General features: G+C 60.8%; 54 protein-coding genes, 2 tRNA genes, 3 pseudogenes and 2 riboswitches (1 of these 61 running past the window's edge). Of the genes and pseudogenes, 34 read left to right on the top strand and 25 right to left on the bottom strand.

The features are described from left to right. On the top strand, positions 1-838 hold the 3' portion of the coding sequence (gene cobD, locus DT23_RS05750) for a threonine-phosphate decarboxylase CobD (RefSeq protein WP_038129264.1). Its footprint begins 131 nt before the window's first position; the window shows 838 of its 969 coding nt (coding positions 132-969); its start codon lies off the left edge, out of view; the stop codon is at positions 836-838. Here the strand turns inward: cobD and DT23_RS05745 are convergent, their stop codons facing one another. Together DT23_RS05745 and cobO are read right to left on the bottom strand one after the other, a co-directional pair. Next, positions 839-2284, bottom strand: coding sequence for a cobyric acid synthase (locus DT23_RS05745; RefSeq protein ID WP_038129261.1), 1446 nt, complete (start codon positions 2282-2284; stop codon positions 839-841). It abuts the gene before it with no gap. 270 nt (positions 2285-2554) lie between these two features. Then, positions 2555-3181, bottom strand: a complete 627-nt coding sequence (gene cobO / locus DT23_RS05740) for a cob(I)yrinic acid a,c-diamide adenosyltransferase (protein WP_038129260.1) — start codon at positions 3179-3181, stop codon at positions 2555-2557. A 39-nt stretch (positions 3182-3220) separates the two neighbouring features. Continuing rightward, positions 3221-3443: riboswitch (cobalamin riboswitch) on the top strand. 102 nt (positions 3444-3545) lie between these two features. Here cobO and DT23_RS05735 point away from each other — a divergent pair. The 7 genes from DT23_RS05735 to cobJ are packed head-to-tail and all read left to right on the top strand — an operon-like array spanning position 3546 to position 11475. Beyond that, positions 3546-3920 carry a DUF1636 family protein gene (locus tag DT23_RS05735; protein WP_038129257.1) on the top strand — a complete coding sequence of 125 codons (375 nt, stop codon included), beginning with the start codon at positions 3546-3548 and terminating at the stop codon, positions 3918-3920. Positions 3921-3923: 3 nt separating this feature from the next. Further along, positions 3924-4970, top strand: a complete 1047-nt coding sequence (gene cobW / locus DT23_RS05730; protein ID WP_038129253.1) for a cobalamin biosynthesis protein CobW — start codon at positions 3924-3926, stop codon at positions 4968-4970. Next, on the top strand, positions 4970-8221 hold the full coding sequence (gene cobN / locus DT23_RS05725; protein ID WP_038129251.1) for a cobaltochelatase subunit CobN: 3252 nt from the start codon (positions 4970-4972) through the stop codon (positions 8219-8221). Before cobW ends, cobN begins: the two co-directional genes overlap by 1 nt. Then, a complete protein-coding gene (gene cobG, locus DT23_RS05720; protein ID WP_038129248.1) occupies positions 8218-9351 on the top strand; it encodes a precorrin-3B synthase in 1134 nt (377 codons plus the stop codon). Before cobN ends, cobG begins: the two co-directional genes overlap by 4 nt. After that, positions 9351-9980 carry a precorrin-8X methylmutase gene (locus DT23_RS05715; protein WP_038129245.1) on the top strand — a complete coding sequence of 210 codons (630 nt, stop codon included), beginning with the start codon at positions 9351-9353 and terminating at the stop codon, positions 9978-9980. Before cobG ends, DT23_RS05715 begins: the two co-directional genes overlap by 1 nt. A 5-nt stretch (positions 9981-9985) precedes the next feature. Continuing rightward, positions 9986-10726, top strand: a complete 741-nt coding sequence (locus DT23_RS05710; protein WP_038129243.1) for a precorrin-2 C(20)-methyltransferase — start codon at positions 9986-9988, stop codon at positions 10724-10726. Next, positions 10723-11475 carry a precorrin-3B C(17)-methyltransferase gene (gene cobJ, locus DT23_RS05705; protein WP_038129240.1) on the top strand — a complete coding sequence of 251 codons (753 nt, stop codon included), beginning with the start codon at positions 10723-10725 and terminating at the stop codon, positions 11473-11475. Before DT23_RS05710 ends, cobJ begins: the two co-directional genes overlap by 4 nt. Here the strand turns inward: cobJ and DT23_RS05700 are convergent. Continuing rightward, positions 11433-12203, bottom strand: coding sequence for a cobalt-precorrin-6A reductase (locus tag DT23_RS05700; protein ID WP_038129236.1), 771 nt, complete (start codon positions 12201-12203; stop codon positions 11433-11435). The genes cobJ and DT23_RS05700 overlap by 43 nt on opposite strands. Here DT23_RS05700 and DT23_RS05695 point away from each other — a divergent pair. The 7 genes from DT23_RS05695 to cobF all read left to right on the top strand — a co-directional run bounded on the left by DT23_RS05695 (position 12202) and on the right by cobF (position 18338). Beyond that, positions 12202-13395: a bifunctional cobalt-precorrin-7 (C(5))-methyltransferase/cobalt-precorrin-6B (C(15))-methyltransferase gene (locus tag DT23_RS05695; protein ID WP_038129233.1), complete on the top strand. Its 1194-nt coding sequence runs from the start codon at positions 12202-12204 to the stop codon at positions 13393-13395. The two genes, DT23_RS05700 and DT23_RS05695, sit on opposite strands and share 2 nt — an antisense overlap. Further along, a complete protein-coding gene (locus tag DT23_RS05690) occupies positions 13392-13736 on the top strand; it encodes a cobalamin biosynthesis protein (RefSeq protein ID WP_240473555.1) in 345 nt (114 codons plus the stop codon). Before DT23_RS05695 ends, DT23_RS05690 begins: the two co-directional genes overlap by 4 nt. Next, positions 13733-14518: a precorrin-4 C(11)-methyltransferase gene (gene cobM, locus DT23_RS05685; RefSeq protein WP_038129228.1), complete on the top strand. Its 786-nt coding sequence runs from the start codon at positions 13733-13735 to the stop codon at positions 14516-14518. The genes DT23_RS05690 and cobM overlap by 4 nt, the downstream gene beginning before the upstream one ends. Further along, a complete protein-coding gene (locus tag DT23_RS05680) occupies positions 14515-15834 on the top strand; it encodes a cobyrinic acid a,c-diamide synthase CobB (RefSeq protein ID WP_038129227.1) in 1320 nt (439 codons plus the stop codon). The genes cobM and DT23_RS05680 overlap by 4 nt, the downstream gene beginning before the upstream one ends. Continuing rightward, positions 15831-16604, top strand: coding sequence for a uroporphyrinogen-III C-methyltransferase (gene cobA, locus DT23_RS05675; protein WP_051697071.1), 774 nt, complete (start codon positions 15831-15833; stop codon positions 16602-16604). The genes DT23_RS05680 and cobA overlap by 4 nt, the downstream gene beginning before the upstream one ends. After that, positions 16597-16815: riboswitch (cobalamin riboswitch) on the top strand. (Overlaps the previous gene by 8 nt.) 34 nt (positions 16816-16849) lie before the next feature. Then, the gene (locus DT23_RS05670) at positions 16850-17515 is read left to right on the top strand and encodes an energy-coupling factor ABC transporter permease (RefSeq protein WP_038129223.1); all 666 of its coding nucleotides are present in this window, start codon (positions 16850-16852) and stop codon (positions 17513-17515) included. Positions 17516-17576: 61 nt separating this feature from the next. Further along, positions 17577-18338: a precorrin-6A synthase (deacetylating) gene (gene cobF / locus DT23_RS05665; protein WP_038129222.1), complete on the top strand. Its 762-nt coding sequence runs from the start codon at positions 17577-17579 to the stop codon at positions 18336-18338. Between the two features lie 89 nt (positions 18339-18427). Here cobF and DT23_RS05660 read toward each other — a convergent pair whose 3' ends face one another. Further along, complete coding sequence (locus tag DT23_RS05660) at positions 18428-19333, bottom strand: AEC family transporter (protein WP_038129219.1); 906 nt, start codon at positions 19331-19333, stop codon at positions 18428-18430. A 756-nt stretch (positions 19334-20089) separates the two neighbouring features. Here DT23_RS05660 and DT23_RS19955 point away from each other — a divergent pair. The 5 genes from DT23_RS19955 to arcC all read left to right on the top strand — a co-directional run bounded on the left by DT23_RS19955 (position 20090) and on the right by arcC (position 25326). Then, positions 20090-20530 (top strand): hypothetical protein, encoded by a 441-nt coding sequence (locus DT23_RS19955; protein WP_240473554.1) that lies wholly within the window; start codon positions 20090-20092, stop codon positions 20528-20530. 135 nt (positions 20531-20665) lie between these two features. Then, the gene (gene arcD, locus DT23_RS05650; protein ID WP_051697070.1) at positions 20666-22135 is read left to right on the top strand and encodes an arginine-ornithine antiporter; all 1470 of its coding nucleotides are present in this window, start codon (positions 20666-20668) and stop codon (positions 22133-22135) included. A gap of 25 nt (positions 22136-22160) precedes the next feature. Next, the gene (locus DT23_RS05645) at positions 22161-23393 is read left to right on the top strand and encodes an arginine deiminase (RefSeq protein WP_038129214.1); all 1233 of its coding nucleotides are present in this window, start codon (positions 22161-22163) and stop codon (positions 23391-23393) included. Between the two features lie 18 nt (positions 23394-23411). Then, positions 23412-24413 (top strand): ornithine carbamoyltransferase, encoded by a 1002-nt coding sequence (locus tag DT23_RS05640; protein WP_038129213.1) that lies wholly within the window; start codon positions 23412-23414, stop codon positions 24411-24413. A gap of 1 nt (position 24414) precedes the next feature. Continuing rightward, positions 24415-25326 (top strand): carbamate kinase, encoded by a 912-nt coding sequence (gene arcC, locus DT23_RS05635; protein WP_038129210.1) that lies wholly within the window; start codon positions 24415-24417, stop codon positions 25324-25326. On the opposite strand, the gene DT23_RS19690 is transcribed toward arcC, so the two are convergent. Further along, the gene (locus DT23_RS19690) at positions 25323-25610 is read right to left on the bottom strand and encodes a hypothetical protein (protein ID WP_162177182.1); all 288 of its coding nucleotides are present in this window, start codon (positions 25608-25610) and stop codon (positions 25323-25325) included. The genes arcC and DT23_RS19690 overlap by 4 nt on opposite strands. A gap of 253 nt (positions 25611-25863) precedes the next feature. Here DT23_RS19690 and DT23_RS05630 point away from each other — a divergent pair, with 253 nt between their 5' ends. Together DT23_RS05630 and DT23_RS18925 are read left to right on the top strand one after the other, a co-directional pair. Beyond that, positions 25864-26343 carry a hypothetical protein gene (locus tag DT23_RS05630; RefSeq protein ID WP_038129207.1) on the top strand — a complete coding sequence of 160 codons (480 nt, stop codon included), beginning with the start codon at positions 25864-25866 and terminating at the stop codon, positions 26341-26343. Positions 26344-26457: 114 nt separating this feature from the next. Beyond that, positions 26458-26652 (top strand): annotated as a pseudogene (locus DT23_RS18925) (integrase core domain-containing protein); the annotation flags it as partial. On the opposite strand, the gene DT23_RS05625 reads toward DT23_RS18925, so the two are convergent. The 3 genes from DT23_RS05625 to DT23_RS05615 form a co-directional block, all read right to left on the bottom strand. After that, positions 26580-26753 (bottom strand): hypothetical protein, encoded by a 174-nt coding sequence (locus DT23_RS05625; RefSeq protein ID WP_156023868.1) that lies wholly within the window; start codon positions 26751-26753, stop codon positions 26580-26582. The pseudogene DT23_RS18925 and the gene DT23_RS05625 sit on opposite strands and share 73 nt — an antisense overlap. A gap of 123 nt (positions 26754-26876) precedes the next feature. Next, positions 26877-27458 (bottom strand): hypothetical protein, encoded by a 582-nt coding sequence (locus tag DT23_RS05620; RefSeq protein WP_038129202.1) that lies wholly within the window; start codon positions 27456-27458, stop codon positions 26877-26879. A gap of 66 nt (positions 27459-27524) precedes the next feature. Next, complete coding sequence (locus tag DT23_RS05615) at positions 27525-28061, bottom strand: hypothetical protein (RefSeq protein ID WP_038129200.1); 537 nt, start codon at positions 28059-28061, stop codon at positions 27525-27527. Positions 28062-28416: 355 nt separating this feature from the next. On the opposite strand from DT23_RS05615, the pseudogene DT23_RS05605 reads away from it, so the two are divergent. Next, positions 28417-29613 (top strand): annotated as a pseudogene (locus DT23_RS05605) (IS3 family transposase). Between the two features lie 40 nt (positions 29614-29653). Here the strand turns inward: DT23_RS05605 and DT23_RS20295 are convergent. After that, positions 29654-29725: pseudogene (locus DT23_RS20295) on the bottom strand (DUF6538 domain-containing protein); the annotation flags it as partial. A gap of 120 nt (positions 29726-29845) precedes the next feature. Next, positions 29846-29935 (bottom strand) — tRNA-Ser (locus DT23_RS05600). Between the two features lie 202 nt (positions 29936-30137). On the opposite strand from DT23_RS05600, the gene DT23_RS05595 reads away from it, so the two are divergent. After that, a complete protein-coding gene (locus tag DT23_RS05595) occupies positions 30138-31238 on the top strand; it encodes an AI-2E family transporter (RefSeq protein ID WP_081846943.1) in 1101 nt (366 codons plus the stop codon). A gap of 3 nt (positions 31239-31241) precedes the next feature. Here DT23_RS05595 and DT23_RS05590 read toward each other — a convergent pair whose 3' ends face one another. The 6 genes from DT23_RS05590 to DT23_RS05570 form a co-directional block, all read right to left on the bottom strand. Next, on the bottom strand, positions 31242-32693 hold the full coding sequence (locus tag DT23_RS05590; protein WP_156023867.1) for an MFS transporter: 1452 nt from the start codon (positions 32691-32693) through the stop codon (positions 31242-31244). A 61-nt stretch (positions 32694-32754) separates the two neighbouring features. Further along, positions 32755-32925, bottom strand: a complete 171-nt coding sequence (locus DT23_RS18920; protein ID WP_081846941.1) for a DUF3096 domain-containing protein — start codon at positions 32923-32925, stop codon at positions 32755-32757. Positions 32926-32960: 35 nt separating this feature from the next. After that, positions 32961-33749, bottom strand: a complete 789-nt coding sequence (locus DT23_RS05585; protein WP_038129194.1) for a 3-hydroxybutyrate dehydrogenase — start codon at positions 33747-33749, stop codon at positions 32961-32963. A 34-nt stretch (positions 33750-33783) separates the two neighbouring features. Beyond that, positions 33784-34524, bottom strand: a complete 741-nt coding sequence (locus DT23_RS05580; RefSeq protein ID WP_038129192.1) for an acetoacetate decarboxylase — start codon at positions 34522-34524, stop codon at positions 33784-33786. A gap of 20 nt (positions 34525-34544) precedes the next feature. Continuing rightward, positions 34545-35774: a patatin-like phospholipase family protein gene (locus tag DT23_RS05575; RefSeq protein ID WP_081846939.1), complete on the bottom strand. Its 1230-nt coding sequence runs from the start codon at positions 35772-35774 to the stop codon at positions 34545-34547. A gap of 311 nt (positions 35775-36085) precedes the next feature. Then, positions 36086-37375, bottom strand: coding sequence for an NAD(P)/FAD-dependent oxidoreductase (locus DT23_RS05570; protein WP_038129190.1), 1290 nt, complete (start codon positions 37373-37375; stop codon positions 36086-36088). Between the two features lie 228 nt (positions 37376-37603). On the opposite strand from DT23_RS05570, the gene DT23_RS05565 reads away from it, so the two are divergent. After that, the gene (locus DT23_RS05565; protein WP_162177179.1) at positions 37604-38026 is read left to right on the top strand and encodes a phasin family protein; all 423 of its coding nucleotides are present in this window, start codon (positions 37604-37606) and stop codon (positions 38024-38026) included. A gap of 54 nt (positions 38027-38080) precedes the next feature. Here the strand turns inward: DT23_RS05565 and DT23_RS05560 are convergent, their stop codons facing one another. Together DT23_RS05560 and mnmA are read right to left on the bottom strand one after the other, a co-directional pair. After that, a complete protein-coding gene (locus DT23_RS05560) occupies positions 38081-38629 on the bottom strand; it encodes a DUF2059 domain-containing protein (protein ID WP_081846935.1) in 549 nt (182 codons plus the stop codon). 113 nt (positions 38630-38742) lie between these two features. Further along, the gene (mnmA, locus tag DT23_RS05555; RefSeq protein WP_038129183.1) at positions 38743-39879 is read right to left on the bottom strand and encodes a tRNA 2-thiouridine(34) synthase MnmA; all 1137 of its coding nucleotides are present in this window, start codon (positions 39877-39879) and stop codon (positions 38743-38745) included. A gap of 128 nt (positions 39880-40007) precedes the next feature. Here mnmA and sciP point away from each other — a divergent pair, with 128 nt between their 5' ends. The 5 genes from sciP to DT23_RS20145 all read left to right on the top strand — a co-directional run bounded on the left by sciP (position 40008) and on the right by DT23_RS20145 (position 45618). After that, complete coding sequence (sciP, locus tag DT23_RS05550; RefSeq protein WP_038129180.1) at positions 40008-40286, top strand: CtrA inhibitor SciP; 279 nt, start codon at positions 40008-40010, stop codon at positions 40284-40286. Positions 40287-40381: 95 nt separating this feature from the next. Beyond that, on the top strand, positions 40382-41095 hold the full coding sequence (gene ctrA, locus DT23_RS05545; protein WP_038129178.1) for a response regulator transcription factor CtrA: 714 nt from the start codon (positions 40382-40384) through the stop codon (positions 41093-41095). Between the two features lie 83 nt (positions 41096-41178). Next, a complete protein-coding gene (ligA, locus tag DT23_RS05540) occupies positions 41179-43302 on the top strand; it encodes an NAD-dependent DNA ligase LigA (protein WP_038129177.1) in 2124 nt (707 codons plus the stop codon). Beyond that, complete coding sequence (recG, locus tag DT23_RS05535; RefSeq protein WP_038129176.1) at positions 43299-45389, top strand: ATP-dependent DNA helicase RecG; 2091 nt, start codon at positions 43299-43301, stop codon at positions 45387-45389. Before ligA ends, recG begins: the two co-directional genes overlap by 4 nt. Positions 45390-45495: 106 nt before the next feature. Further along, the gene (locus tag DT23_RS20145; RefSeq protein WP_276202211.1) at positions 45496-45618 is read left to right on the top strand and encodes a hypothetical protein; all 123 of its coding nucleotides are present in this window, start codon (positions 45496-45498) and stop codon (positions 45616-45618) included. Positions 45619-45788: 170 nt separating this feature from the next. On the opposite strand, the gene DT23_RS05530 is transcribed toward DT23_RS20145, so the two are convergent. Continuing rightward, complete coding sequence (locus DT23_RS05530; protein WP_038129174.1) at positions 45789-46226, bottom strand: iron-sulfur cluster assembly scaffold protein; 438 nt, start codon at positions 46224-46226, stop codon at positions 45789-45791. A 61-nt stretch (positions 46227-46287) separates the two neighbouring features. Here DT23_RS05530 and hisI point away from each other — a divergent pair, with 61 nt between their 5' ends. Continuing rightward, positions 46288-46650 (top strand): phosphoribosyl-AMP cyclohydrolase, encoded by a 363-nt coding sequence (hisI, locus tag DT23_RS05525; protein ID WP_038129173.1) that lies wholly within the window; start codon positions 46288-46290, stop codon positions 46648-46650. Between the two features lie 3 nt (positions 46651-46653). Here the strand turns inward: hisI and gluQRS are convergent, their stop codons facing one another. The 6 genes from gluQRS to DT23_RS05495 form a co-directional block, all read right to left on the bottom strand. Next, positions 46654-47490, bottom strand: coding sequence for a tRNA glutamyl-Q(34) synthetase GluQRS (gene gluQRS / locus DT23_RS05520; protein ID WP_038129171.1), 837 nt, complete (start codon positions 47488-47490; stop codon positions 46654-46656). Position 47491: 1 nt separating this feature from the next. Next, positions 47492-48832: a methylenetetrahydrofolate--tRNA-(uracil(54)-C(5))-methyltransferase (FADH(2)-oxidizing) TrmFO gene (gene trmFO / locus DT23_RS05515; RefSeq protein ID WP_038129279.1), complete on the bottom strand. Its 1341-nt coding sequence runs from the start codon at positions 48830-48832 to the stop codon at positions 47492-47494. Positions 48833-48911: 79 nt separating this feature from the next. Then, positions 48912-49613 (bottom strand): porin, encoded by a 702-nt coding sequence (locus DT23_RS05510; RefSeq protein ID WP_038129170.1) that lies wholly within the window; start codon positions 49611-49613, stop codon positions 48912-48914. 49 nt (positions 49614-49662) lie between these two features. Continuing rightward, positions 49663-52434, bottom strand: coding sequence for a DNA gyrase subunit A (gene gyrA, locus DT23_RS05505; RefSeq protein ID WP_038129169.1), 2772 nt, complete (start codon positions 52432-52434; stop codon positions 49663-49665). 197 nt (positions 52435-52631) lie between these two features. Continuing rightward, positions 52632-53117: a disulfide bond formation protein B gene (locus DT23_RS05500; RefSeq protein WP_051697068.1), complete on the bottom strand. Its 486-nt coding sequence runs from the start codon at positions 53115-53117 to the stop codon at positions 52632-52634. Then, positions 53117-53695, bottom strand: a complete 579-nt coding sequence (locus DT23_RS05495; protein ID WP_038129167.1) for a YqaA family protein — start codon at positions 53693-53695, stop codon at positions 53117-53119. The genes DT23_RS05500 and DT23_RS05495 overlap by 1 nt, the downstream gene beginning before the upstream one ends. Positions 53696-53828: 133 nt before the next feature. Between DT23_RS05495 and ypfJ the strand changes: the two genes are divergently transcribed. The 3 genes from ypfJ to DT23_RS05480 form a co-directional block, all read left to right on the top strand. After that, positions 53829-54692: a KPN_02809 family neutral zinc metallopeptidase gene (gene ypfJ / locus DT23_RS05490; RefSeq protein ID WP_038129164.1), complete on the top strand. Its 864-nt coding sequence runs from the start codon at positions 53829-53831 to the stop codon at positions 54690-54692. A 49-nt stretch (positions 54693-54741) separates the two neighbouring features. Then, positions 54742-54825 (top strand) — tRNA-Leu (locus DT23_RS05485). An 814-nt stretch (positions 54826-55639) separates the two neighbouring features. After that, on the top strand, positions 55640-56189 hold a 550-nt coding region (locus DT23_RS05480), incomplete at its 3' end, for a cadherin-like domain-containing protein (RefSeq protein WP_164492071.1).

Genomic DNA, 56189 nt, shown 5'->3' with positions numbered 1-56189 from the left:
TCTGCCGACGCAGGCCGCCAAAACCGCGCTGCTGACGCAGGCGGCATGCGCGTTTTCCAGCGATGCCCCAAGCGTTGCCTTGGCCGGGGCGCAACAGGCGATCCAGCTGATCCCGCAGCTTGATGCGCCGGGGCGCGCGCGGATTCTTGGCCCGACTTATAACGAACATGGCGCGGCGCTGCGCGCGCAGGGGTGGCAAGTCCAAGAGGTCGCGACGCTGGCTGATCTGATCGGGGCCGATCTGGCCGTGGTCGTCAATCCCAACAATCCCGACGGGCGCCACCATTCCCGCCAAAGCCTGTGTGATCTGGCCGCTCATGTCGGACGGCTTGTGGTTGATGAAAGCTTTGCCGACCCGGTGCCCGAGCTGTCCCTCGCCGCCCAAGCAGGGCACCTTGCGAGTGGGGGAAATTTGCTTGTGCTGCGGTCGTTTGGCAAGTTCTGGGGGCTTGCGGGGGTGCGGCTCGGCTTTGCGTTCGGCGATACTGAAAGCGTGGCGCGGCTGGCTGATCTGGCTGGTCCGTGGCCGGTTTCGGGGGCGGCGTTGGAGATAGGGCACGCCGCCTTGAGCGATCGCGACTGGCATCGTGCCACGGTGGCGCGACTGGCCCAAGAGACCGCGCAGATCGATGCGATGGCGGCGCGCGCGGGTTGGTCCTTGCTGGGCGGGACGCATCTGTTTCGCAGCTACGTTACGCCGGATGCCGAGGCCGCGCGCGACCGTCTCGCCCGCGCCCAGATCTGGAGCCGGATTTTCCCCTATTCGCCCCAGTGGATCCGGCTTGGACTGCCCGGCACGGCTGCGGAATGGGCGCGCCTTGCGCGCGCCTTGTCCTGATTAGCGCGCCAGACCCAGCAGCGCCTCGACATCCAGATGCGTCTCCAGATGATCGGCCAGCGCGTCTAGCACCGCCTCGACCCGCCCCTGATGGCTCTCGCCCGAAACGGTAATCCCGATTGCGCCAAGGTAGGCTGCGCGAAACGCATCCGCGACGAATAGCCCGTGCAGATAGGTGCCGCTCACCCGCCCACAGGGCGAGATCGCACCCTCGGCGGCTCCGTTCACATGGGCGAAGGGGCGCGCGCGATCAGGGCCATCAGAGCGCCCGATATGGATCTCGTAACCCTCGACCGACAACCCCGAGGCCGCATGGCGTGCAACGACCTGCGAAAGTTGCTTGTCGGGATGCATCTCGGTCTCGATATCAAGCAGGCCCAACCCCTCGGTTATGCCGGGCGGCCCCTCGATGCCGTCGGGGTCGCAAATCGTGCGGCCCAGCATCTGATAGCCGCCACAGATTCCCAACACATGCCCGCCGCGCCGATGATGCGCTGCAAGATCGATATCCCAGCCCTGCGCGCGCAAAAAAGCAAGATCCGCACGTGTTGATTTTGTGCCCGGCACGATCACCAAATGCGCATCGCCCGGAATCGGGCTGCCCGGAGGGATCATGACAAGATCAACCCCCGGCTCGCCCGCAAGCGGGTCGAGATCGTCGAAATTGGCGATCCGCGACAGCATCAGGCAGGCGATCTTTACCCCGGTCTGACGTGGCGCGCGCGAAAGATCCAGCGCATCCTCGGCGGGCAATAGATGGGCCTGCGCGAACCACGGAATGACCCCGAAACCACGCCATCCCGTGCGGGCCTCTATCAGGCGGTAGCCATCCTCGAACAGGCTGGGGTCGCCGCGGAACTTGTTGATCACAAAGCCTTCGATCATCGCCGCATCGCCGCTCTCAAGCACGGCTTGCGTGCCTACAAGCTGCGCGATCACCCCCCCGCGATCGATATCACCCGCAAGGATCACAGGCACCTGCGCAGCGCGTGCGAAGCCCATATTGGCAATGTCATTGGCGCGTAGATTGACTTCGGCCGGAGACCCCGCGCCTTCGACGATTACCAGATCATGACGCGACTTCAGCCGCGCAAAACTCTCCAGAACCGCCCCCATCAGCTGCGGTTTCAACGCGCTGTAATCACGCGCGCGCGCCGTTGTCAGGCGGTGTCCCTGAACCACAACTTGTGCGCCCAGATCACTTTCAGGTTTGAGCAGCACCGGGTTCATATCCGTTAGCGGCGCAATCGCACACGCAAGCGCCTGCAACGCCTGCGCGCGGCCTATTTCGCCGCCATCTGCGGTCACGGCGGCGTTGTTGGACATGTTTTGCGGCTTGAATGGGGCGACAGAGATCCCGCGACGCCGCGCTGCGCGACACAGCCCCGCGACCAGCATGGACTTGCCAACATTCGATCCCGCGCCCTGCATCATCAGCGCCCCCATCAGAACCGTCCGCCGCACTTTGTGGTTTGGGTCGGGTTGCCTCCGGCGGGGATATTTTGCGCCAAGAAGAAAGAGCGGGCGGGGCGCCGCGCCTCGGGCCGGAACACCGGGGGAGACGCGGCGCTTTCTCCTTGGACGGTCATCAGGATCCCTCCCTGTTCCGCCGGGACAGTCAAGCATCTCATTCTTAAAAATCCCCTAATTTCTTCTTGGTAAAACTATCCCGGGGGAGGCGCATTGCGCCGGGGGCAGCGCCCCTCTTGCCAGTTTTCAGAACTCAACCCCGGCCTGGGCCTTGATGCCGGATCGGAACGGATGCTTGACGAGGGTCATTTCGGTTACGAGGTCGGCGGCTTCGATCAGGGGCTCTGCGGCGTTGCGCCCGGTCAGCACGACATGGGTCATCTCGGGTTTTTCCGTGCGCAGGAATGTCAGGACCTCGTCGAGCGACAGATAATCGTAGCGCAAGGCGATATTGATTTCATCCAGTAGCACCATGCGGATTTCGGGGTCGCGGATCAGCTCCTTGGCTTTTTCCCAGCCCGCTTGCGCGGCGGCAATATCGCGTTCGCGGTCTTGCGTTTCCCAGGTGAATCCTTCGCCCATCGCGTAAAACTGGCAAAGATCGCCGAAATGCTCGGTGATCAGGGTTCGTTCACCGGTTTCCCACGCGCCTTTAATGAACTGCACAACCGCGCAAGGCATTTCATGCGCGATGCAGCGCAGAATCATCCCGAAACCCGATGACGACTTCCCTTTACCCGATCCCGTATGGACGATGATCAGGCCTTTTTCGCCTTCTTTCTTCGCCATGATCTTATCGCGTGCGGCCTTTTTTTTCGCCATTTTGGCGCTGTGGCGGGCAAGGGATTCGGGACTGTCGGTCTGGGTGGGCATGGCGTCTGTCCTTGTGCTTGACAAAACTGTTGTGCTCGCGCACTCAGAGGATGCGCTGGTTCCTGTCTTTAAGGCAGGCGAAGAGGGAATGCGACAGGGTTTGCGATCTTCAAGATTGCACAGTCCAAGCGCAGCCGCCCCCGCGACCGTGACCGGAGAGGTCATCCAAGCCACTGGCCCGAACGGGTCGGGAAGGTGGATGACCGTGGGGTTTTTCCCCAGATCCGCAAGCCGGGAGACCTGCCAGCGCTGATGATTACGGGCAGACGGGGTGTCTCTGCGACCGGATGGGTGACTCCGGTTGTTCGTGATCCGGAATTCCCTCTGGCCTTTCCCCTGATGCACTACAGGAGGAAAAGATGCGATGACGGCCATTCTGAGTGTCTGCGTAACCTGCCGACGGACAGACTCCGACCCCGAGGACGAGACTCGTCCGGGCGCGCATCTGCGTCACGCGCTTGATGCGCTCGACTGCCCCGAAGGTGTTGAGATCCGGTCTGTGGAATGTCTCTCGGCTTGCAATAACGGCTGTGCGGTCGCGCTCTCGGCGCCGGGCAAGTGGAGCTATGTTTACGGCCGCATGAGCCCCGAAAACGCCTCTGACATTCTGGAGGGGTCCGCTGCCTACGCGGCCACCGCTGACGGGCTGGTGCCTTGGCGCGCGCGCCCCGTGATTTTTCGCAAGCAAAGCCTTGCGCGCATTCCGCCGCTTTCTGCAAACCCCGATCCCGAGGAGTAAGTTATGCCCGATCTGAGCAAGGTTCCCGTCACTGTCATCACTGGTTTTCTGGGGGCAGGGAAGACGACGTTGATCCGCCACCTGATGGCCCACGCGGGCAATCGCAAGCTGGCCGTTCTCGTTAACGAGTTCGGCAGGGTCGGTGTCGATGGCGATATTCTGCGCCAATGCGCTGATGAAAACTGCCCCGACGAGAATATCGTCGAACTGGCCAACGGCTGCATTTGCTGCACCGTAGCCGATGAATTCATCCCGACGATTGAGGCGCTCATGGCGCGCCCGCAAAAGCCCGACCATATCCTCATCGAGACGTCTGGGCTGGCACTGCCCAAGCCGTTGCTCAAGGCATTCGATTGGCCTGTGATCCGCTCGCAGATCACCGTGGACGGGGTGATTGCTTTGGCGGATGCAGAGGCGGTGGCGGCAGGGCGTTTCGCGCCGAATGTGGCTGCGGTGGATGCGCAGCGTCTGGCGGATGACAGCTTGGATCACGAGACGCCTTTGTCTGAGGTGTTTGAAGATCAGATTGCTTGCGCTGATCTCGTGCTGCTGTCCAAGGCTGATCTGGCGGGAGAGGCGGGGCTTGCCGCCGCGCGTGCCGTGATCGAGGCCGAAGCGCCGCGCAAGCTGCCGATTTTGCCGCTGACCGAAGGGGTGATTGACCCCAATGTCGTGCTGGGTCTGGGCGCGGCAGCCGAAGACGATCTGGCCGCGCGTCCCAGCCATCACGACGGGGCGGATGATCACGAACATGATGATTTCGACACGGTGGTGATTGACCTTCCCGAAATCACCGATCCCGATCAATTTGTCGCGGCTGTAGAGCGTCTGGCGCGCGATCAGAATATCTTGCGCGTAAAGGGGCATGTCGCAGTTCAGGGCAAACCGATGCGTCTGTTGGTGCAGGGGGTTGGCGCGCGGGTGCGACACCAGTTTGATCGCCCTTGGGGCAGCGAGCCGCGCCGCTCGGCGCTGGTCGTGATCGCCGAACATGACGATGTCGATCCCGAGGCAATCCGCGCCGCGTTAATTGCAGCCGTGCCTGCCTGATGCATATCGTCTTTCGCGAAAGCCACGGTCTTGAAGAAACCGATGTGCCGACCGATCTGGGGCAATCGCCCGCAGATCTGGTCGTGCTGTCGTTTTCCGATAGTGATCTCGGGGCTTTCGCGGCGGGCTGGCATCGGGCCAAGGGCGGTTTGCCCTCGTTGCGGCTGGCCAATCTGGTCGCGCTGCGCCACCCGGTTTCGGTGGATACCTACGTTGAGAATACGCTAGCGGGGGCGAAGGGTATTCTTGTGCGGCTGATCGGCGGCGAGGGATACTGGCCTTATGGCTTGGCCTCGCTGCAGGATCTGGCGCGGCGCAAGGGCATTGCGCTGGCCGTTCTGCCTGCTGACGGGCGTGAGGATACGCGTCTCGATGCGCTGTCAACGCTGCCGGTCTCGACCCTGCGCCGTCTTATGACGCTGTGTGATGCGGGCGGCGCGGTGGCAGCGCAGGCGGCGCTGGCGCAGATGGCGCTGGCCTCGGGGTTTTATGCCGGTCCGGTTTCGGGGGATAAACGCCTGCCCGCGCAGGGGTTTTACGATCCCGATTTCGGGCCGCTCGAAACGATTGAGGCAGAGGGAGCCTGCGAGGGCGCTCTGGCACTTGTCAGTTTCTACCGCTCCTATCTGAGTGCTGCGGATATGGCGCCGGTTGATGCCTTGATCCAAGGTTTGCGCGCGCGCGGGTTTCTGGCCTACGGGCTGTATGCGACATCGTTGAAATCCGAGGGGATGGGGGATTGGCTGCACAGCGCGCTTGGCGCACGCCGCCCCGATCTGGTGGTGAATGCGACCGCATTTTCGATGCAGGGCACCGATGGCACCACGCCCTTTGATGGCTACGACTGTCCGGTGTTTCAGGTCGCGCTATCAACGGCGCGACGCAAGGATTGGGCGCAATCCGAGCGGGGGCTGTCACCCGCCGATCTGGCGATGCATGTCGTGTTGCCCGAGGTCGACGGGCGGCTGCATGCGGGGGTGATTTCCTTTAAAGCGCCGCAACCGCGTGACCCCGATCTGGAATACTCCCGCTTTGCCCATCGCGCCGATCCCGAACGGATTTCGGCCGCGCTGGATCGTGTTTGCGGCTGGCATCGGTTGCGTCAAACCCCTGTCGCGCAGCGCAAGGTGGCACTGGTGCTGTCAACCTATCCGGGCCGCGACTGGCAGATGGCGCATGCGGTCGGGCTGGATGCGCTGGCCTCAAGCGATGGGTTGATGGCAGCGCTGGCCCATCAGGGCTACGCGGTGACGACGGGCCCTGACGCGCCAGGCTTGGCCAAGGCGCAGATCCGCTGGCCGCTGGCCGAATATCACGCAGCGCTTGCAAGCCTGCCTGCGGATTTGCGCGATGATCTGACCGCCGCTTGGGGCGCGCCCGAGGACGATCCCGCCTGCGTTGAGGGCGTGTTTCATTTCGCCGCGATTGATCGGGGCGGCGTTATCCTTGCGCTTCAGCCAGAGCGCGGCGATTGCGCAAGTCGCGAGGATGATTATCACGATCTCGCCCGCACGCCGCGCCATGGCTATGTCGCCTTCTATCTCTGGCTGCGCGCGCAGGGGATCTGCGCGCTGATCCATATGGGCGCACATGGCACGCTGGAATGGCTGCCGGGGAAATCGGTGGCGCTATCGTCGACCTGCTGGCCCGAGGCGCTGATCGGGGCGCTGCCGGTGATCTACCCGTTCATCGTCAATGATCCCGGTGAATCGGCTCAGGCCAAGCGGCGCATCGGGGCTGTGACTTTGGGCCATCTGCCCCCGCCGATGCGTGCTGCCCATATGCCCGCCGGAATGGCGCGGCTGGAAAGGTTGCTGGATGAATATTCCACCGCCGACGGGCTTGATCCCGCGCGGCGCAACCGCCTGATCGCGACGATCCGCGACGAGGCTGATGCCAGCGGGGTCAGCACCGATCTGGGTATCCCCGTGCAGGCCAGCCCCGCCGAGGTGATCACGCGCGTTGATCGCTTTGTCTGCGACATCAAGGAAAGCCAGTTCGGCGACGGGCTGCATGTCTTCGGGCAAGGCGCTTGTGGCGCGCAGGAGCTTGCGGGGGTGGTCACTGCGCTTGCAGGGCGGCGCGTGGCGCCCGGCCCCTCGGGCAGTCCCGCACGCGGGCGCAGCGATGTGCTACCCACCGGGCGCAACATGTTTTCTGTTGATCCGCGTGCGGTGCCCTCGCGCGCGGCCCATGCACAGGGCGTTAAACTGGCCGAAGAGTTGCTGCGCAAGCATTTGCAGGATCACGGCGATTGGCCGCAAGGGCTGGTGGTCGATCTCTGGGGATCGGCGACGATGCGCACGGCGGGCGAAGAGTTCGCGATGGCGCTGCATCTGGCGGGGCTGTGCCCGATCTGGGACGATTCTGGCGCGCGCGTCAGCGGTGTCGAGGTGATCGCGCTGACGTTGCTCGGGCGGCCGCGTATTGATGTCACGCTGCGCGTTTCTGGCCTGTTTCGCGATATCTTCCCCGGTCTTGCGCAACTTTTTGAAACCGGAGCCGAGGCGCTGGCCGCACGCGATGAAAGCGCGCAGGACAACCCCTATCGCACGCGTATTGCACGCGTTTTTGGTCCCCGGCCTGGTCTCTACGGGCTGGGTATGGGGGCCGCGATTGACGCGTTCACCCCCGAGGCGCGCGCCGCCGCAGGCGAGGCCTGGCTGGCGGCCTCAAGCCATGCGATCGCCAAGGATGGCAGCATTCGCGCGGATCGCGCCGCGCTTGAGACGCGGCTGCGCGGGGCGGACAGTTTCGTGCATGTGCAGGATCTCGCGGAAAGCGATCTGCTTTTGGCGTCTGATTACGCCGCACACGAGGCCGGAATCGCCGCCGCACTGGCGCGTCTTGGGCATGCGCGACCGGCGCTTTATCACCTTGATGCAACCCGCCCCGGTTCTCCGCGTGCGCGCAGCCAAAGCGAAGAGATCGCCCGCGTTGTGCGAGCGCGTGCGGCCGATCCGGCTTGGGCCGAGGGGATGATGCGGCACGGGTATCGCGGCGGGGCCGAGATCGCGGCGACGCTTGATCATCTCGCGGCCTTTGCCCATCTGGCCGAGACCGTGCCCGCACATCTGTTCGATCTGTATTTCGAGGCAACGCTGGGGCGCGACGCGGTGGTCGAATTCATGGCGCGTGACGCCCCCGAGGCGCTTGCGGCGATGCGCGATCTGTTTCGCCGTTTGCGCGCTGCGGGGTTGTGGGACACGCAGCGCAACTCGATCATCGCCCGGTTGGAGAGTGCGCCATGAGTGTTCGTGTCTATGGGCGCTGCCCAAGCGCGCGTCAGCCGATGGCCTCTGGCGATGGCCTTGTGGTGCGTCTGCGCCCACCGAACAACCGACTAACCCCGGATCAGGCGCGCGCCATCGCGGCGGCGGCGCAGGACTATGGCAACGGGCTGATCGATTTGCCCGCGCGGGCAAATCTGCAGCTGCGCGGCGTGCGTGCGCAGACCCATGCGGCGTTGATCGCGGCGCTGTCTCCGCTTGGGCTGGTTGAACCCGAGGGGAGCCGCGCGCCGCGCAATATCATCGTCACGCCTTTTGCGGATGCGCAGACCTATGCGCTGGCCGATGCGCTACAGCGCGCGCTTCGCACAGCCCCCGACCTGCCGCATAAGTTCGGCTTTGTGATTGATTGCGGCCCGGCCCCGGTGATGGGCGATATTTCGGGCGATATCCGGTTGGAACGCAGTCCCGATGGCAGGCTGCTTTTGCGTGCCACGGGGCTTGCCCTTGGTGCGCCCGTCACCAAAGAGCAAGCGCCGCAAGCGATGTGCGATCTGGCGCGCTGGTTCGTGGACGCCGGAGGTATGCACGAGGGGCGGGGCCGGATGGCGCAGCTGATCGCGCAGGGCGCGTGTCCCAAAGGAGCGTTGGCCCCGACTGATAGCCCTGCGCCCGGTCTTGCGCGTCCGCTGCCGGGGGTAGTCGCGCAAGGCGCGCTGGTGGGCTTTGAATTTGGCCAGTTGCAGGGCGAAACGCTGGCGCAACTGGCGACGCTTGGTCCGTTGCGCCTGACGCCCTGGCGGATGCTGCTGATCGAGGGGCTGCGCGCGTTGCCTGATGTGCCCGGTCTGATCACGGATCCGCGCGACCCACGGCTGCGCATATTTGCTTGCACCGGCGCGCCGGGCTGCTTGCAAGGGCAGGGCGATGTGCGCGCACTGGCGCGCTGGCTTGCGCCTGAACTGGCCCCTGACACGACCCTGCATGTCTCGGGCTGCGCCAAGGGCTGTGCCTTGCCCACGCCCGCGGATCTGACGCTGGTCGCCACCCCCGAGGGGGTTGATCTGATCGTGAATGGGCGCGCGGGCGATCCCCCGTTTCGGCGCGCCTTGTCTCCTATGGATATCCTGCAATTACCGGAGTTTTCGTAATGGCGCATCGTTATGAAACGGATGGCGCAAAGATCTACGCGGAGTCCTTCGCCACGATCCGCACCGAGGCCGATTTGGCCCGTTTCTCGCCCGAGGAAGAGCCTGTCGTGGTGCGCATGATCCATGCAGCAGGGCTGGTCGGGTTGGAGAATGATGTGCGCTTTAGTCCCGGCATGGCTGTCGCCGCGCGTGCAGCCCTCGAACTTGGCGCGCCGATCCTGTGTGATGCGCGCATGGTGAGTGAGGGCATCACGCGGGCGCGCCTGCCCGCAGACAACCCCGTGATCTGCACCTTGCACGACCCTTCGGTGCCAGCGCGCGCCAAGGCGATGGGCAACACCCGCTCGGCGGCGGCGCTGGAATTGTGGCGCCCGCATCTGGCAGGCGCAGTGGTGGCGATTGGCAATGCCCCGACGGCGCTGTTTCATCTGCTCAACATGCTGGAAGATCCCGACTGCCCGCGACCTGCCGCGATCATCGGCTGTCCGGTCGGTTTCGTGGGGGCGGCAGAATCCAAGGCCGCATTGATCGCCGCGCCTCCGGTGCCCGCGCTGGTTGTTCAGGGGCGGCTCGGGGGCTCGGCGATCACGGTGGCGGCGCTGAACGCGCTGGCCTCGCGCAAGGAGTAAACCGCATGGGACGTATCATCTGTGCAGGGCTTGGTCCTGGCGATCCCGACCTGATGTCGCGTCGCGCCGAGCGCGCGGTGCGCGGTGCCAGCGACATAGCCTATTTCCGCAAAAAGGGTCGCTTTGGTCAAGCGCGCCGGATCGTCGAGGGGATGCTTGCAAGCGATGTTTGCGAGCACGCGATGGAATATCCCGTCACCACCGAGATCCCTTTTGACAGCCCCGACTATATCCGCCTGCTCGCTACCTTTTACGATGATTGGGCGGCGCGGCTGACCGCGCTTGCGCAAAGCCGCGACGTGGTGGTGCTATGCGAGGGCGATCCCTTTTTCTACGGCTCGTTCATGCATCTTTATGTCCGTCTTCGCGAGCGGCTCGAGATCGAGGTCATCCCCGGCATCACCGGCATGACGGGCTGCTGGACTGCGACGGGCGAGCCGATGACATGGGGCGATGATGTGATGTCGGTGCTTATGGGGTCGATGTCCGAAGACCAACTGGTGACGCATATGCAGGGCGCGGATGCGCTGGTGGTGATGAAAACCGGGCGCAACCTGCCCAAGATCAAGCGTGCATTGGCTCGCGCTGGACGGCTCGCGCAGGCCTGGCTGGTCGAGCGTGGCACGATGACCGATCAGCGTATCGCGCGCCTGATCGAGACCGAGGATCACGACTGTCCCTATTTCGCGATCGTGCTGGTGCATGGCCATGGCCGTCGCCCCGAACGGGTTGAGGCTGCGCAATGAGCGGTTGGGTCGTTGTGGCCGGGCTGGGTCCGGGGGCCGAAGATCTGGTAACGCCCGAGGTGCGCGTCGCGCTGGATCAAGCCACCGATATCGTGGGCTATAGCCCCTATGTCGCGCGCATCGCACCGCGTTCGGGGTTGCGCCTGCATGGTTCGGACAACCGGGTAGAGCTGGAGCGTGCCCGTCACGCGCTGGAAATGGCCGCGCAAGGTCAGCGTGTGGTGATCGTGTCTTCGGGCGATCCGGGGGTGTTCGCCATGGCCTCGGCACTGTTTGAACAGCTTGAGGCCAGTCCCGGTTTTGCGCAAACCGACATTCGTATTCTGCCCGGCATCACCGCGATGCTTGCGGCGGCGGCGCGTGTGGGGGCGCCTCTGGGCCATGATTTCTGCGCGATCAACCTTAGCGACAATCTCAAGCCTTTTGATCTGGTCGAACACCGGCTGCGTCACGCGGCGCGCGGCGATTTTGCGATGGCCTTTTACAACCCGCGCTCAAAGGCGCGCCCGCATCAGTTCGCGCGCGTGCTGGAATTGCTGCGCGAAGAATGCGGGCCGGATCGGTTGATCGTGTTCGCGCGCGCCGTCTCGACGCCGCAAGAAACGGTTCAGGTTGTCACCCTTGCGCACGCCACGCCCGAAATGGCGGATATGCGCACGGTTGTTCTTGTCGGCAACAGCGCCACGCGCCGCGTCGGAGAGTGGGTTTACACGCCGCGCGGGGTTACGTTGGCGGGGGAAGGGGCATGATCGCGCAGCCAGCTCATGACGCCATCGACGCTGTCGCGGATTTCGCGCGCGGGCAGGGTGGGGCGGTCGATCATAATCACCTCGATCCCCAGCGCGCGCGCCGCAAGCAACTTGGCACGCGCGCCGCTGCCGCCGGAATTCTTCGCAACGATATGGGTGATCGCATGGGCGCGCAGCAAGGCGCTGTCGTCCGCTTCGGTGAACGGACCGCGCGCGATCACCACCTCGGCGTGGCGCAGGGGCAGGGGCGCGTCTGGCGGGTCTACCAATCGCACGAGATAGTGGTGCTGTGCATGCGCGGCGAACAGATCAAGATGCTGTTTTCCGATCGCAAGGAACACTTGCGCCGAGGATTCGGGCAGGGCATCGGGCGCGTCTTGCAGAGCGCGCACATGATGCCAGCGATCGCCCGCGCCAGCCTGCCAGGGGGCGCGCTCGAACGCCAACAGTGGCGTGCCGGTCTGCGCGCAAGCGGCAATTGCGTTGCGGCTGATCTGGGCGGCGAACGGGTGGGTTGCGTCGATCACATGGGTGATCTGATGCGCGCGGATATACGCGACCAGACCGTCGCGGCCACCAAACCCGCCGATGCGTGTGGGCAGTGGCTGTGCCACCGGGCTTTGCGTGCGCCCGGCATAAGAGAAAACGGCCGAAATCGGTTCATCGGCAAGGCGTCGGGCCAGTTGGCTGGCTTCAGTGGTGCCGCCAAGCAGCAAGAGGCGCGTCATGTCTGATCCTTGGCTGGACGTGATCGGTCTGGGCGAAGATGGCCTGCGCGGGCTGTCAGATGCAAGTCGCGATGCGATTGCGCGCGCGCAGGTGGTCTTTGGCGGGCCGCGTCATCTGGCCCTGGCAGATGCTGGCGCGCGAGGCCGCCCGTGGCCCGTTCCGTTTGATCTGGCGCCGGTGTTGGCGCTGCGTGGGCAGCGGGTGGTGGTGCTGGCCTCGGGCGATCCGTTCTGGTTTGGCGCGGGCAGCTTGCTGGCGCAGCGACTTGCACCCGGGGAATGGCGCGCACATCCGGTGGCGGGTGTCGTGTCGCTGGCATGTGCGCGCCTTGGCTGGCGCATCGAAGAGACGCGGGCGCTGGCGCTGCATGCGGCGGGGTTTGCAACGCTTGGCGCGCATCTGCATCGCGGGGCGCGGATCGTGGCCACGCTGCGCGATGAAACCGCGCTCGCCGCATTGGCCGATTGGCTTAGTGCGCAGGGCTTTGGCGCGGCGCAGATGCATGTGCTCGAACGGCTTGGCGGCCCGCAAGAGCGCCATCGTCAGACCCGCGCGGATCGCTTTGTGCTTGGGGATATCGCCACGCCTGTTGCCGTGGCGCTGGACGGGTCGGACCTGGCGCGCGGCGCCGGGTTGCCCTGCGTTCCCGGTCGCCCCGAGCATCTTTTTGCCCATGACGGACAGATCACCAAATCGCCGCATCGCGCGCTGACCCTTGCGGCGCTGGCACCTCGCCGGGGCGAAATGCTGTGGGATATCGGGGGTGGTTCTGGATCTGTTTCGGTTGAATGGGCCCTCGCAGGCGGGCGCGCGATTACGATTGAACCGCGCGCGGATCGCTGCGCCAATATCCGCGCCAATATCGAGACTTTCGCCTTGTCGCGCCAGATTACGCTGATTACGGGGCAGGCGCCCGAGGTCTTGGGCAACGATTTGCCCGCACCCGATGCTATTTTTGTTGGCGGGGGCGGCTCGGCGGCGCTGTTTGAGGCGCTTTGGGGGTATCTTGCGCCCGGTGCGCGGCTTGTGAGCAATGCGGTGACGCTGGAAACTGAATCCCTGTTGTTGGATTTGCAGGCGCGTCATGGCGGCACGCTAACCCGGCTTGAAATTTCGCAGGCCGCGCCGCTCGGGCGGATGCGCGGCTGGGTCAGCGCGCGCCCGCTCGTGCAGTGGGCGGTGACACGATGAGACGTCCGATGACAGTCGTGGGGCTTGGATTTCGTAGCAAGGTGACACCCGAAGCGCTGCTTCAGGCGCTGGCACAGGTCGGGCCGTTTGACGCCATTGCTACGGCTGCGGCCAAGGCGCGCGCGCTGACTGCCTTGCTGCCCGAGGCGCTGGTGATTGGCGTCGATGTGGCAGGCGTGCCAACCCCGACGCAATCACAGGCCGCGCTGGCTGCTTATGACACCGGATCTGTCGCAGAAGCCGCCGCATTGTGCGCCGCAGGGCCGGGCGCGCGACTGTGCCAGACCCGCAGGATTATCGGCGGCGTCAGTATCGCCGTTGCACAAGGAGAGACAACATGACGGTGCATTTTATCGGAGCCGGACCGGGGGCGGCGGATCTGATCACGCTGCGCGGGCGCGATCTGATCGCGGCCAGTCCGGTCTGTCTTTATGCGGGCTCGCTGGTGCCCGAGGCGTTGCTGGCGCATTGCCCGCAAGGGGCGCGCATCGTCAATACAGCGCCGTTGAGCCTTGACGAGATTATCGATCTGATCGCGGCGGCGCATCGCGCGGGCGAAGACGTGGCGCGGCTGCATTCGGGCGATTTGTCGGTCTGGTCCGCAATGGGTGAGCAATTACGGCGTCTGCGCGCGCTCGATATCCCCTATGATGTGACACCCGGCGTGCCCAGCTTTGCCGCCGCTGCCGCGACGCTTGGGGCCGAGCTGACCTTGCCGGGCGTCGTGCAATCGGTGGTGCTGACGCGGGTGTCGGGGCGCGCCAGTGCAATGCCTGAAACCGAGAGCCTGCAAAATTTTGCGCGCACGGGGGCGGTGCTGGCGATCCACCTGTCGGTGCATGTGCTGGACAAGGTCGTTGCCGAGTTGAGTCCGCATTACGGCGCAGAGTGTCCCGTGGCCGTGGTCTGGCGGGCGAGTTGGCCCGACGAGCGGGTGGTGCGCGCGACGCTGGGCACGTTGGAAACGGCGGTGGGTGGCGAGATGGAGCGCACCGCGTTGATCCTTGTCGGGCACTCGATCGGGGCGCAAGAGTTCGATGAAAGCCGGCTTTATGCAGGTGATTACGATCGCAGGTATCGCCCCATTGGCACCAATCCGCGTTTCCCCGAGGGTGGCGCATGACGCGGGGGTTGGTGATTTCCGGTGCGGCCTCGGGCGTGGGAAAGACGACTTTCACACTGGGCCTGATGGCGGCGCTGCGCGCGCGTGAAATGGCGGTGCAGCCCTTCAAATGCGGCCCCGACTACATTGATCCGGCCTTCCACACGGTGGCGGCGGGGCGGGCATCGTTCAATCTGGATGGCTGGGCCATGACGCCGGCGCAGATTGTCGACTTGACCAATCGCGAGGCTGATATTGCACTGGCCGAAGGCTCGATGGGGCTGTTTGACGGCGTCGCGCTGCCGGGGGAAACCGGGGTAGGGGCGAGCGCGGATGTTGCGGCGCTGGCTGGCTGGCCAGTCATCCTTGTGATCGATGTGAGCGGGCAGGCCCAAAGTGCGGCCGCCGTGGCGCAGGGACTGGCGCGGTTTCGCGACGATGTGCAGATCGCGGGCGTCGTGCTGAACAAGGTGGCTTCGCCGCGCCATGATGCGCTGGTGCGCGCGGGGTTTGCGCAGGCGGATATTCCGGTGCTTGGGGCCTTGCCGCGCCAAGTCGGGATCGAACTGCCTTCACGCCATCTTGGGCTGGTGCAGGCCGGGGAGACCGCCGATCTGGAGGCGCTTTTGGCCCAAGCGGGGGAGGTGGTTGCCCAATATTGTGACCTTGATGCGATTGTCGCAGCGGCGCGGGGCGGGCAGGTTGAGGCCGCCCAAGTCCGCCCGTCCTGCCCGCCCGGTATGCGCATTGCTTTGGCGCGCGATGCGGCCTTTTCCTTTGTCTATCCGCATCTGATCGAGGGCTGGCGCGCGGCGGGCGCAACCATCTTGCCGTTTTCCCCCCTGGCTGACGAAGGGCCTGATGATAGCGCGGATTGCTGCTGGATGCCGGGGGGATATCCCGAGCTGCATGCCGGACGGTTGGCGGCCAGTGCGACCCTGCGATCGGGCCTGCAGCGGTTCGCACAAACCCGGCCCGTTCACGGAGAATGCGGCGGCTACATGGCTTTGGGGGCGGGCTTAGTTGATGCGCAGGGGCAACGCCATGAGATGCTGGGGCTGCTTGGGCTTGAGACCAGTTTTGCCAAGCGCAAGATGAATTTGGGCTACCGTCTGGCGCGGTTGGCCGCACCGGTCCCGGGGCATGCGGTTGGCGCGCGCCTGCGTGGGCATGAGTTCCATTATGCGACAATCCTGTCGCAGCCCGATGCGCCCTTGGCCGAGGTTTGCGACGCCAACGGCGCGGCGGCGGTGCAAACAGGGTCATGGCGCAAGGCCGACGGTGGTGGGCATGTCAGCGGCACATTCTTTCACTTTATTGCGGAGGCCAGCCTATGAGCGAGTTCGTCTCTTTCGTTTCTTCCGGGGCCGGAGATCCTGAACTGTTAACTCTGAAAGCCGTTGATCGGCTGCAACGCGCCGATGTGGTGCTGTTTGACGATCTCGCCTCGGGGCCTGTTCTTGGCCATGCCGGGGAGCGCGCCGAGCTGATCGCCGTGGGAAAACGCGCGCGCCGCACCTCGGTCAAGCAAGATCACGTCAATCGTTTGTTGGTGGATCACGCTCGCACGGGGGCGCGGGTGGTGCGGCTGAAATCGGGCGATTGCGGTATTTTCGGGCGGCTCGAAGAAGAGATGATCGCGCTGGACGCGGCCGGGATCGCCTATGAGGTGATCCCCGGGGTGCCTTCGGCCTGCGCGGCGGCGGCGGCGGCGGGAATTCCGCTGACACGGCGGCTGACGGCGCGGCGGGTGCAGTTTGTAACCGGCGCGGATGTAACGGGCGATCTGCCCGAGGCGCTGAACTGGGCGGCACTGGCCGATCCGGGGGCGACGACGGTGGTCTACATGGGCAAGCGCACCTTTCCCAAGCTGGCCGAGGGGCTGATTGCACAGGGTATGTCGCCGGATACGCCAGCTTTGCTTGCCGAGGCTGTCGGCCATCCCGAGCAACGCTTGCAGCGCAGCACGATCGCCGCGCTGGCCGATCAGCTTGCCCGGGATCGCCCCGATCAACCCGCCCTGATCCTGTATGGACCATTGGCCGAGACACAGGAGGAAATCGCGATATGCGGGCTTGACGCGGGGGCCGCGCTCGCGTCTATCTAAATGCCTGTTTGGTGCCCAATGATGCGCAAAGCGCAGGGCTCAATCGGGAACGGGGAAGGGTGGACCAAGTTGCGGCACCCAAAGCCCCGGCCGCCCCCGCGACTGTATGCGGCGAGCGCGCTCTGAAAGACCACTGGGGGGCAACCCTTGGGAAGGTAGAGTGTCGCCTCGACCCGCGAGCCAGGAAACCGGCCATCAGGTCAACTCAAACCGCCGTCGGGTGTGACGGCAAGGAGACCAGAGATATGCATATCGAACCGGGCGTCGTCACGGGCGCCAAACTTATTCTTAGCTACGCAACCGCTGCGACTGCGGGGGTGTTTACGCTCAAAATGGCTTATACCGCGATGCGTCAACAAGGGCTTGGCTCGCTTGTTCTGCGCTCGTTGATCGCGACGGTTTTGGTGTTCACCTTTTTCGAGATCCTGCCGCATTATCCGGTTGGCGTCTCCGAGGTTCACCTGATCCTTGGCTCGACCTTGTTCCTGATACTGGGGGCTGCGCCTGCGGCGATTGGTCTGGCGCTGGGGCTGCTTGTTCAGGGCGTGTTTTTCGCGCAGTTCGATCTGCCGCAATACGGTATGAACGTGACCACGCTGCTGGTGCCGCTGTTCGGGCTGCAATATCTTGCCAAGCGTGTGATCGCGCCGGGCACCGCCTATGTCGATCTCAAATATACGCAGGCGCTTGCACTTTCCACGGCTTATCAGGGCGGCATCGTTGGCTGGGTGGCGTTCTGGGCGTTGTATGGTCAGGGCTTTGCCGAGATTGGTCAGGTCATGACGTTCGGCGTCGCTTATATGTCGGTGATCCTGCTTGAACCGCTGATTGACCTTGCGGTTCTTGGTGTGGCCAAACGCTTGCATGCGCTCAAGGGCACGGGTTGGGTGACCCCACGCCTGTTCGCCTGAGACCCGCTGCGGACGCGCATTATAAAGGGGGCTTCGGCCCCCTTTTTTTCGGAGCACAGAAATGATCGAACTTACCCTGATCGGGATTGGAACCGGTAATCCCGATCATGTCACAGCACAGGCCGTGCAGGCGATGAACGCCGCCGATCTGATCCTGATCCCGCTGAAGGGGCCTGAGAAAACCGACCTTGCCGAGCTGCGGCGCGGTCTTCTGGCGCGTCATTTGGCTAATGCGGCGACGCAGGTGGTGGAGTTTGACCTGCCATTGCGCGATGCCGATAACCCATCTTATCGCGCGGGCGTATCTGAGTGGCATGACGCGATTGCCGCCGCTTGGGAACATCAGATCCGCGCAGCACTGGGGCCTGATCCGGCGGGGCGGGTGGCCTTGTTGATTTGGGGCGATCCGATGCTTTACGATAGTAGTCTGCGCATCGCCGAACGGCTGGGAAAACGCCTGCCGCTAACACCCCGCGTGATCCCCGGTATCACCTCGATTCAGGCGCTATGTGCGGCGCATGCGATCCCGCTTAACGCGGTGGGTGCATCGGTCATTATCACCACAGGGCGGCAATTGCGTGCGCAGGGTTGGCCGCCCGGTGCCGAAACGGTGGTTGTTGTGCTGGATGGCGGGTGCGCCTTTGAGGTTCTGGACCCCGAGGGACTCTCGATCTGGTGGGGTGGGTGTGTGGCGATGCCGCAAGAGGCGCTGATCGCAGGTCCGCTGAGTGCGGTGAGCGCGCAGATCGTCGCCACGCGCAGCGCCTTGCGGGCGAAACATGGCTGGGTGATGGATATCTACCTGATGCGGCGCGACGCTTGAGGGGCGAGCGCTGGCAAACACGATCATCCGCTGGCGTGATTTTACGGGGGGAGCGCATGTCGGCGGGCGTGCAAAAGTATCGGCCGGCGTCAGGGGCCTAGGACCCACAGGACCAGAGGAATTGTGGCGATAGCGGCAATGGTCTGCGAGGTGATGATACCTGCCATTAGCGTGCCGTCACCGTTCAATTGCCGGGTCAACACATAGGACGTGGGGGCCGTGGGGATGGCTGAGAAAACGATCAGCACCAGCGCTTCGACGCCGCTCAGGCCGACGGCGCGCACCATGAGCGCGGCGAGCAGAGGCATAAACAGAAGGCGCAGGGCGCCGGTTGCAGCCAGGATTAACCCGTCGCGGTGCAGGGTGGCAGGTTGCAGGGCGGCCCCCACGCAAAGCAGGCCAAGCGGCAGGCTGGCTTGCGCCAGGACGTCAAGGAAGCGCCCGGTGCCGAAGGGGAGGCCCCATCCGGTCAGCGCCAGCGCGATGCCCCCCAGACAAGCCAGGATCAGCGGGTTGCGCGCCATGGTGGCGAACATGGAAAGGGGGGTGCGGGCCTGACCGGCCTCTGTCAGGGCCATGATTGACAGGACGTTGACCAAGGGCACCGCGATGGCAAGGTAAAGCGCCGCCCGTTCGATCCCCACGGGTCCGACCAGAGTGGTAAGGATGGCCAGACCCAGATAGGTGTTGAAGCGCACCGTGCCTTGTAGCAGTGGGCCAAAGCGGGCGGCGGGCATGGGGAGAAAGCGTCGCATCAGGGCCAAGGCGAGTGCGGCGAACAGAATGATTGCGACGGCCGCACCGCCCAGACGTAGCACTTGTGGGTCGCGGACGGGGGCATTGGCGAGACTGCTGACCAGAAGGGCCGGGAAGAGCAGGAAATAGTTGATCCGTTCGGCGGCGGGCCAAAATCCGGGATCAGGAAAGCCACTCCGGGCAAGGAGATAGCCAAGGCAGATCAGTGCAAAAAGGGGCCAGATGGTGAAGAAAAGCAATGTGATATCCCTTTGGCCCTGACCTGCGCAGACCGGGAGCCGCGCGGATGTCGTTGCACCATTCGTTAAAGACCGAAGCGCAGGGAGGGGCAAGCGGATTGCCGGAGTATTTGACGTTGAGATCGCGTTGAGTTTCCGATGTATCGTCGCGACAGAGCGTCTTTATGCGTCCGATGACATTCCCATTCGCGATGTAGCATTTACCAAGCTCACCGCTGATTATGTCCATCAACGCTTACGGCGCGAAGCATGCGTAATTGGGCTGCCCCTATTGAGAGGTTGAGCTCCCGTTAAGATCACAGGAAGGCTATGAACAAGGGAGATGAACAATGGAGTATTTTGCCGGTCTGGATGTATTTCTGCGCTCATGCGCCATTTGTGTCGTCGACGCCAAGGGCAAGGTCGTGCTGGCATAGGATCTACTGTGTGAGGTCGACGCTATTGCGGATTGTCTGAACAGTTGCGCGCATCGGTTTTGAGGCTGGCACGCTGGGCCAGCATCTCTTTTATGAGCTGACCAGCGAAGCCTTTGATTTTGTTTGCATAGAAGCCCGCCAAGTAAACGCTGCCCTTTCAGAGATGCGCAAAAAGACCGACAGGAACGACGCGCGTAGAATTGCCCATGTTCTGCGCGCCGGCTGGTTCAGCCCGGTTCACATGAAGGGCAGGGAAGCACATGGCGATCGTGCTTTACTCAGCACCCGCAAAGCATTGCTCAACTAGACAATCGATCTGGCCAACGAAGGGCGCGGGCCATTGAAGATCTTCGGCCTTCGTCTGCCCAAGACAGTGCAGCATGGCAGCTATGACGGCCTCGGTCGTCCGATGCTTGAAATGGATGAGGTTCTGGCGCATGCTTTGATCACGCTGCTCGATGCGCGTCCGGGTCTGTATCAGCACTTTCTGAAACTGGACCGCCGTGTCAAACGCGCCGCCTCCCGGGATGAGACATGCCTGTTCCGGCCCGTTGCTGCCGTTCATCTCAACCCTCGATGCCGCAGGGCAGCTTCCTTAAATCAGACATTGGCAACGCGGCGCTGCATTGCAATCGGTCAGGTGACGGGAACGCGGAGTTTACTGCCGGTCGCGAAGATCGAGACCGGAAGCGAGGCGAAAGCGACGTCGTATCTGTGCGTGGGGGTGCAATCATCGAAATTATTGATCTGTGTCAATACGACGCGGCTCGACGCGGCTTAACGTTGCGCGTGTAGAAGATCGACTGGCCGGCAAAATGCACGCGCAACCGCGATTCATTCATTGCCCTGACCAGAGAAGCTTCGCGCAAGTGCCCGTGGGCATCAGCAATTCATATCTGATCAAAGGAATGCAGCTATGAGCGTTACCGAAACGAGTCCGGCATCAGTGCCGGCAGAAAAGACATCCCGAAAACTAGGTTTGATACCCCTGATCGCGTTGGTCGTAGGGTCAATGATCGGCGGCGGAGTCTTCAGCTTGCCCCAAAACATGGCCAAGGGCGCGTCTCCGGGAGCGGTCATCATCGGCTGGTTAATCACGGGCGTCGGCATGCTGGCGCTGGCCTTCGTCTATCAGGGCCTCTCAACGCGCAAACCGCACCTTGATGCCGGGCCCTATGCATATGCGCGCGCCGGTTTCGGGGATTTCGTCGGCTTCAACAGCGCTTGGGGCTATTGGCTAAGCGCGTGGCTGGGCAACGTCTCTTACGTCGTGCTGATCTTCGGTGCGCTGAGTTATTTCTATCCGGCCTTCGGGGCCGAAGGGAACACAGTGCAGGCTATCATCGGCGCATCAGTCGTTCTCTGGGTTACCCATGCTCTGGTCCTGATGGGCATTCGGCAGGCGGCAATCATCAATGTCGTCACAACCATCGCCAAGCTGGCGCCAATCGCGTTGTTCATCGTGCTTGTGGCCGTCGCATTCAATATGCCGAAATTCAGCTTTGATTTCTGGGGCATGCAGACGCCAGATCTGGGGAGCATCGTGGATCAGGTCAAAAGCACAATGCTGGTCACGCTTTGGGTCTTCATCGGGATTGAAGGGGCGAGCGTCGTCTCGGGGCGCGCCGCGAAACGCGCGGATATCGGGCGCGCGACGATCATCGGCTTTGTGATTGCCCTTTCGGCCTATCTGTTGGTCTCGCTTTTGTCGTTTGGCCTGATGAGTCAGACGGAACTGGCGGGTCTTCCGGCGGCGGCCTCGATGGCCAATGTGATTGAGCAAGCGGTCGGCCCTTGGGGCTCGGTTGTCGTGCGCATCGGGCTTGTGATCTCGGTTGCAGGCGCGTTTCTTAGCTGGACCGTGTTTGCTGCGGAAATTCCCTATCGCGCGGCCAAAGAGGGCATGCTGCCTGCCGTGTTTGCAACGGAAAACAAGAACGGTTCGCCTGCCGGGTCGCTGTGGATCACCAACATCTTCGTGCAGATATTTTTGATCGTCACGCTTTATGCAAACTCAACCTATCTTGCGTTGTTCTACATCGCCTCGACCGCCATTCTGGTGCCCTATGTGCTGTCGGGCGCCTATGCGTTCAAACTGGCGCTCAGTGGTGAGGGCTACAAAACAGGTGAACGGCGTGGTCGGGACATGTTTTATGGCGGGTTGGCGACTGTTTATGGCGCATGGCTGGTCTATGCGGCGGGGCCTGCCTACCTGCTGATGTGCGCAATCCTCTATGCCGCCGGTGTGCCAATCTATTGGTATGCGCGTGCGAAAAACGGTGAAAAACCTTTCGCGGGCGTCGAAGCCTGGATCGGCATTGGCATCGTCATCGCCGCACTCGTGGCCGCCTATGAGATGTGGACAGGCGCGATCAGCGCGCTGTGAAACCCAATCAGCTTGGAGCAATAAAATGACTACGAATACGCAACTGGGTGTCCATTCCGAAACTGGCAAACTGCGGCAGGTCATTGTCTGCCGCCCCGGCCTGGCGCATCGCCGACTGACGCCCTCGAACTGCCAAGAGCTGTTGTTTGACGATGTCTTCTGGGTGAAACAGGCGCAAAAGGACCATGACGTCTTTGCCAACGTGATGCGCGATGAAGGTGTCGAGGTGCTGGACGTCAACGATCTGTTGGCCGAAACGTTAGAAAGTGCAGAGGGGCGCGCCTTTGTGCTTGATCAGCGGGTGACGCCCGATCATGTCGGCGTGGGCATGCAGGAAGAATTGCGCGCGTGGATGGATGAGCTACCCGGCGCGCAATTGGCCGAATATCTGCTGGGTGGATTGGCGGCAGATGACCTGCCTTTCGCACCCGAGAACCTCTTTGGCAGCTATCTTGGGCATCACGGCCTAATCTTGCCGCCTCTGCCCAACGCCCTGTTCACGCGCGACAATTCCGCCTGGATCTATGGCGGCGTGACGGTCAACCCGATGTATTGGGCGGCGCGACGTCCCGAGACGCTGCTCAATACTGCGATCTACAAATACCATCCAAAATTCGCAGGCAAAGTTAGCATCCATTGGGGTGATCCCACCAAGGAACACGGGTTGGCCACGTTAGAGGGCGGCGATGTGATGCCGGTGGGCAAGCGCACCGTGTTGGTTGGGATGGGCGAGCGCTCGTCTCCGCAAGGGATTGGCCAACTGGCCGAAGCGCTTTTTGCCAAAGGCGTCGTGGACCGCGTTCTGGCGTTCCGCATCCCGAAATCGCGCGCGGCGATGCACCTTGATACCATCTTTACCCTTTGCGGCGGCGATGTGGTGACGACCTTCAAGGAAGTCGCGGATGAACTGGTCTGCTATGACATTCGACCCGGCGAGGGCGACGCTCCGCTGTCGTTCCGCCACGACCCGCGCCCGATTTTTGACATCGTGGCCGAGGTGCTGGGCTATAAAAAACTGCAAATCGTGCCGACGGGTGGCAACACCGAAGAAGAACGCGCCCGCGAGCAGTGGAATGATGGCAACAACGTGCTGGCGCTGCGCCCGGGCGTGGTGGTGGGCTATGACCGCAATGACGATACCAACGCGGCCCTCAAAGCCGTCGGGATCGAGGTTTTGGCGATTCCGGGCGCCGAGCTTGGCCGGGGCCGTGGCGGCGGGCATTGCATGAGCTGCCCGACCATCCGCGACGCACTTTAATCTGAAAGGACCGCTCAAATGGCTTTCAATTTGAAAAACCGCAGCCTGTTGACGCTGCGCGATTACACCCCGCGCGAAATTGGCTTCCTGCTAAAGCTGGCCGCCGACCTCAAGACCGCCAAATATGCGGGAACCGAGGTGGCAACATTGCAGGGCAAGGACATCGCCCTGATTTTTGAGAAGGACTCGACGCGCACCCGTGTTGGATTTGAGGTCGCCGCCTATGATCAAGGCGCGCGCGTCACCTATTTGGGCCCGACGGGCAACCACATGGGCCACAAGGAATCCGTCAAGGATACCGCCCGTGTTCTGGGGCGGATCTATGATGCGATCGAATACCGCGGCTTTGGCCAAGAGATCGTGGCAGATCTGGCGAAATATTCCGGCGTTCCGGTTTATAACGGGCTGACAAACGAGTTTCACCCGACCCAGATCCTTGCGGATTTCCTGACCATGCAAGAGCATGTCGAGAAGCCGCTGCACCAAGTGTCTTATGTGTTTGTCGGTGATGCGGCCAACAATATGGGTGACAGCCTGCTGATTGGCGGTGCCAAGCTGGGCATGGATGTGCGGCTGTGCGCGCCCAAGGCATGCTGGCCTACGCAGGCCATTCAAGATGAGGCACAGGCCCTGGCCAAGGAGACCGGCGCGCGGATCATGATCAGCGATGACATCGACGCGGCGGTGAAGGGCGTTGATTTCGTTTACACCGACGTCTGGGTCTCGATGGGAGAGCCGAAGGAGAAATGGGCCGAGCGCATCAAGTTGCTGACGCCCTATCAGGTGAATGCGGCTTTGATGGCGAAAACCGGCAACCCACGCGTGCGGTTTATGCATTGTCTGCCCGCGTTCCATAATACCGAAACGACGGTTGGGGCCGAAATCAAGGCCGAGTTCGGAATCTCCGCCATGGAAGTGACCGAGGAGGTGTTCGAAAGCCCCGCCTCAATCGTCTTCGATCAGGCCGAGAACCGTCTGCACACGATCAAGGCGGTGCTTGTCGCCACGTTAGGGGGCTGAGATGCTGGTGGTGGCGGCTTTGGGCGGCAATGCCCTACTCAAACGCGGCGAACCGCTGACGGCGCAGGCGCAACGGGCCAATGTCAAACGCGCGGCTGAGGCTTTGGCCGCGCTCGTGCGGGCAGGGCACCGTTTGGTCGTCACCCATGGCAACGGGCCGCAGGTCGGGCTTTTGGCGCTGCAAGGTGCATCTTACAAACCAGATGAGGCCTATCCGCTGGACGTGCTGGGCGCTGAGACTGAAGGCATGATCGGTTACATGATCGAACAAGAACTCGAAAACGCCCTCGGCCATGATCAACCCGTGGCGACGCTTTTGACACAGGTTGTGGTCGATCGGCGCGATCCGGCTTTTGGCAAACCGACGAAATTTGTCGGTCCGGTGTATGAGCGCGACGAAGCCGAAGCGCGCGCCAAAGCCGCGGGCTGGGCGATTGCCGCAGATGGGGAAAAATGGCGCCGCGTCGTCGCCTCCCCCAAGCCTGTCGACATTCCCGACCTGCGCGTGCTGAAATTGCTTCTGGACCAAGGGGTGATCGTCATTTGCGCAGGCGGCGGTGGCATTCCGGTGGTGCAACGCGACGATGGCAGCTTGGTCGGGGTTGAGGCCGTGATTGATAAGGATGCCGCCAGCGCCTTGCTAGCCCGACAATTGGGCGCGGATGCGCTTTTGCTGCTGACCGATGTCGATGCTGTTTATCGCGACTTCGGAACGCCAAAAGCTGCGCGGATTACCACGTTGACCCCGCCGGAGGTCGATAGGCTTGGGGCGCCTCCAGGGTCGATGGGTCCGAAGGTCAGTGCTGGACGTGACTTCGCCCTGACCGGAGGCTTCACCGGTATTGGTCGCCTTGATGACGCTTTGGCCATCCTCGACGGCCAAGCCGGCACGCGGATCGAGAGAGAGAGCTAACGCGTTACTGAAATAGTAGGATCGTAGACTTGGTTTGCGGCACATGATTCACCCTCGGCAAAGGCCTTGTCACGGAACACGGTGCGCAAGGTAAATGAGGTGCCGCGATCGATGGCTACGGCGAATGGGACACCTGCATAATCGAGGATGATGACATCGTAGGGACAGACGACGCTTTGAAGGGGTCGGATCTGTGGCTTAAGAGCAAGCTGGATAAACGTATTTTCATGAGCGGGCGACTGCACGATGCCATCGAGGCGGTAAAGATCAAGGTCGACTTCCACTTTGTCAGGGCGAAGTCACGTCCAGCCAGATGGACGAAACCCAAGACCACACGATACGGGCATACTGGCGCGTTGAGATGTTGACTTACCACTGAACTTTCATCCAGCCGCGACCGAAGTCCAAGGGGTGTTTCCGCCGATTGGCGCAGGTTGATCACTTGCCCGACGCGCAAAGCTTTCATCTTGCGCGCCAATGTCGGCAAATTGTGCTATAGTTGCTTTCAACCGACATTGAATCGAAATGAGGGATGCCATGGCTACGATCCAGGGTCCGGTGGCGCTAAGCCGCTCACCGCAGTCAAGCGAACTTGAGCTAAAGTTCGACATCGAATTCACTGAGTTCGAAGTGGAGCACAATTTGACAGTCTACGTGAAAGTCGTGCTGTATGAGCGCGATCAATCAATGGACAAGATCTTCTTCTGGACCAACGGAAACTGGGCACAGGTCCACAGCGTCAAGAACGACAGCGACCGCGATGAATTCATCACGTGGTTTCCTTCAAAGCGCCTGCGGCCAGAAGGACGACATTCCGTCAGTTATCACGAACGCATCGATCTTGATAATCCGGAGCTGGCCGAACAATTCAGACGCGCTGACGATCCGCTGCCAGATCCGCCATTCCTCGGCAGTGCGCTATGGGAGGAGTTGCGCGCGGTGGTCCATGTTTACAACGAACTTAGCCCGTCCACGGTGCAGTCCAATGAGCACACCATGACGGATGTCAAGCCATGAGGCACCTTACAAACGCCTAGACCACCTCGACCGTCATTGCGCCGTTCAACCTTTAGCTCGGTATGTTGGGAGGGTGATATTTATTAGGAAGACCGACAAGATGATGTCACTCAGAAGTCCCAACAGAACGCCTATATCGAGCGCTACAACCGCACGGTTCGGGGCGAATGGCTCAGCTAATACATATTTGAAACCATTGAGGAAGCACAAGATCAAGCAACGCAATGGCTCTGGACTTACAACAACGAGCGACCCAACATGGGCATCGGCGGCATACCACCCGCAATGAAACTGAAAACAGCCGCCTGAATTCTACGGCTGAGCCCCATTAAAAATGGGGGGATTACCACTTCACCGACCACCTTGATGCCGCTGTCCGAGAATACGATCGCCTTGCGATAGGCGGACATCTTGAGCGTCCCAAGGCCGATGCCCGCGACGACAAGCAATAGATAGACCCTTATTTATTGACGTCACATCACGCCGGTCACCGTCTGTTTCTATCTGTTCATCACCGCATCCCTTGCAACTTGTCAGCGCGTTAGAGTCACGGCGCGCCAACTTTTGACAGGGATACCCTTCACGACGGCTGACGTGTGAAAAATGCCATACATCTGGTCAGGCCCGACGACCATCAACCGCATTGTCATTTCCATCGTCACGCCATCAATCGTGGCCTGTGTGCGACCGATCAGGCGGGCAAGGTTTTCGACACCACATCCCATTAACATCTCAACGTCCGTTGACGACAGCATGGGCGCAGGAACGCCGTCTTTGCTTGCGTGGGCTTCAAAGCTCCATGGCGGCTCGTCTGCCCAGCTGAACACAACGGGCTGCTGTGCCTCTGGGTGTGTGCCCACAAGCCCGCCACTTGGCGACATCTCGATTTGCATCGTTTCGACGTCACCACTTGCAGGGAAAGGCATCGTCATTGGACCAGAAATCACATAGCCCGCATGATGCGTAATCTGCCAAGGGCCGACGTACATGAGGCTGATCTTGTCCCACGCCTTGGGTGAGCCGTAGTTACAGGCGACATTGGGCTCCGCCTGTGCAGGGGATGACGCCAACAAAGTGGATGCGATGCAGCAGATCAGTGAAAAAGCCTTGATCATTGTCTCACTCGCTTTCGTTTGGTGGGCTGCTTTCGGGCTTTTGGCGAGATGGAGATGGCCCCTCTCTCATTGGACTTTCAACAAGGCCTCGGGCAAAGTTGCACTAAACCTCCCGTTGATCTGCTTGGTCTGTGACGGGTCGACCTGCCCACTCACCAACTTGTCGCTATAATAAGCGGTAGAGGCAAAGCTACCTTCTACGAGAAGGCCGCCGTCGACCTCTTTAAACGTCGATAGGGAAAAGACGGTTTGGTCCGCCTCATTGGCCAGCCAGCCGGACGCCCAACCGTCAGCGAGATAGGTCAGCGTCACGTTCAACGGCACCGTGTTGCCACCAACGGCCATGATATCGAACTGGAGCAGCAGGCTGTCTTTGGCTTCAGCGACGGTGTCCGCCGTGGGCTGCCCCCAAAGACTGAAGCTCTGAGTATTGGCGACCGCGATTGTCAGGGCATGGCTTTGGCTCTGTTCCCCGTCTGACGTCAAAAACCAACTGCGCTCGGTGCCGTCGATGGTGGCTGTCAGAGTGCCGAAAACATCTTGAGCGACACAAAGTGTAGGAGCAAAGAAGAGTGCCGCCGTTAGAGCGATATGGCGAAACATGGCATTGAACCTCCAATGAAAGGAGAAAGCGATAGAACGGTGTCAAACAACGAGAGCATGTAAAGACTACGTAATAGCCACCAAAAAATGGCTCCCTCACGACCACTTCACAACCTCGTTAGCAACTATGCCTGAATAGTTCCGTGCGTCAATCATCGTCGTCAAAACGAAGATATGGCCCGCGAAAAGACGAACAGAACGAAACGGCTGCGCGCTCATCCGAAACAGTCAAACTGTTTCCCCTGCAAGGTCGACTCAACCCATTTCAAAACGAGAGTGGGGCAGGTGGTGACCTGCCCTCCGCGAAATCCCTCACCGTGATGTAGAGTCTGCCCAACCTTGAAGGAGCAGACACATGCGAAAGAGCCGTTTCACCGAGGCGCAGATAATCGGGATGATCAAGGAACAGGAGGCAGGCATGCCGACGGCGGAGGTGTGCCGCAGGCATGGCCTCAGCCCTGCGACGTTCTACAAGTTCAAGTCCAAGTATGGAGGCATGGAGGTGTCCGAGGCGGCGCGGCTGAAGGCGCTGGAGGACGAAAACGCCAAGCTCAAGCGCCTGCTGGCCGATATCATGCTGGACAACGTCGTGCTGAAAGACCTGCTGGGAAAGAACTGACGACATTGACCAAGCGGCGAGAGGCAGCGCTCAGGGCGATGCGGGATCACGACATCTCGCAGCGCCGGGCCTGCAGGCTTGTCCCCTTTCACACATGCAAGCATGTGTTGTCGGGCAACGGGTGTCGATCCAAAGACAGTCCGGCGCCAACGCCCGCCGGATTGTCCGGAGATCCGCAAGGAAATGCAGGAGATTGCTGGCAAGCGGCGTCGGTTCGGCTACCGCCGGATCGGCATCGTGCTGGAACGCAAGGGGATGACCATGAACCACAAGAAGCTCTACCGCATCTATCGCGAGGAAGGGCTCTCCGTGAAGCGACGCCGGGGGCGCAAGCGGGCCCGTGGCATACGCACGCCAATGCCAGCAGCCGCGCACCCAAATGCGCGCTGGTCGTTGGACTTCCTATCCGACAGCTTCGGCGCGTCGCGCAAGTTCCGCATCTTAGGGGTGATCGACGATTGCTGCCGCGAAAACCTATGCCTGATGGCCGACACCAGTATCTCGGGCGAGCGGGTGGCGCGGGAATTGGACGCGCTGGTGAGGATCTATGGCAAACCCGGTTGCATTGTCAGTGACAACGGGACCGAGTTTACCAGTCGCGCCATCCTGAAATGGGCGGACAAGAACGAGGTGTCTTGGCATTACATCGACCCCGGAAAGCCGCAGCAGAATGCCTTTATCGAGTCATTCAACGGCAGTCTACGCGATGAGCTGTTGAACGAGGAGATCTTCGACACCTTGGGCGATGCCCGACGAAAGTTGGCCCTTTGGCGATACGACTACAATACCGTCAGGCCGCACTCATCGCTCGGAAACCAGACGCCACTGCAAGCGCGCCGAGCGCTTGAGCAATTTGAGGGCTCCGCGCCCGGCGCGCTTGCCCAGGATGGCGAACCCGACTACCAAAATCCAACCTGTAGACTCTCGTTATGAACGAGGGACCAGCGGGGGGCAGGTCAGGAGCTTTGTACAGTTTGCGGACATCGCTCGGCACTCTACGCCGATAATAGTAGGTATTTCCTTTTAACTGTAGGTGCTTGCACATGAGCCTAAAGGACCCCGATTCAAACAGGACAATCATCGCTGTGTAACCTCTTGTGTTACCTGCGACAATGCTGAAATGACGCCTAAGCCCTTGAAATCATATGCAATAAGTGGGTTTAAGTGGCGGACAGTGAGGGATTCGAACCCTCGAGACGGTTCCCCGCCTACACACTTTCCAGGCGTGCGCCTTCGACCACTCGGCCAACTGTCCGTGACGCGCGGTTTAGCCGCAAAACCGGACGTGATGCAAGAGGGGTTTGAGCAGAAGCTGCACAGAGGGGGCGAAAGTTCTTGCGAGGCGCGAAATGATTTTATTTCGCGTGCGGGGGCGGTTGCGTGTGGGGGCTGTGCGGCCTAGCATGAGGTTTAGCCCTCATTCACGCCCGCGCGGGTGGATCAAGGACGCGATGAAGATGAAGGATAGCCCCGGTCAAGGCCTCTCGGCTTTGCACGAAGATCAGCGCCGTGAGCCGCGCCAGCTTACGAATGTGCTGTTGGGCATCATCGCGTTTGCGTTGGTGCTGTTTTTGTTAGTGCAGGCGCGATTTATCCTGATTTCACTGGCGATTGCGATCATCCTGTTCTCGCTGACATCTGAGGCGATCAACGGGGTCGGACGGTTGCGCATCGGGCCGTTGCGCATTCCGCCGCGGGTGGCCTCGCTGATTGCGCTGGCGCTGATTGCGGGGGGATTGCTGACGCTGACGGCGGTGTTAATCAGTCAGGTGAACACGGTCATCACGATCATCCTTAACTATGCCGGGCCTGCGCAGCGCGCGATTGCCGAGCTGTTTGGCTGGATGGGGCCGGATGTCGAGCAATCGGTGCTGGAATCGATGCAGCGCATTCAGGTGGCGGGCTATCTGACGACGCTGGCGGGGCAGGCCTCGAACCTGTTGTCGGCGACGATTTTGGTGATTTTGTTTGTCGGGTTCCTGTTTGCCGAGCGGATCTGGTTTGATGCCAAGCTCATGAGCCTGATGGGCGATCAGGAGCGCGCCACGCGGATCTCGAAGACGGTTGGCACGATCATGCGCAGGGTGAATCACTATCTGCTGGTCAAGGCGGCCGTGAGCGGGGTTACGGCGATTGCGGTTTACGGGGTGTTTACCTTTGGCGGGCTGGAATTGGCGGCGCCGGTTGCGATCATCACGTTTGCGCTGAATTTCATCCCCTCGATCGGGTCGATCATCGCCACGATCATCGCAGCACTGGCGGCCTATGTCTTGACGCAAAACCCCTATCAGGCGGCCAGCGTGTTTTCGATCATCGGCGTGTTGCAATTCATCATCGGCAACGTGATTGACCCGATGCTGATGGGCCATGCGCTGCGCCTTTCCAGCTTTGGGATCATCATTTCGCTGGCGTTTTGGGGCGCGGTCTGGGGCTTGCCGGGGATGTTTCTGGCGGTGCCGATCATGGTGGCGATGATGATCATCTGCGCGCAAAGCCCGACACTGCGCCCGCTGGCGGTGTTGCTGTCACGCGAAGGGCTGCCCGAATCCGAGCATTGAGGTCTAGCGGTCCAGCGGCGGGCGTTGCGGTTCGCGCGACGACGACAGCGGTTTGGATTTGCGCCGACGCAGCCCATCGGCATCGCCACGCTTGAGGCGCATGAAATAGAGCGCCGAGAGCGGCCCCATCATCCCGGTTGCCAGATAGGCGATGGTGAAGGCGTGCAGGGGCAGGGCGGTTGAGCCATCGGTTGCGCCTGCGGTGCCTGCGGTGAATTCCAGCAACACCCCGGCAAATGCGATGCCCAGCGCCAGCGAGATTTGCCGTGTCATTGCCGAAAACGCGGTGCCAGTGCTGATCTCGGATGCGTCAAGATCGGCATAGGAGATCGCGTTGACGGCGGTGAACACCACCGCCTGCGCCGCGCCGCCGATCAGCAATAGCGGGATCAGTTGCCAATCAGCGATGCTGGTGACGGTGGCAAACCCGAAGATCGTGACGCCCCGGATCAGCGCGGCCAACACCATCACCGGCTTGAACCCAAAGCGATCCAGCAAACGGGGCGCAACTGCGCGCATCGACACCGCGCCCACAGCGTTCAGCCCGCTTAGTGCGCCCGAGACCATGATCGTCGTGCCTAGACCAAGTTGGAAGAACAGCGGCAAGAGCAGCGAGATCGCGCCATTGGAGAGGCGAAAAATCAGCCCGCCAATCGTGCCGATATCGAAGGTGCGATGGCGAAATAGCGCCAGATCAAGCAGCGCGTCGGGTCTTCCCGAGGCGCGCAGCCCATAGACGATCAGCAAGATCCCCCCGACCACCGCCAAGCCCGTTGCTGCTTGCCAGGGCAGAATATGCTCGCCCAATGCCGATATCCCCGTCATCGCCGCAACAAGCCCGGCGGCCGACAGGGCAAACCCCGTCAGATCAAAGGGTTTCGCCGTGGGGGGGCCATCCTTGGGCATCACTTTCAAGGTCAGCGCGATCGCGGCGGCCGCGAGCGGCAGGTTGATCAGAAAGATCGAGCGCCAGCCGAGGTAGGTGGTGACCGAAGCCCCGATAAACGGGCCGATGGCGGGGCCGATCAGCGCGGGCAGGGTGACGTAAACCATCGCGCGGGTGATCTCGGAGCGTTCGGTATGGCGTAGCACGATAATGCGCCCCACGGGTGACATCAGCGCCGCGCCAAGGCCTTGAACCGCGCGCGCCGCGACCAGGCCCGACAGGCTCGTTTGCAGCGCACAGGCCAGCGAGGCGGCGGCAAAAACCCCAAGCGCGGCCAGAAAAACCCGTTTCGCGCCATAGCGATCCGCGATCCAGCCCGAAATCGGCACAAAGGCCGCCAGCGCGATCAGATAAGTCGCCATCGCCATTTTGAGCGACAGCACCGGCACGGCCAGCTCGCGCGCGATCACCGGGATTGCGGTGGCCAGAACGGTGGCGTCCACCATCTCCATCAAGAGCGAGAGCGCCACCGTCAAAGGCAGAATATTATCGCGAAGGGTCTTTAGCATCTTGGGAAACACTTAAATTTTAAAACATGCGCTAGGGCAGTTAGCGCATGTTTGGCACAAGTCATCCCATCGGCCCGGAAATCATCATCATCGGGAACAATCCCGCCAGACCAATCGCGATCAGATAGACCGCCACGATGTAGCTTAGGAGGCGCGGAAATATCAAGATAAGCACCCCTGCAAACAGCGCCATGATCGGCGCAAGCATGGCCATTGAACCAGAGTAAACCATTTAAGCCTCCATCACTTCATCGCGCCGACCTGCGCTTAGTTCATGTACCAGCCGTGGCTGACCACCAGACTTTGCCCGGTCAGCGCATTGGTGGGGAAGGCCGCGAAGATATAGGCCACTTCGGCCACGTCCTCGACCGTGGTGAATTCGGTATCGACAGTGCCGCCAAGCATGACGTCATTGACGACCTCTTCTTCGGAAATGCCCAGATCTTTCGCCTGCTCGGGGATCTGTTTTTCCACAAGTGGGGTTTTCACGAATCCGGGGCAGATCACATTGGAACGCACGCCGTATTTGCCACCCTCCTTCGAGATCACCCGCGCCAGACCCAGCAGCCCGTGCTTGGCCGTGACATAGGCGGATTTGAGCGCCGAGGCCTCTTTGGAGTGGACCGAGCCCATGAAGATGATCGATCCGGCCCCCTGTTTTTTCATGTAGGGGATCACGGCCTTAGAGGTCAAAAAGCCGCCATCAAGGTGGATCGAGAGCAGTTTTTTCCAATCCTTGAAGGGAAAATCCTCGACCGGGTGGACGATCTGGATGCCCGCGTTTGACACCAGAACGTCAATCGTTCCCCATTTCTCGGCCACAGCCTTGACGCCCGCATTAACCTGATCCTCGTCGGTGACGTCCATTTTCACCGCCATCGCGCTGCCGGGGCCTTGGGCGTTCAACTCATCGGCGGTGGATTGTGCATCCTCCAGCTTGAGATCGGCAATCGCGACCTTGGCGCCGCCCGCCACATAACGCTTCGCAATCGCCTTGCCGATCCCCGAGGCAGAGCCGGTGATGATACAGGTTTTATCTTTCAGATCGAGGGACATAGTAGAACTCCTTAAGTTACTTCTGAAATTTTCCTCAGTCGAGGTAGTCATGCACGACCGTGCCCAGACCCAGCGTCAGATCGGTGAGGATATGAACGGCCGAGACCATCTCACGCACTGGCAGGTCGGCGACCGGGGCAAGGGCGTGTTCGAACAGCTCCAGCCGGGCAGGGGCGGACCATGCGCCTTTCACGGTCACATCTTCCGAGCGATAGCGCACCAGTTCGCAGATCCGCGGGGTGCAATCGACATGCGGGATGATCTTGAGCAGGAAGGCGGGGGCTTCAACGGCGGCCTTGGCCTCGGCGTGATCCATCGCCGTGTATTTGAACCCCATCGTTGCGGTGGCAATACGCACGGGGCCGACATCGAGCGTGCCCAGCAGCGTATCCTTATGCACGCTCAGTTTCGGCGAGCCGAGCTTTTTGGGAAATCCCCATAGCTCACGCCCGCCCGCAATCGGGGCCTCGTCATCAAGATACATCGCGTGGGAATAACCGCCCTCTTGCCCGTCAAACGTGACCGGAATGACCTGCCCGCTTTCGGTATAATCGCCAAAACCGGTGGAATTGGGCATCCGGATAAACTCGAATTTCACCAAGCCGTCGGGATTGGGCACCAGCGGTTCGGGCACCACGTCGCGCAACAACTTAGGGTCGGTGCGATAGGTGATGGTGAAAAATTCGCGGTTGATAAAGCGATAGGGGCCGGGGGGAAACGCGGGGCTGGTGAGGGGCATTGCGAAAGCGTTCTTGACAACATCTTGTTGGTTCATGGGAGGTCTCCAAACTGAGGTTATAGCAGGCTGAGATCAAAGGCTTTCATGCCTTCACCGGAAGCCAGAAGCGTCTCCCAATCGGCATTGGCATGGCTGCGCTGCACGTCGCGGCTTCCCGATTGCCAATGCTCCAGCATTGAAGGGCGCGAAAATTCATAATCCTTTGAGCCATTTTCATAGGCAAAATGTCGATAAATCAGGTGAATGACGGTCACGTCCGAATTTGCGGCCGCGCCCATCAGCAGTTTTAGATCGGGATCGTCGCGCATCTCGGGCGGGAGCTTTTCGGCCAGTTTGCACGCGAGTTTTGAGACGCGCGACAAGTCTTTCATCCGGTCAGTTGCGGCACGGGTCCGTGATGAAAACTGAATGTCTTTCTCACGCGTCTCGATACCTGCAAGCGTTGCCGGGGCCTCGCCCGTGGCCGGGAACAGATCAACCTGATAGATCAGAAGCGGCGGGCAATTTCCTTGCGCGTGGCTCAGTTGCAAACCGTCCTCAAGCACGTATTGCAGCGGCGCGTTTGACACCAAACCGCCATCCCAATAGAGCGCGCCGTCAATTTCAACCGGTGGAAAGCCCGGCGGCAGCGCGCCCGAAGCCATCACATGATCAGGCGTGATCCGGGTATCTTCACTATCGAAATAGGTCAGGTTGCCGGTCTCGACATTAACTGCACCAAGGCTGACGCGCACCGGCCCGTTATTGAGCAATTCAAAATCCACCAGCCGCTCCAGCGTCTCGCGCAAAGGGGCGGTGTCGTAAAAGCTGACCTTTGTCGGGTCGGTGAATTTGGTGAACCAGGCCGAGGGGAAGCGCGGACGAAAGAAACCCGGCACGCCGAACATCATGGACTCCAGGGACGAGACGCTGTTCCAAGGCCCGCGTGCGATGCCTGTGGGCACGAAGGGCAGGCTGGCGGTGGTCCTGCTGGCATTTTCCCAAAATTCGCGCAGGGCCGCGACGCGGTTTCCCGGCGGATTGCCCGCGATCAGCGCGCAGTTGATCGAGCCAATCGAGATCCCCGCGACCCAGTCGGGGCTAAGGCCGGATTCGGCCAGCGCCTCGAATGCGCCCGCTTGATAGGCCCCCAGCGCGCCGCCCCCTTGCAGCACCAGCACCTTGTGGCGGTCCTTTGCCTGTTCGGGGATGTGGATCGGGATATGGGCTGCGTGGCGGCGGGTCTGGCCAAGCACTTCGCGGTTGCGGGATTTGCGGCTTGTTCGGGTGGGGTCGCTTCGTGCCATTGGAATGGCTCCTCGCACTGAGTTTCACTGACGTGACATCAAAGGAACCCTGCGCGCGTGCTGTTGTTCCTGCACGACACGGGCATGTGTGCGCGCATGAGAATACGTGAAAAAGCCCGCCCGTTTTACGGGGCGGGCAGGTGGGAGAGACAGAGTTAACGGGCGAACCCGCCCCCCGCAGGCCGAAGAGAAAGCAGCGCGCGGGGGCGGCTCGGGACGGGTGGTTACGCTTGAGGCGGGAGAGAGCATCTCAAGCGTGACGCGCCCGTATGGGGGGGCGACAGCCTGGGGCAATCGCGCTGAGTTTTGGCTCAGGTCTTGCCCGGCATGAGGGATTCAAGGCTCCATTCTGAAATAGGCACGCCCCAGCTTGGCACGCGGCCTTTGTTGCGGAAAAAGATCTCTTTGTAGGCGATCTTTTGCATATAGGGCATTTTGCCCATGCGCAGTTCCTGAATGTCGCCTCCAAAGAACGAGGTTGCGTGGATATAAAAGCCCTTGCCGCCGCCCATATCGCCGATGCAGATAACTTCAGGGTGCCAATCGACATCGGCGTCTTTCTTGCTCATCTTGCCCAGATCGCCCGCGATCTGACGGCCCACGACATCGCATTCCTGATGCCCGATTGCGCCGAGTTTCGGCACGGTCAGCGCCGCCGCATCGCCGCAGGCAAACACCTCGGGGTGATCGGGGTTGCGCATGCGCATATCGGTGATGATGAAGCCGACCTCATCGCTGACCGACAGCCCCTTGAGGAACGCGTGCGGCTTCCAGTTGGGCAGCAGTACCTTTAACTCGGCAGGCAGGCTGCGCCCGTCGGTGAATTCAATCGTGTCGGCGGTGATGCGTTTGATCCCCTCGACCTTGTTGACATAGTTGAACCCCATTGACCCCGCCGCTTCCAGCAGCGCGCCGACCACTTTCTCGCCTGCATCCTCGGCAATCAGCTCGGCGGGGGTGAAGATGGTGATGTCTTTCGGGCCACCTTTGTTATTTTCGCTCAGCCAATGGCCGAGCGAGAGCGAGACCTCGACGGGCGGACCTTCGCAGGCGGCCAGTGCGGTGGGCAGCCAATCGGGGCGACCCTTTTGGCCCTGCTCGAAGCGATCCGAACCGACGACAATCGGCCCGCCTTTATAGTCGTTCTTGAGGTAATCCATCAGACGATTGGCTTGGAACGCATCTGAGACGGCGTGGCCATATTCGGCGAAACCTTCGATGTCGTCATAGGCCAGACGCGCACCCAGCGCGATCACGACGTAATCGTAGCTTATCGTGTATTTCGGCGCGCCGGGGCGCTCGTTGGGGATAATCGAAACGGTTTTGGCGTCGATATCCAGCTCGGTGATCTCGGCCTGCATGAAGCGGATGTCGTCCTTGGCCAAGGCATCGACCAGATCCATATGCATCGTCACCGACGGGTCGCGCCCCTCGAACGCTTCAAGCGAAATGTTGGGAATGAAATCGAGATAGGCTTTGCGGTCGATCAACGTGATATCACACGCGTCCCCGGCATATTCGCGGATCTTTTGCGCCGCGCCCAGACCTGCGAAATTGCCACCTAAAACAACAACCTGCGGTTTATTTTTGCTTGTATCCATTGGACCACTCTCCTTCACTTAACGCTATGTCTTTTCATGGGGCAAACTGATGCGCAGATGCAGCGGTTCCTATATTTCAGCGCTCTCCCGTCAACGTGACATGGCAGCGATCGGGCGTGATCGGGAAAGAGTGGCGACTAAACGCCGAAAGCGCTGGAAGTTGTCACATGTCAAATGCGCGTCTTGCAAACTGTGCTAATATCATGCGTTCAACCTATGGAGGATGACATGGCGACACCTAAATCTGCGACCAATATGAATGCGGCTGGAAGTATCCCGATGCCAGACGCACAGAGTGTCTCGCAAATGATGACACCGCATCTGCACATGGCGGAAAAGCTGATCGCGCAGAATATCGAGATGCTCTCGTTTCTGAGAATGCGCTTTGAGTGTGATCAGAAGCTGCTGCACGCGCTTGCTGAGCGGCGTGATCCGATGAAGGCGATGAGCCTTTGGGGCGAGTACTGGCAATGCACGATGACCGACTACGGCACGCAGATGGCCAAGCTTGCGACGTCGGTCAGCGGGCTGACCGAGCAGGCGGTGCGCTCGGCGAGCGAAGAAAGCGAGGCGATCGCGCAAGCTGCCTCGGGCAAAGCGCGTTCTGCGACTGAGAAGTCCGGTGTCAGCCTATCCGATGTGCCGGTCTAAGACAGGGGCTGAAGCTGTGTGGCGGCGGGGCTATGGCCCGCCGCAGGGTCCTATCTATTTCTTTTTCGGGTCGATGATCGCCTTGATCTCGGGCATGATCTTGGGCATCGTCTTCTGGACCATCGCGCTGATCTCGGGCTGTATGGCGGTCATCACTTGGGGCATTTTCGTCAGTATAGACCGCCCGATCGGGCTTGTATAAAACGCATTCATCGCCTGAATTTCCTGCATTGTGAAGGCTTTGGCGATCACTTGGTTCTCATTTAACATCGCGTCACGCATCGGGCCGTCAAATGTTTTCTGATAAAGCGCATCCAGCGCGGCCTTCTGCTTATCGTCCAGCGGATGGCCCTTTTTCGCAGCAAGACCTACGAACGGTTGCCACATCGTCGAAACCATTTTGGGGATGTTCATTTCCTTTACTGCGAGCTCCGCATAGGGCTTGGCTGCGACCTCACGTTGCTCGTAAGTGCTGGTGTCGGGCGTGATCGTTTGCAGATCGGGCATCGTTACGTTTGGGCTAGACGTTGTGTCTGCGGTCTGGGCAAGCGCAGGCGTGGCCAGCGCGATCATCAGCGCTGCGGTCATCAGGGAACGTGACATGGCAAGAACCTTTTTGAGTTGAATGACTCATGCGATAAGAGGCCTCGCACGGGCACACAACTCAACTTCTCTCACCTGTGCGTGCCGGATTGTGACGCCGCGTAAGGCGCGCCTCAGCCCTTCCAGATCCAGCCGCCGCCAAAGATGCGGCTGTCATCAGGAGCGTAGAAGACGCAGGCCTGACCGGGGCTGACGCCCTCTTCGGGGACCAGCAGTTCGACCTCTGCCGTCGTCTCGGAAAGCGGGCGGATGATCGCCTCGCGCGGCGGGCGAGTTGATCGCACCTTGACCGAGAGGTGCCATTCCTTGCGCGAGGTGAAGGCCTCATCGCCGAGCCAGTTGATCTCGCGCACCGGGATGATGCGGGTCGTAAGCGCCTCTTTCGGGCCGACGACGACATGGCGGGTGTCGGGGTCAAGCTTGACCACGTAAAGCGGGTCTTCCAGCCCGCCAATGCCAAGCCCGCGCCGCTGCCCGATCGTATAATGGATCACGCCGCGATGCTGGCCCAGAACGTTGCCCGCCATATCCACGATATCGCCGGGATCGGCCGCACCGGGGCGCAGCTTTTCGATCACGCTGGCATAATCGCCATTGGGCACGAAACAAATATCCTGACTGTCGGGCTTATCCGCCACCGCCAGCCCGTATTTCGCCGCCAGCGCGCGGGTTGCGTCTTTGGAGGGCAGATGGCCAAGTGGGAAGCGCAGATAGGCAAGCTGCTCGGGCGTGGTCGAGAACAGGAAATAGCTTTGATCACGGTTCGGATCGGCGGCGCTGTGCAGCTCGGGGCCCTGTTCGCCGATCTTGCGCTGAATGTAATGCCCCGTCGCCATGCAATCGGCGTCCAGATCTTTGGCGGTCTCCAGCAGATCCTTGAACTTCACCCGCTCGTTGCAGCGGATGCAGGGCACGGGCGTGGCCCCGCCCAGATAGGCGTCTGCGAATTCATCAATCACCGCCTCGCGGAAGGTGTTTTCGTAATCAAGCACGTAATGGGGAAAGCCCATCTCCTCGGCCACGCGGCGCGCATCGTGGATGTCCTGACCTGCACAGCACGCGCCTTTTTTCGCCAGCGCCGCGCCGTGATCGTAAAGCTGCAAGGTTACGCCGATCACATCATAGCCTTCCTCGGCCAGTTGCGCGGCCACGACCGAGCTATCGACGCCGCCCGACATGGCAACGACGACACGCGTTTGTGCGGGGGGCTTGGCAAATCCCAGCGAGTTGAGTGGCAAATCTTTAGGCATGTTGAACGAACCCTTAACCAGACCCGCAGAAATATAGGAAAATGCGAGGCACTCACAACCCTCTGTTTCACTCAGTGTTAAGGCTGATGGCGCAAACTGCCTGCGTGAAGAGAGAAAAGGGGTGTCCAATGTATCTCAAGAAAGTCGATGGTCCGCGTGCTGTGACCTTGCCTGATGGCACGATCCTGACGCGCGCCGACCTGCCGCCGGCCCAGACACGACGCTGGGTTGCCAGCCGCAAAGCGCTGATTGTTCAGGCGCTCGCCCATGGGTTGATCGAGCGCGGCGAGGTGATTGATCGCTATGAACTGTCCGACGAAGAGCTGGATATCTGGATTGATGCAATTAAAAAGCACGGCTTGAAGGGATTAAAAGTGACCGCGATCCAAAAATATAGACAACTTTAGGTTGCATGATCGCGAAACCGTGCGATGGTAACCGGGTATTAACCAATTGGTGTCAGGGTCACTCCTGACCGAGGGATTAACGCGGAGAACCCAAGATGCGGATTTTGTTGGTGGAGGACGATCCAACCACGTCGCGCAGCATTGAATTAATGCTCACCCATGCGAATTTGAATGTTTATTGCACTGACCTTGGCGAGGAAGGGATCGATCTTGCGAAATTGTATGATTACGATCTGATCTTGCTGGATCTGAACCTGCCCGACATGAACGGGCATGAGGTTCTGCGCCAGTTGCGCCTGTCTAAGGTGGACACGCCGATCCTGATCCTGACTGGCTCAGATGATACCGAGAACAAAATCAAGGGTTTTGGCTCGGGTGCCGATGATTACATGACCAAACCGTTCCATCGTGAGGAATTGGTGGCGCGTATTCATGCGATCATCCGTCGCTCCAAGGGGCACGCGCAATCCATCATCCGCACCGGCAAGGTGTCGGTCAATCTGGATGCCAAAACGGTCGATGTTGCGGGCAAACCTGTGCATCTGACGGGCAAGGAATACCAGATGCTAGAGCTGTTGAGCCTGCGTAAGGGCACGACGCTGACCAAGGAAATGTTCCTCAACCATCTATACGGCGGGATGGATGAGCCTGAACTGAAAATCATCGACGTCTTTATCTGTAAGTTGCGCAAGAAAATGGCCGATGCCACGGATGGCGACAATTATATTGAAACGGTTTGGGGGCGTGGCTATGTCCTGCGCGATCCCGATCCCGAAGAATATGAACGCCCGATTGCGATGGGTGCCTAAGCGCGCTGAACCGATTCATAGTCACGGCTCTTTACGCCCCCTTGGTGCGGCCCTAAACCTTGGGTCGAACCGAGGGGGTTTTCATGGCCGATCAGACCAATATCTCGACCGATGAATTGACGCGCTCAGACGCTAAGTCTGAGCTGCCCAATCTGATCTCACAGATTGAGGCGGCGAACGCAGCCTACCACACGCAAGACGCGCCCGAGATTTCGGATGCAGAGTATGACCGGCTAAAGCGCCGCCTTGCCGCAATCGAGGCCCGCTTTCCCGATCTGAAATCTGCTGATAGCCCCAGTGAAAAAGTTGGCGCGGGGCTGGCCGAGGGCTTTGGAAAGATCACCCATGCGCAGCGCATGATGAGCCTTTCCAACGCGTTCTCGGATGAAGATGTGGGCGAATTTGATGACTCGATTCGCAGCTTTCTGGGTCTCGGGGCCGACGCCGCGCTGGCCTACACGGCTGAACCAAAAATCGACGGGCTGTCGCTGTCGATCCGGTATGAACAAGGCGAACTGGTCTATGCCGCGACGCGCGGCGACGGGACCGTGGGCGAAAACGTTACCGAAAATGCGCGCACGATAGCCGATATTCCCCACCACTTGAGCGGGGCGCCCGATATCCTCGAAGTGCGCGGCGAGGTTTATATGGCGCATGCGGATTTCGAGGCGCTCAACACCCGCGCTGTAGAAAAAGGCGATAAGGTCTTTGCTAACCCGCGCAACGCAGCCGCCGGATCGTTGCGCCAGTTGGACGCGCGCATCACCGCCGCGCGCCCGCTGAAATTTTTTGCCTATGCGTGGGGTGAGGTTTCCGAGGCGCTGTCCGACACGCAAAAGGGGGCGATTGACCGCCTCGCCGCGCTGGGGTTTCAGACCAATCCGCTGACAGCGCTCTGCGATGGACCAGCCGAGATGCTCGATCACTATCGCCAGATCGAGGCGATGCGCGCCGATCTTGGCTATGACATTGACGGCGTCGTTTACAAGGTCAACGATCTTGCGCTGCAGCGCCGCCTTGGGTTTCGCTCAACCACGCCGCGTTGGGCAATCGCGCATAAATTTCCCGCTGAATTGGCTTGGACCCGGCTTGAGGCGATTGAAATTCAAGTCGGGCGCACCGGCGCGCTGAGCCCCGTGGCGCGTCTTGCGCCGGTCACGGTCGGCGGAGTCGTGGTGTCGAACGCCACTCTGCATAACGAGGATTACATCGCTGGCCGCGACAGTCACGGAGCGCCGATCCGCGAGGGGCGTGATATTCGCGTTGGCGATCTGGTGCAGGTTTACCGCGCCGGGGATGTGATCCCGAAAATCGCGGATGTCGATCTAAGCAAACGCCCGGCAGATGCGCAGCCCTTTGAATTTCCAACGAAATGCCCGCGCTGTGGATCGGATGCTATCCGCGAAGAGGGCGATGCCGTGCGTCGCTGCACTGGCGGTCTGATCTGCCCCGCGCAGGCTGTGGAAAAGCTGAAACATTTCGTTTCACGCGCGGCTTTTGACATTGATGGCATGGGAGCCAAGCAGGTTGAGGCGTTTTACGAAGACGGCTGGATCCGGGAACCCGCCGATATTTTCACGCTCGAAGACCGCTACGGGCAGGGCTTGCAGCAATTGAAGAACCGCGAGGGCTGGGGCGAAAAATCCGCGCTCAAGCTGTTTGATGCGATCAAGCAGAAACGCAAAATCTCGCTCGCTCGGCTTATTTATGGGCTTGGAATCCGCCACGTTGGTGACACCAGCGCGGGCTTGTTGGCGACCCATTATGGCACGTGGGACGCTTTTGAGGCCGCGATGACGCAGGCCGAGATCGGGCAGGGCGCTGAATGGGAGGATTTGCTCTCGATTGATGGTGTGGGGGCGACACTCGCGACCTCTGTCATCGCGACCTTCCACCAAGAGGCCGAGCGCGCCTCGATCGACCGCCTCGTCGGTTTTCTGGACGTGCAAGAGGCCGAGAAGCCGAAATCCGACAGCGAAATTTCCGGCCTTACCGTTGTATTCACAGGCTCGCTTGAACGCATGACACGGGCCGAGGCCAAGGCGCGCGCCGAAAGCCTGGGTGCCAAGGTGGCAGGGTCCGTCAGTGCGAAAACCGACATCTTGGTCGCAGGCCCCGGTGCCGGATCAAAGGCGAAAAAGGCCGCCGATTTGGGCATCCGCGTGATTGATGAAGACGCCTGGATCGCGCTTGCGGAGGGCACATGACCGGGCGTCCCGAGGCGCTTTTCCCGCTGTTTTCGGGGCTCGAAACGCTGGCCGGGATCGGTGAAAAGACGGCGAAATCCTTTGCGCCGATGGGTATAACCGTGCCGCGCGATCTGCTGTTCACGCTGCCCCATTCGGTGATCGACCGTCGCCCCGTCAAGACCGTGCAAGGTGTCCCGGCCGGGAGCGTGGTGACGGTTGAACTGACCATCGACAGCCATATCCCGGCGCGTCGGCGGGGCCTGCCGGACAGGGTGATGTGCCACGATTCTGAGATCGACGTGACGCTGATTTTCTTTCATGCGCGTGGTGATTGGCTGGCGCGGCATTTGCCGGTGGGCGCGCGCCGCGTGGTCTCGGGCAAGCTTGAGATTTACGATGGCATGGCGCAGATCGTGCACCCCGATCACATGCTGCCTCCCGATCAAGCCGCTGAAATCGCACGGTTTGAACCAATCTATCCGCTCACCGCGGGGGTCAGTCAAAAGCTGATGACCAAGGCGGTGCAATCCGCGTGCGCGCTTGCGCCGCAGATGACGGAGTGGATTGATGGGGCGCTGAAGGCGCGTGAGGGCTGGCCCGACTGGAATGCTGCGTTGAGTGCTGCGCACGCGCCTGAAGGGCTGGACGATGTGATGGGTACAGCGCCCGCGCGTGCGCGTCTGGCCTATGATGAGTTGTTTGCTCATCAATTGACGCTTGCCTTGGCGCGTCGGCAAGCGCGGCGCAAGCCGGGACGTGCCACGCAGGGCACCGGTATTCTGGCGCGCAAGGTATTGGAATCGCTTCCTTATAGCCCCACAAATGCGCAGACGCGTGCGATCGCAGAAATCGCTGGAGATCTGGCCTCGACGCGCCGAATGAACCGTCTTTTGCAGGGCGATGTGGGGGCGGGAAAGACGTTGGTCGCCTTCATGGCGCTGCTGACGGCGGTGGAGGCGGGCGGGCAGGGCGTGATGATGGCGCCCACTGAAATCCTCGCGCGCCAGCATCTTGAGGGGCTCGCTCCCTTGGCGCAGGCGGCGGGCGTGCGCCTTGATTTGCTGACCGGGCGCGATAAGGGAACGGAGCGTGCGCGCAAGCTGGCCGATCTGGCGCAGGGCAAGATCGCGATACTGGTTGGCACGCATGCGGTGTTTCAAAAAGATGTTGTTTTTCATGATCTTCGCCTTGCCGTCACCGATGAACAACACCGCTTTGGCGTGACGCAGCGCATGGAATTGGCCAGCAAAGGGCAGGCGGTCGACAGTCTGGTAATGACGGCTACGCCGATCCCGCGCTCGCTTGCACTGGCGCAATATGGCGACATGGATGTGAGCCTGCTCGACGAAAAGCCGCCCGGGCGCCAGCCGATCACGACAGCTCTGATCGCCACCGAGCGGCTTGATGAGGTGGTCGCGCATCTGCGCCGTGCCGTGGCCGAGGGGCGTCAGGCCTATTGGGTCTGCCCGCTGGTCGAGGAAAGCGAGCGCGTCGATCTGATCTCTGCCGAGGATCGGTTTCGCCATCTGCGCGCCGAGTTGGGCGAGGGCGTTGTCGGGCTGGTGCATGGTCAAATGCCACCGGCGGAAAAAGACGCCGCGATGGCGGATTTCGTGGCGGGGCGCACGGCTGTTCTGGTTGCAACCACGGTGATTGAGGTGGGCGTGAACGTGCCCAACGCCTCGATCATGGTGATCGAGCGCGCCGAAAGCTTTGGTCTGGCGCAGCTTCACCAGCTTCGCGGGCGCGTCGGGCGCGGGTCAGCCGCATCCACCTGCCTGATGATTTACCAAGCTCCGCTCAGTGAGACGGGCGAACGCCGCTTGCGCATTTTGCGAGAGACCGAAGACGGGTTTCGCATCGCCGAGGAAGATCTCGCGATGCGCGGGGCGGGCGATATGATTGGCACGGCGCAATCTGGCTTGCCGCGCTTTCGCATAGCAGATCTGGAACGCCAGGCCGGCCTGTTGGCGGTGGCGCAAAGCGATGCGCGCAAGCTGTTGCACGACGATCCCGATCTTAGCGGGCCGCGCGGGCAGGCGGCGCGACAGCTTTTATGGTTGATGGGGCAGGATCAGGCGATCCGTTTGATCAATGTGGGCTGACTAAATCCCCCTTTTCTGGTGAATGTTCTCAAATGTTCTCAAAAAGTTCTTTACAGAGCGTAAAGAACGTGAGAACAAAGCAGCAACAGGGATGAAGGAGACCAAAATGGCCCAACAAATCAAAGCTGCCTTTGCAAGAAACCAGAACACGTTGCTGCAAGATGCCATCGGTGGCGTCGCGCTTTGCGTGAGTTTCGTGATCGCGCTTTATTTGCCCGGGCTGTTGTGATCCTTCGCCTCTTTTGCCTCTGACGTTACTGCCTCGCGCTTTCTGCTTTGCCGCACCTGTCCCAAACAAACGCGGCCCGCCTGTCCCAAGGTTTTGCCTGTCCGAAAGCGCAAACTCGCCGCCATCCCCTTACCGGGATGGCGGTTTTTTTATGGTTAAAGAGGAAGGGGTTAAGCCGCGATGGCGCTATCAAAAGCCGCGAGCGTTGCCTCGGGGGCAAGCAGGATCGAGCCATGACGATTGGGATACTCGCGCGCGGCTGTCAGCACCTCATACTCGCCAAAGGGCGCATCGGGGACGGGCCCGCCTTTGAGCATCGCCGCCAACTGATCGCGCAGCCGCGCCACCTGATCACGCGAACACCCGACGACCTGCGCGCCAAAAATCGCCGCCGAGGCCTGCCCCAAAGCGCAGGCATGAACGGTCTGACTATAGCCGCTGATCCGCCCATCTTGCAGCGTGATCGCGACCTCAACCGTTGAGCCGCAAAGCGGCGCGCGCTTGCGCATCACCGCATCGGGAGCAATCAGCGGATCGGTGCGGGGCATGTCGGCGGCCAGCGCTAAAATGCGCTGCGAATAGAGTTTGATCAGATCGGCGTCGCTCATGGCTTTTCCCTTTACTCCGTCCGGGGTAGATAGGGGGAGTGCAACCCAAAGGAAAGTGCCGATGCCATTTGATCCTGCCAACCTGCGCTATGATGCCAACGGTCTGATCCCCGCAATTGCGCAGGATTATCAGAGTGGCGAGGTGCTCATGATGGCGTGGATGAATGCGCAAAGCATTGCGATCACACTTGAGAAAGGCCATGTAACCTATTGGTCAAGATCGAGAAATGCGCTTTGGGCTAAGGGCGAAAGCTCGGGGCATTTGCAAACCCTGCGCGAGATGCGGATTGATTGTGATCGTGATTGTCTGTTGCTGCTGGTCGATCAGGTGGGGCCAGCCTGTCACACCAATCGCCGCTCGTGTTTTTATACGGCGATCCGGGCTGGCGAAGAGGTCGAGATCCTCAAGCCGATTGAGGACTAGCGCCTAAAGCCTGACCATGGCGCGAATGTCCTCGGGGCTGGCCCCGTCTTGGCGATATTTCGCGATGGCGCGGGCGTCGTCACGTTTGGCCAGACGTTTGCCATTATCGTCACGAATAAGTCTGTGATGGCAATAGCTTGGCGTTGGAAGCTTAAGTAGGTTTTGTAGCGTGACGTGGATTTTTGTGGCCTCGAACAAGTCCGCGCCACGGATGACACGCGTGATCCCTTGCGCTGCATCATCGAGCACCACCGAGAGGTGATAGGACGTCCCCATATCACGCCGTGCCAGCACGATATCGCCCACATCCCGCTGCATCTGCTCAGATGTGATTTGCTGCGCGCCGTTTGGGGTTTTGCAGAGTTCAGTAAAGTGACAAGGGCCCGCGGCGCGCAGCATGTTCAGCCGCAAGGGGGTATCGGGCAAGGGCTGACCAGGTTGCGGAGCACCGCTTAGGCGACAAGTGCCGGGATAGATCAGCCCGTCGGGCCCAAACGCGGCACCTTCTTGGGGGGCATTTACCGCCTCTTCGATATCGCGACGGGTGCAGGTGCAGCTATATAGAAATCCAGATTGCCAAAGTTTATCAAGGGTTTCGCGATAGATGTTAAGTCGCTCTGACTGGCGCATCACCGGCCCGTCCCATGTGATGCCAAGCCAACGCAGATCGTCGTAGATCTGTGCTTCCCAATGCGGGCGGGCACGGCTTTGGTCGATATCCTCAATGCGCAGCAGGAACTGCCCGCCCGCCTTGCGCGCCATGTCATGGGCCAAAAGCGCGCTATAGGCGTGACCCAGATGCAGCGGCCCGGTGGGCGATGGCGCGAACCGGCTGATCACCTTAGCTTTGGCCTTCAAGCCATTGAGTAAACGTCTCTTTTGCGCGATCAGTATAGGCTTTGTAACGGTCTTTGCGCCCACGCCGTCCACCTTTGGCATCAATCGGCGGAAACAGCCCGAAATTGACATTCATCGGCTGGAAGGTCTTTGCCTCGGCACCGCCGGTGATATGGGTGATCAGCGCGCCCATCGCGGTATCAGGGCCGGGTGGCGGCAATTCACGCCCCTGCAGTTCCGCTGCAGCCATGCGCCCCGCCAGCAGCCCCATCGCGGTGCTTTCGACGTAGCCCTCAACCCCCGTGATCTGTCCGGCAAAGCGCAGGTGCGGGTGCGATTTCAGTCGCATTTGGCTGTCGAGCAGCGTCGGAGAATTGATGAACGTGTTGCGGTGAATGCCACCAAGTCGCGCGAATTTCGCATCCTGTAGCCCGGGAATCATCCGAAAAACAGTGGCTTGCGCGCCATACTTCATCTTTGTCTGAAAGCCGACGATATTATAGAGCGTGCCAAGCGCGTTGTCGCGGCGCAGTTGCACCACGGCGTAGGGTTTGTTCTGCGGGTCGTGATCATTGGTTAGGCCGACAGGCTTCATCGGGCCAAAGCGCAGCGTCTCGCGGCCGCGTTCGGCCATGACCTCAATGGGCAGGCAGCCATCGAAATAGCCCGCCGTTTCGCCCTCGTGGAATTCGGTCTTTTCGGCCGCAAGAAGCGCGTCGATAAACGCCTCATACTGGTCATGTGTCATCGGGCAGTTAATATAGGCGGTGCGCTCTTCCTCGGTCTCGCCCTTGTCATAGCGCGATTGCCGCCACGCTACGGACATGTCGATGCTGTCGGCATAGACGATCGGGGCGATGGCATCAAAGAACGCCAAACGGTCAACCCCCGAAGCCGCAGCGATCGCGCTTCCAAGGTCTTGCGAGGTCAGAGGCCCGGTCGCAAAAATCCATTTGCCGCTTGAAGGAAGGGCTGTAACTTCTTCTTCAACAAAGGAAATGTTGTCATGCGCGCGCAGATGTTCGGTGACGGATTGCGAAAACGCCTCGCGATCCACTGCCAATGCGCCGCCCGCCGGAAGGCGATGATTGCGCGCCATTTCCATGATCAGACCGCCTGCTGCGCTCATCTCCCAATGCAATTGGCCGACGGCATTGCGTTCATTATCGTCAGAACGAAACGAATTTGAACACACCATTTCGGCAAAATTGCCCGTCTGATGCGCAAAGGTTTCGACCTTGGGGCGCATCTCGTGCAGCACGACGCGCACGCCTGCATTTGCCGCCTGCCAGGCCGCTTCTGATCCGGCCATTCCGCCGCCGACGATGTGAAGTTCTTGGGTCATGATCCGCCTGATATAAGCGAAAAGCTGCGCTTGCAATCAGCGCAGCTTTCCAGAGTTTTTCTATTTTGCCAACGCAGCCTTAAAGGCCGGGCAGCAAATCCTGTAGTCCGCGTTGCGAGAAGGTCGTGCCTTGTCCGGCCCCGAACGTCGCGCGCACACCAAGACCGATATACCCCTCAGCATCGGCATCCTGCGCATCCACGCGGCCAATTTCGCCGTAAACGCTGTAGCTAGATGCCAGCTTGTAATCCGCCGTCACGCCGATCCGGTTGTAGTCATCGCCGCGTCCGTTGAACGCATCCAGACGCCCGCCCAGCGAAAACCGGTCATTAAGCGCGTAGCTGCCGCTCAGGCCCAGCGCCGTGCCATCCGTCCCGGTTTCGGTGTGCCAGAGATAGCCTTCCAGATCGATGATGTTCAGCTTTTGGCTGGCCTCGAGACCGTAGAAATCGACGTTCTGGCTATTGAGACGATCACGCCCGACAAAGGCACCAACAGCCGTGCCCTGCATCGGGTGATAGACCCCGTGCAGCGCGAACATGCCACCATTCCAATCGACGCCACCAAAGCGGTTCAGCGCCATGTCGCCTTGCACGCTAAACGCAGACGAGAAGGCGACCTCGAGCGAGCCGAAGGCCGAGAGTTTATCGGCGTCGCTTGCCGAACCGGTCAGGTTGGAATAGCTCACACCGACCTGCGCGCCGCTCACTTCGGCGGCTTGCGCGGTCAGCGCCGTGCTTGCGGCCAACGCAGCGACCGCGCCAAAAATCCACTGTTTCATGTTCTGCCTCATGGTATATGCCCGGGCGTGTTTTCCGCCCGGTGCAGGTTTAGCTTTCTGCTGCTTCATCGCCGGCCTGTTCGGCGAGTCCTTCGACCTCTTCGGCGTCATCGCCATGATCGGCAATGCGCGCGACTGAGACGACTTCTTCACCCTTGGCGGTGTTGAACACGCGCACACCGCCTGCGGAGCGCGAGCGGAACGAGATGTCTTGCACCGGGCAGCGGATCGACTGGCCGGTTGAGGTGGCGAGCATGATCTGATCGCTCATCTCGACGGGGAAGGATGCCACCAGCAGGCCGCCGCGCATCGCCTTGTCAATCGCGCCAACACCTTGGCCACCACGCCCACGCAGCGGGTAGCCGTGGCTCGAACTGATCTTGCCCGAGCCCTGTGCGGTGATCGTCAGGATCAGATCCTCGGCAGCGGCCATTTCGGCGTAGCGTTCGGGCGACAACTGGCCTTCAGCCACGCCGTCTTCATCCTCATCGGCGGTGTCCTCTTCACTCACACCTGCCATCAAACGACGCTGTTTGAGATAGGCGGCGCGTTCGTCCGAAGTGGCCTCGAAGTGGCGGATTACCGACATCGACACGACCTCATCACCCGGGCGCAGGCGAATGCCACGCACACCGACCGAGTTGCGCGAGTTGAACACCCGCACATCGGGCACGGCAAAGCGGATCGCGCGGCCCCCGGCGGTGAACAGCATCACGTCGTCATCCTCGGAACAGATGCGCGCATTGATCAGGCGCACGCCGTCTTCCTCGAACTTCATCGCGATCTTGCCGTTGCGCATAACATTTGTGAAGTCTGACAACCGGTTACGGCGCACAGTTCCAGCAGATGTCGCAAAGACAATTTGCAGATCGTCCCAGTCTTCCTCGGCGCGATCCACCGGCATAATCGCGGCAATCGAAACGCCCGTCGGGATTGGCAGGATGTTCACAATCGCCTTGCCTTTGGACTGACGCGAGCCCAGCGGCAACTGCCAGCATTTCATCTTGTAGACCATGCCTTCGGTCGTGAAGAACAACAGCGGCGTGTGGGTGTTGGCGACGAACAGGGTGGTGACGGTGTCGTCCTCTTTCAGCGAGCCACCCGACAGCCCCTTGCCACCGCGTTTTTGCGTGCGGAAATCGGCCAGGGTGGTGCGTTTGATATAGCCGCCCTGCGTGATCGTGACGACCATGTCCTCACGCTCGATCAGGTCTTCGTCGTCCAGATCGCCCGCCCAGTCGATGATCTCGGTGCGACGCGGCACGGCGAATTGCTCTTTCACCTCGCGCAGCTCGTCAGCGATGATCGCCATAATGCGTTCGCGTGAGGCGAGGATCGCGAGGAAATCACGGATCTTGCCCGCCAGTTCGGCCAGCTCGTCGGTGACTTCCTTAACGCCGATCTGGGTCAGGCGCTGCAGGCGCAATTCAAGAATCGCGCGGGCCTGCGCCTCGGAGAGGTTATAGGTGCCATCATCGTTGACCGGATGCAGCGGATCGTCGATCAGCTTGAGATATTCAAGGATCTCATGGGCCGGCCAGCGCCGCGTCATCAGTTTCTCGCGCGCCTCCGCGGCGTCGGTCGAGGCGCGGATCGTGGCGACCACCTCATCGACATTACTGACCGCTACGGCGAGACCGCACAGGATATGGCTGCGCTCGCGCGCTTTGCGCAGCTCGAACGCGGTGCGGCGTGCAACAACTTCTTCGCGGAAGGTGATGAAATAGCTTAGGAATTGGCGAAGTGTGAGCTGTTCCGGCTTGCCGCCATTCAGCGCCAGCATGTTGCAGCCAAACGAGGTTTGCATCTGCGTAAACCGATGCAGCTGGTTGAGCACGACATCCGGCGTCGCATCGCGTTTCAACTCGATCACAACGCGCACGCCGACGCGATCGGATTCATCGGCGATGTTGGAAATGCCCTCAAGGCGCTTGTCGCGCACCAGTTCGGCCATTTTCTCGATCATTGAGGCTTTGTTGACCTGATAGGGCACCTCGTCGATGACGATCGCAAAACGGTCCTTGCGGATTTCCTCGATATGGGATTTGGCGCGAATGATGACCGAGCCGCGCCCCTCAAGATAGGCTTTGCGCGCACCGCCACGCCCCATGATCTGCGCACCCGTCGGGAAATCGGGGGCGGGCACGATGGCCATGATCGCCTCATCCGACATGTCGGGATTGTCGATCAGCGCCAGCGTGGCGTCGCAAATTTCGCCGAGGTTGTGGGGAGGAATATTGGTGGCCATACCCACCGCAATACCACCCGCACCATTGACGAGCATATTGGGATAACGCGCGGGCAGAACCGAGGGTTCGCGGTCCTTGCCATCGTAGTTGTCTTGAAAATCGACCGTGTCTTTTTCGATATCGGCCAGCAGGGCGCCCGCAGGCTTGTCCATGCGCACTTCGGTGTAGCGCATCGCAGCGGCGTTATCGCCATCCATCGAACCGAAGTTACCCTGACCATCCAGCAAGGGCAGCGACATCGAAAACGGCTGCGCCATCCGCACCAGCGCGTCATAAATAGCGGCGTCGCCATGGGGGTGATATTTCCCCATCACATCGCCCACCGGACGTGCCGATTTGCGATAGGATTTGTCATGCGTGTTGCCGGTCTCGTGCATCGCATACAGAATGCGCCGGTGAACCGGTTTCAGACCGTCGCGCAAATCGGGAATCGCGCGGCTCACGATCACGCTCATGGCGTAATCAAGGTAAGCGGTCTTCATTTCTTGTGCGATGGAAACGGTCGGGCCGAGATAGGTGGGCCGCGCCGGGCCCTCTTCTTCGATTTCCGGCGGATCAGGAGTGTCAGTCACGCGCGCCTCGATGCTCTAGATATTGTTGTGACAGGTTATACGCGCCCCAAGCGGCGGGTGCAATCACCAAGGGCAGAAGCGGCGCGCCTGTGGGCGCTTTTGGGACGCTCCGCGGGGAGTATTTAGGGCTAGATGAAAGGGGGGACGTGCTTTCATCTAGCTTCAAATACTCCCGCCGGAGGCATCTGGTGGTAATTTCAGGCGCTGCGGCGTGATTTGAGAAACGCCCAGAGCCAAATCCCTGCCAGCACAAGCGAGCCGATTGCGTTGAGGTTTGCCATGGTGATGCCAAACATCTCCCACGGGATTTCATCGCAGCGCACCAAGGGGGCGGCGTTGATTTGTGCCATCAGATCGGCTGCCGATAGCGTGCTGCTGACCGCGCCCGAGGTGCAGTCAGAAGGGCCTGCGAAGATATGGCGCTCGACGCCGGAATGATAAAATCCAAGCCCCGAGGTCGTCAGCGCCGCAAGCATCCCAAGCAGGGCCGTCCAAGCGGGCAGGCGGAACGCAAGGATCGCCAAGCCGATCACAATGGCGGCCAGATGCGGCCAGCGCTGCCAGATACACAGGTGGCAGGGCGCATAGCCAATCGCCTGAAACATCAGCGCGCCGGCCAGAACAAAGGCCGAGCCGGCGGCGGCGTAACCGATCAACATGCGCGGCGGGAAGGGATCTCTCATCAGATATATTTCAACACGTAAAAGCCGCCGATCAAAAGCACGACGAACAGGGTGAACAGAAGGCCGAGCCAGCGCTCGATGAAGGTCTTGATGGGCGCGCCGAATTTCCACAGCAAGCCCGCAAGGATGAAAAAGCGCAGCGCGCGCGCCAGCACCGATACGCCCAGAAATAGCGGCGGCGACAGGTGGGTTGCGCCTGAAAAGATCGTGATGACCTTATAGGGGAAGGGCGTGACGCCCGCGATCAGCACCGCCCAGCCGCCCATCTCGTTAAACCGCAGGGCCAGCTCGTCAAAACTTTGCGCCTTGCCGTAAAACTCCAGGATCGGCTTGCCGATCACATCCATGAACCCGTAGCCGATCAGATAGCCCAGACAGCCGCCCGCGACCGAGCCCGCCGTCGCCACCAGCGCGATTTTCCACGCCCGCCACGGCGTCGCCAGAATCATCGGAATCATCAGCACATCCGGCGGAATCGGAAAAACCGACGCCTCGACGAAGGCGGTGATGGCGAGAAACCACATTGCGTTGGGATGGCTCGCCTTGGCCATCGTCCAGTCATAAATACGCCGGATCATATATCTTGGCCCCGTTTGCCTGTGCTGATCCGCTTCGTGCCTGCGCGCGCGCGCAAGGTCAAGCGCGCCGGTGCTGTTCACTCGCGCGTGATCACGCTAATCTGCACCCGAAGTTTGAGGGGAGATCAGGGCAATGCAATGGCGGGGGCGGCGTGGCAGCCGTAATATCGAGGATCGTCGCGGGCAATCCCGGATGTCGGGTGGCACGACGGTGCGGCTGGGCAAGGGTGGGCTGGGCGTCTTGGCGATTGTGGTTGTGGGCTATTTCCTTGGTGTCGATCTGACGCCTTTGTTGGATGGCACGCAGCAAGGCCCGGTGACGCAACAAAGCGGGCCGCTGAGTGAGCGTGAAAAATCCATGGGCGATTTCGTGTCCGTCACTTTGGCGGATACCGAAGATGTCTGGCAGGGGATATTCACGCAGCAACTGGGCAAGACCTATCACCCGGTGACGCTGGTTCTTTATAGCGGGGTGACGCAGTCGGCCTGTGGCAATGCCAGCGGCGCGACGGGGCCGTTTTACTGCCCGGGCGACAAGCGCGTTTATCTCGATACGGCGTTCTTTGACACGCTCAGCCAGCAGCTTGGCGCCAAGGGCGATTTCGCCGCCGCCTATGTTGTGGCCCATGAGGTTGCCCATCATGTTCAGGATGAGTTGGGCATTTTGGGTAAGGTCAATGATCTGCGCGCGCAAAGCTCGGCGGCGCAATCCAACGCGCTTTCGGTGCGCATCGAATTGCAGGCCGATTGTTTCGCCGGAATTTGGGCGCGCGCCGCGCAAGATGAGATCGGCATGGTTGAGCCGGGCGACATTGCCGAGGCGATGAATGCCGCCGCGTGGATCGGTGACGATACCTTGCAACGCGAGGCGGGCAGGGCGGTTATGCCCGACAGTTTCACCCACGGCTCCTCGGTGCAGCGCCAGCGCTGGTTCCAGCGGGGTTACCAGAGTGGCGAGTTGCGGCAGTGCGACACATTTTCTGTGCGAAATCTGTGATCGAAGCGCTTGTCATGGCCGCGCGGTTTCGCTAGAGGAAGCGCACTGGGCCCGAGTGGCGGAATGGTAGACGCAGCGGATTCAAAATCCGCCGACGCAAGTCGTGCGAGTTCGAGTCTCGCCTCGGGCACCAGCCCAGCCCCTAATTCTGATTGTTTGTGAGACCGCGCGTGAAGCGCGTGCCAGCGGACTGGCATGCGCGGATCACGCTCCGTTGACGCAGCGTGATCCGTGTGTGATTCGGGGGGCGGGTTCGAATTCGGCGGAACAAACGATGATTTTCGTCGCTGTTGGACACAATCCGAGAACAATCCTTGTCGCTCTGTGTCACGATTATGGCCACAAATTGGATGCGATCTGGAAACGATAGCACGGGCGGCCCGTTTCCAAATCGCATACAATCCGGTTGGGCCTCGCGCCTTGGCTTCATGGTTTTCAACCTCTTAACGTGACCTTTAAGATAGGTTTTCGATGAATCGTCCCGATTTTTTTAAGAGTTTATGAAACAATGCCCGCGTTGGGGAAGGCTCTGACATGTGCAGGTGCAGCATATTTTTGCACCAATCAGGGTAAATGCGGCAAGACTACGGCAAATTCCCCTTTCTTTGTGGCGCATCTGTGTTCATTTTCAGCCCATGCCCAATTTCCGGGCATCATGGCCATGGGGGTGGCCAGTGAAGAGGACGGCATCCAAGGGTGCATGTTCGACAGCTGCCAGCGAGACGCGCCCAACAGCGTAGCGATACTCGCACCTAGGACAGGCAGGCCGATGACATCGGTTGGGCCTGATCTGTGGGAAGTTGTCTGCATGCAAGCGCGGATCCACCGAACCTTCACGTCAATTCATCGGGGCGCGAGCCCTATCGAGACATCGGCGCTGCCAACCGCGCCATCAGAAATGACGGCGCGCGGGCCGATTGCCCGATTGCGTGTAAGGGGACGACAAAATGAGCAAGTATCACCACCACTGCAACGTGAAACCTGTCGCGAACAACGATACGGCGGATACGGCGTTCAACACCGCCGTCACGATCGACGTGCTGGCCAATGATACCGATGCGAATGGCGATACTCTTTGCGTCTATGGCACGCCTACGGCCAGCAATGGCTCGGTTGTGGTCAACTCTGATGGCACGCTCACCTTTACACCTGATGCAGATTTCACGGGCACGGCGGATATCTGCTACAAGATCACCGATGGCAATGGCGGCTATGACAGTGCGACTGTGCATATCAATGTCGAAGAACAAACGCTTGACGGCATCGTCTCGGGCACTTCGGGCGACGATCTGATTGATTACAGCTACACGGGCGATCCCCAGGGCGATATGGTCGATCATGATGACGCGATCCTGCCCCATGACACCGCCAATGATGACATCATCGAAGCGGGCGCTGGCGATGACATCGTTTATGCGGGCGCAGGCAACGACTTGGTTGATGGCGGCGCGGGCGACGATCTGATCTACGGTCAGGGCGGGGATGATACGCTTGATG

The sequence above is a fragment of the Thioclava indica genome, from assembly GCF_000714545.1.
Classification (GTDB): domain Bacteria; phylum Pseudomonadota; class Alphaproteobacteria; order Rhodobacterales; family Rhodobacteraceae; genus Thioclava; species Thioclava indica.
The sequence above is the reverse complement of the archived record's forward strand: the minus strand, read 5'-3'. Positions and strand labels throughout refer to the sequence as shown.

Coding starts and splice junctions, on each gene's coding strand:
- cobN (WP_038129251.1), top strand. CDS start 4,970: ATGCATATCGTCTTTCGCGAAAGCCACGGTCTTGAAGAAACCGATGTG.
- DT23_RS05530 (WP_038129174.1), bottom strand. CDS start 46,226: ATGAGCGACGCCGATCTGATCAAACTCTATTCGCAGCGCATTTTAGCG.
- cobW (WP_038129253.1), top strand. CDS start 3,924: ATGCCCGATCTGAGCAAGGTTCCCGTCACTGTCATCACTGGTTTTCTG.
- cobM (WP_038129228.1), top strand. CDS start 13,733: ATGACGGTGCATTTTATCGGAGCCGGACCGGGGGCGGCGGATCTGATC.
- DT23_RS05690 (WP_240473555.1), top strand. CDS start 13,392: ATGAGACGTCCGATGACAGTCGTGGGGCTTGGATTTCGTAGCAAGGTG.
- ypfJ (WP_038129164.1), top strand. CDS start 53,829: ATGCAATGGCGGGGGCGGCGTGGCAGCCGTAATATCGAGGATCGTCGC.
- hisI (WP_038129173.1), top strand. CDS start 46,288: ATGCCATTTGATCCTGCCAACCTGCGCTATGATGCCAACGGTCTGATC.
- ctrA (WP_038129178.1), top strand. CDS start 40,382: ATGCGGATTTTGTTGGTGGAGGACGATCCAACCACGTCGCGCAGCATT.
- DT23_RS05585 (WP_038129194.1), bottom strand. CDS start 33,749: ATGTCCCTCGATCTGAAAGATAAAACCTGTATCATCACCGGCTCTGCC.
- mnmA (WP_038129183.1), bottom strand. CDS start 39,879: ATGCCTAAAGATTTGCCACTCAACTCGCTGGGATTTGCCAAGCCCCCC.
- cobG (WP_038129248.1), top strand. CDS start 8,218: ATGAGTGTTCGTGTCTATGGGCGCTGCCCAAGCGCGCGTCAGCCGATG.
- trmFO (WP_038129279.1), bottom strand. CDS start 48,832: ATGACCCAAGAACTTCACATCGTCGGCGGCGGAATGGCCGGATCAGAA.
- cobO (WP_038129260.1), bottom strand. CDS start 3,181: ATGCCCACCCAGACCGACAGTCCCGAATCCCTTGCCCGCCACAGCGCC.
- DT23_RS05580 (WP_038129192.1), bottom strand. CDS start 34,524: ATGAACCAACAAGATGTTGTCAAGAACGCTTTCGCAATGCCCCTCACC.
- DT23_RS05510 (WP_038129170.1), bottom strand. CDS start 49,613: ATGAAACAGTGGATTTTTGGCGCGGTCGCTGCGTTGGCCGCAAGCACG.
- DT23_RS05645 (WP_038129214.1), top strand. CDS start 22,161: ATGACTACGAATACGCAACTGGGTGTCCATTCCGAAACTGGCAAACTG.
- DT23_RS05560 (WP_081846935.1), bottom strand. CDS start 38,629: ATGTCACGTTCCCTGATGACCGCAGCGCTGATGATCGCGCTGGCCACG.
- DT23_RS05670 (WP_038129223.1), top strand. CDS start 16,850: ATGCATATCGAACCGGGCGTCGTCACGGGCGCCAAACTTATTCTTAGC.
- DT23_RS05575 (WP_081846939.1), bottom strand. CDS start 35,774: ATGGCACGAAGCGACCCCACCCGAACAAGCCGCAAATCCCGCAACCGC.
- cobJ (WP_038129240.1), top strand. CDS start 10,723: ATGAGCGGTTGGGTCGTTGTGGCCGGGCTGGGTCCGGGGGCCGAAGAT.
- DT23_RS05715 (WP_038129245.1), top strand. CDS start 9,351: ATGGCGCATCGTTATGAAACGGATGGCGCAAAGATCTACGCGGAGTCC.
- cobA (WP_051697071.1), top strand. CDS start 15,831: ATGAGCGAGTTCGTCTCTTTCGTTTCTTCCGGGGCCGGAGATCCTGAA.
- DT23_RS05615 (WP_038129200.1), bottom strand. CDS start 28,061: ATGTTTCGCCATATCGCTCTAACGGCGGCACTCTTCTTTGCTCCTACA.
- DT23_RS05495 (WP_038129167.1), bottom strand. CDS start 53,695: ATGATCCGGCGTATTTATGACTGGACGATGGCCAAGGCGAGCCATCCC.
- sciP (WP_038129180.1), top strand. CDS start 40,008: ATGTATCTCAAGAAAGTCGATGGTCCGCGTGCTGTGACCTTGCCTGAT.
- DT23_RS05590 (WP_156023867.1), bottom strand. CDS start 32,693: ATGCTAAAGACCCTTCGCGATAATATTCTGCCTTTGACGGTGGCGCTC.
- arcD (WP_051697070.1), top strand. CDS start 20,666: ATGAGCGTTACCGAAACGAGTCCGGCATCAGTGCCGGCAGAAAAGACA.
- DT23_RS20145 (WP_276202211.1), top strand. CDS start 45,496: ATGGCCCAACAAATCAAAGCTGCCTTTGCAAGAAACCAGAACACGTTG.
- arcC (WP_038129210.1), top strand. CDS start 24,415: ATGCTGGTGGTGGCGGCTTTGGGCGGCAATGCCCTACTCAAACGCGGC.
- DT23_RS05710 (WP_038129243.1), top strand. CDS start 9,986: ATGGGACGTATCATCTGTGCAGGGCTTGGTCCTGGCGATCCCGACCTG.
- DT23_RS05565 (WP_162177179.1), top strand. CDS start 37,604: ATGGCGACACCTAAATCTGCGACCAATATGAATGCGGCTGGAAGTATC.
- DT23_RS05640 (WP_038129213.1), top strand. CDS start 23,412: ATGGCTTTCAATTTGAAAAACCGCAGCCTGTTGACGCTGCGCGATTAC.
- DT23_RS05745 (WP_038129261.1), bottom strand. CDS start 2,284: ATGGGGGCGCTGATGATGCAGGGCGCGGGATCGAATGTTGGCAAGTCC.
- DT23_RS05735 (WP_038129257.1), top strand. CDS start 3,546: ATGACGGCCATTCTGAGTGTCTGCGTAACCTGCCGACGGACAGACTCC.
- recG (WP_038129176.1), top strand. CDS start 43,299: ATGACCGGGCGTCCCGAGGCGCTTTTCCCGCTGTTTTCGGGGCTCGAA.
- DT23_RS05595 (WP_081846943.1), top strand. CDS start 30,138: ATGAAGGATAGCCCCGGTCAAGGCCTCTCGGCTTTGCACGAAGATCAG.
- DT23_RS05620 (WP_038129202.1), bottom strand. CDS start 27,458: ATGATCAAGGCTTTTTCACTGATCTGCTGCATCGCATCCACTTTGTTG.
- DT23_RS18920 (WP_081846941.1), bottom strand. CDS start 32,925: ATGGTTTACTCTGGTTCAATGGCCATGCTTGCGCCGATCATGGCGCTG.
- DT23_RS05680 (WP_038129227.1), top strand. CDS start 14,515: ATGACGCGGGGGTTGGTGATTTCCGGTGCGGCCTCGGGCGTGGGAAAG.
- DT23_RS05700 (WP_038129236.1), bottom strand. CDS start 12,203: ATGACGCGCCTCTTGCTGCTTGGCGGCACCACTGAAGCCAGCCAACTG.
- DT23_RS05570 (WP_038129190.1), bottom strand. CDS start 37,375: ATGGATACAAGCAAAAATAAACCGCAGGTTGTTGTTTTAGGTGGCAAT.
- DT23_RS05625 (WP_156023868.1), bottom strand. CDS start 26,753: ATGTCCGCCTATCGCAAGGCGATCGTATTCTCGGACAGCGGCATCAAG.
- DT23_RS05500 (WP_051697068.1), bottom strand. CDS start 53,117: ATGAGAGATCCCTTCCCGCCGCGCATGTTGATCGGTTACGCCGCCGCC.
- DT23_RS05695 (WP_038129233.1), top strand. CDS start 12,202: ATGTCTGATCCTTGGCTGGACGTGATCGGTCTGGGCGAAGATGGCCTG.
- cobF (WP_038129222.1), top strand. CDS start 17,577: ATGATCGAACTTACCCTGATCGGGATTGGAACCGGTAATCCCGATCAT.
- DT23_RS05630 (WP_038129207.1), top strand. CDS start 25,864: ATGGCTACGATCCAGGGTCCGGTGGCGCTAAGCCGCTCACCGCAGTCA.
- ligA (WP_038129177.1), top strand. CDS start 41,179: ATGGCCGATCAGACCAATATCTCGACCGATGAATTGACGCGCTCAGAC.